Origin of the sequence: Agriterribacter sp. (assembly GCF_035497235.1) — a bacterium.
GTDB lineage: Bacteria > Bacteroidota > Bacteroidia > Chitinophagales > Chitinophagaceae > Agriterribacter.
Map to the genome: position 1 here is coordinate 115,343 of NZ_DATJEB010000051.1, position 57,671 is coordinate 173,013.

The window sequence follows — 57,671 nt, forward strand, 5'->3', positions numbered from 1 at the left end:
ATGAAATCGTAGGATATTGTTTCCCCCTCGCGGCTTCATAGCTTTTTTGAGCTGCCTGCAGGCGCAGGTTATTGACCTTGATTTGTGGCTGCGACTGGGTAGCCATAACATAGATGGTTGCGGGCGAAATTTCAAGAATATTATCCACGGGTATTTGTTCCACCGGGGGAATATCCAGTTCAAATCCGGCGTCTGCCGGAAGATTGATCAATGCTTTCAGTGCAAGTTTGTCTACTTCTATTTGTGTTTGTGCGGTAATAAGATTAGCGCTGTCCCTGGCTACCTGGGCCTCCAGTTCTGCCGCGCTTAATTCGGGCAGCGCGCCTGCATCTACCTGTTTACGGGTATTTTGATATTGCGCCTGGCTTTGTTTTAATTGTATACCTGTTACCTCGGCCTGCTCCATGTCTAATAAAACCAGCAGGTATTGCCGGGCAACATTCAGCGCGATATCATTCTTTGCTTTATCTACCGCCGCCGCATCGGCCTGGTAGTTATAATCATTTGATTTTATCGTATTCTTTTGGCTATTCCAGTTAAATAAATTCACCTCTGTATTCAGACCTAATCGCTGATACATTGAATTATTATCTGTGTATGTGTTCGTTGTATAATCAAGCGATCGCCCAAATTGAAAACCGTGATTGCCCGAAAAGTTAAGTGAAGGTATTTGTGCCAGTTTGCTTTGTTTTAGCGCAATAGCGGAAAGTCTTGCCTGGATATCAGCCTGTCTTACAGAAACATTATTGGTAAGGGCATATTCCACGCAACGCCGCAGATCCCATTTTATAGTTGTTTGTGCATTGGCAGTTGGGTTAGCCATTAAGGTTGCAAATACAACCAGGTAGCATAATAATTTCCTCATGAAACAAATTTATAATATCCGCAACAGGTAACCTGCTCTTATTAAAAGAAGGCAACTTCCTGTTTATCTTACAAATATTCAACTAAAAAAACATTTGGCAAAACCCTTCATGTATTATTTAGCGCCTGCTCTAAGTCTTTAATGATATAGGCGGGTTCCTCCTGTCCTACATATAGCCGCAGCATGCGTTGCGGCCTTTGGGTAATATCATATGCTTCAGGAGCTACGGAAGCGCATCCGGGAATGATCAAAGATTCATAGCCACCCCAGCTCACGGCCATAAGAATATGCTTAAGATTTTCACAAAATTGTACGATCTCTTCAATCTTTTCCACTGTGAGATAAAATGATAAAAGTCCGCAGGCGCCCTGCATCTGCTGTTTCGCCAATGCGTACTGGGGAAAACTTTCATCGTGCGGAAACAATACAGCTTCCACTTTTGGATGCGCTTTCAGATAGGCCAGCACCACTTTTGTGTTTTCCGTTACTTTTTGCAGCCGTATGGGAAGGGTTCTTAATCCTCTGATCAGCAGCCATGCGTTAAAAGGCGAAATACCATTTCCTGCGGTAAGATACTCGCTGTTAAATATTTTAGCCATCATTTCGCGGCGCCCCGTTAATACGCCGGCCACTACATCGCTGTGGCCGCCTATATATTTTGTGGCCGATTGCAGGGCAATATCAATGCCCATCGCTAACGGTTTCTGGTATAAAGGAGTACAATAGCTGTTATCGCAAATAGTAATAATGCCCTGTGCTTTGGCCAGTTCGGCTACTGCTTGCAGGTCCTGCAATGCAAAGCCCCACGAATTGGGCGATTCAAGGTATATGACGGAAGTGTTGGGTAAAACAGCTCTTTCAAAATTTTCTATCTGCGTTCCATCCACGTAAGTAGTTGTTACGCCAAAACGTGGCAATATTACATTAAACATTTGTTGCGCCCAGGAATAGGGCTTCTCAACCGAAACAATGTGATCGCCTGCTTTTACATTGGCCAGCACGGATGCAAATATGGCCGAGGCGCCACTGTTAAATACGAGGCAATCTTCGGCTTCATCAAGCGCGGCCAATTTCTTGCGGAGGATATCAATGGTTGGGTTCAGCCCCCTGCTGTAGATGTAGCCGCTATACTCATCTTCAAACAACCTGCGCATGTCATCCACCTTTTTAAAGGCGAAATTGCTGGTTTGTATAATGGGCGGCGCAACAGCATTAAAGTAGTGTTCCCGTTCTTCACCCAGTTCATTAATGATATAGGAAATATCCATAAAAAACTATTCATTTATACTTATTTGCTGAATAGCTGAAGGCAGCCATACCTGCATGTCATTGGCGCCCCTGTTGTTCCAGCTATAGTAAGGGATAGCCGTTATTTTTTTGTTTATCGTGGAAACCGACAGACCATCTTTGTGTATGGTAACCACCGGAGCATTAAAGCGCAACACGTTTACGCCGCCCAGTAAAGAAGCGTCATACGATATTTCAAAATTAGTTTCGGCAGGAACTATTACGCTTCCTGCATCAAATTCGTCATTAGGGGTGCCTTCCACGCAATATACCAGCGGACCGTACTGAAGCGCTACCCTGTTTTCATTCTGCTTAACTGCCGGGTTGCTTATAATTCTCCTTACTTTCATAGGCAATTCCATGGTTACTATGTCATCCTTTTTCCAAACCCTTTTTATTACGGCATACCCCTCATCAACGGTATATTGCGCCGGAGTTCCGTTCACTTTTATTTCCGGAACATCTTTCTCCGGTGTTTCATAATGGTACAGGTTGCCGGGAGCAGGCGTGGAAAGCCAGCCCGGAATACGTATGCGCAATTCAAACTGCTGCATTTTTGCCGGCGATACCGCCAGTTTTATATTTCCTTTCCAGGGATAACCGGTTTCCATGCTAAGGTTTACTTTGTTTTTGTTCAGTTGTACCATTGCATGGCTGCCTGCAAATATATTCACCCACACGGCATTCTTTGAAGTTCCATAGATATAATTACCCAATGAGCTTACCAGCCTGGCAATGTTCGATGGACAACAGGCTGTGCCAAACCATTCACTCCGGTTATGGTTACCCGAAGCTGCCAGGGGGTTACCATAAAAAAAGCGATCGCCCGAGAGCGATAAGCCATCTAATGCGCCGTTATATAAACTTCTTTCCAGTATATCAATGTATTTCGCATCGCCGGAAAGCATATTCATGCGCTGGTTCCAGAATACCATACCCACAGAGGCGCAGGTTTCGCAATACGCGGTGGCGTTGGGCAAATCGTAGGGCTTGCCGAATCCTTCATTACTTCCCTGTGCGCCTATACCTCCTGTAATATACATATGGTGAAATACCACGTCCTGCCATATGGAATCCATGGCCGTAATATATCCTGCATCATTGGTAACGGCCGCCACATCGGCGGCGCCGGTATATAAATACATCGCTCTTACGGCATGCCCTGTTATTTTACGCTGATCCTTTACAGGCAGCCCGTCCTGGCAATATGCAGGGTCTTTCCATTGATCCCAGATCACACCTTTGCCATTCCCGCGTCCTCTCTGATCAAGGAACCAGTTTGCCAGCTCAAGATATTTTTTATTTTGTGTATGGTGATAGAGTTTCATCAGCGCCAGCTCAATTTCCTGGTGTCCGCTCACCCATGGCCTGTTTTGCTGCCGGAAAACGGAATCAATATGATCGGCGAAGCGGATGGCAGTATGCAGCAGCTTATTTTTCCCGGTGGTATTATAATACGCTATGCCGGCTTCTATCAGGTGACCGGCGCAATAGTCCTCATGTTTTTCCATATCCGTCCAGCGCTTATTTATATCCGTTAGTATATAATAGGTATTCAGGTAGCCATCCGGTAACTGCGCCGCGGCAATCTTTTCAATCCACTCATCCGTATGCTTTTCCAGCGTGGGGTTGGGGTAATTTTTGAGGGAATAAGCAATGGCTTCAATGGCCTTATACACGTCAGAGTCGTCATAATATATGCCCTCATGTTTGCCGGAATGTTTGGCTGCTTTTTCAAAATTGCGGATGCGCCCGGTTTTATCCTGCGTGTAATTTACGCAGGCATCAAGTGTAGCGGTAGCAACGGTTCCCATTTTCGGTTTCCAGAAGGGGTCTGTAATGGTTACATCCGAAAAACTTACCGGGTATAGCTTTTGCAAGGAGGTTTGTGACGCTGCCGTGGCTACAGAAAATATAACCGAAATCATTAAAAGCGTTTTCTTCATATCCTTCGTTTTCAATTTTATTTTTTTACTTCACTCAAACGTTGCCCTGCATAGCCCGCCATATTGAGCAATTTGGCATCTTTTGCCAAAGCCATAGCCCTGGAGGGGTCTGCCGCTACCAGCGGTTCAAATGCATACCATACCATCAGCGGTATATTGGCATCTGTATTATCTTCATTCCTGGTACAAAGATTTTTAATAATATCCCATCGCTGGTTCGGTTCCATTCTTTGGAGTGCTGAAGCAATATACAGGCGCACGAGTGCAGCGGTATCATTTTTAGCTAATGCTTCAAAACGATGCTGTGCATTAGCAGAAACTTTTTTCTCTTCCGCCAGCAATTGTATAGCCCAGGAGCGCACATATTCATTTTTATTTTCCAGGAGGTTCAGTAACTGTTCTTCGCTGATTCCCTTTGTTACGTGCAGGGTCCATAAAGCGCGTAATTTCCGGGTAACATCGGGGTTATCATTTAATATCTTCCATAAAGCCTGGTGTACATCGCTACCCGTTTTTCTTTCCTGCAGCAAACGACGGGCGTGTTTTACGTACCACTCATTTTCATTAAGCTGCAGTGCCACCAATTCTAAGTTTGTTTTTTTAGCCAGGTCTATAGGATCCCATTTATCATCGCGGTGTGAAATTTTAAATATGCGCCCCAGCGTTTTGTTATGGACGGCCGGGTTGGGGTTATGGCATTGGTTTTTGTCGTACCAGTCTATTACAAACACCGATCCGCCGGGCGCGATCTCAAAATTGAGCCAGAGCGACCAGGAATCATTTCTTAGTATAAAGTCTTTGCCGTGGCTTGCCGTATATCCTGAGCCGGAACGCGACAGCATATCTGTATTCACCCGGTGCCCGTGCAGGTTATTCATCATAATAGCGTTCCTGTCGCGTCCCCAGCTTTTGTTTCCTAAGTAAAACATTGCCCCGGCATGCGCATGGCCACCACCCGCGGCGGCCGACCGGAAGTTGCCGGCATGCGGCCCGCTGTTGCCTATCCAGTGCACATGATCGGCAATGGTTTTAATATCGTTATAGGTATAGGGGTTAAAATGTTCGCCGCCCTGGCGGTGGTACCTTCCTCCCTGTATCATGTAATACAAATGCGGAATAACACAGGCGGTAATAAAAGCGTGGCCATAATCATTGAAGTCGAGCCCCCACGGATTGCTTGTGCCATGGGCGAATACCTCAAATTCATGGCGAACGGGATGATAGCGCCATACGCCACCGTTTATGCGTTGCCGTTCGGCATCAGGAGCGCCGGGTTTTCCCACGTTGGAATGGGTAAATACGCCATGGGTACCATATAACCATCCATCCGGTCCCCAGCGTAAGGTATTCAATGTTTCATGCGTGTCTTCATAACCCCATCCATCCAATAGTATTTCGGGCTTACCTGCCGGTCTGTCTCCTGTTTCATCAAAAGGAATAAATAATAAATAGGGTGCGGCGCCCACGTATACGCCTCCAAAGCCCAGTTCTATACCGCTAACTAAGTTAAGCCCTTCTGTAAATACTTTCCGGCTGTCGAGCGTGCCATTGCCATCGGTGTCTTCAAAAATAAGTATCCGGTCCCTGCCTTTTCCTTCTTCAGCCCGCACAGGATAGGTTTGCGCTTCCACCACCCACAGGCGGCCCCTGTCGTCCTGCGTAAATGCAATAGGTTTAACAATGGCTGGTTCCGCGGCCGCCAGTTGTACCGAAAAGCCTTCTGGTACCGTCATGGCTTTGGCGGCTTCCGTTCCCGAAAGTCCTGCATATTTAACGATATCCCTTGCCGGCAGGATCACAATATCTTCCGGGCGCAATTCATTCCTAAATTTCGGCCGTTCCCGGTGGAAACGGAAATCATCAAAGGCAATATGCGCCCACACATTATCGCGGATATAATGGATCTCGGGAACTTTTCCGTTTTCCTCGTCTACCAGCCGGATATACATTTTTTTGCCAAGATAGGGCTTCAGGTCAACCACTACAGGTCTGAAAGCAGCCTGCCGCGGGCCGGTTATATGATCGTCTGTAATATGTCCCGAAATTTTAAAGAAAGGCCGGGCAGAATCGGCGAGTAATAATTCTACCCTTACCCCTTCCAGCGCTCCGCCCGATATTTTAAAAGAAGCCCAGGGATCTGTTATTTCAAAAGTTGCTGAAGTTAAGGTTCCGGTAGCCTGGTAATGGGAAGTGCCGCCACTGCTTATGTAGTAGTCGCCACCCTGTTTTAACCGGAAAGAATCGGGATATAAAGGAGCGGCATCAAAAGCCACTGATCCGGGTTTAAATGCATCTCCGGTAGCTTTCCAGTCCTGTAAGTTTCCTCTTTCAAAGCCGAGGTTCAATGGCTTGCCGTTTTTACGGGGCGATACGCCTTCATCCACCACTGCTATATCAAAGCTTTCTACTATTTCAAAACGCCCCTGCATCATCTGCCTGTGGCCGGGAATACTGCAAAAATAGACATCGTTTTCCTTTGCTTCTATCACTACGCTGGCCGTATCGCCTTTATCTGCTACAGGCATACTTTTCATCCCTGCCTTTTCAAATACGATATCGTGCGACATCACCTCCCCGTTAATGATCCTGATCATAACCCGTTCTCCCTTTTTTGCCCGTAATACGGGATTTCTTATGCCTTCTATATCGCCTCCTATGCCGGTATACCCGGTCATTTTAGCATCCAGCACATACTCCCTGTCAATTTTGGGTATAGCTGCCTGATCGGGCGGCGTTGCACATCCGGTAAGACAGACCACGAGAAATAAAAAAAGTGCTTGAAGTAAAGGCAGGCGCATCGTGTAAAGGCATTTTGAATGAATAATATGATTTAACCGGGGGGTGCCGTACAGGTATAATGCAGGCAACCGGTATTGAAATTATTCATTTTACCGCATTTAATAAGCAAGTTTTATAATTACATTTTCCGCTGCAATACTTTGGGAGGGCGCTCCCGGCGGTAAAAAAGCAAAAGGAGACAAGCGGACTGACCGGTCTTTGTCTCCTTTGCAAATAAGCAAATGTTACTATCCTACATAAGATCGCAGCATCCACGCCATTTTTTCGTGTTGTTTAAGCAACCCGGTTAAAAAATCGCTGCTGCCGATATCTTTATACTTTTCATCAAAATCCTTGATCAGCTTGCGCAGGTTGTTAATGATGGTTTCATGATCGGCATCAAGGTTAGGTATTTGTTTTTCAAACCGGGTAGGCACCTGGGGCTCGTCTAAAGTGGCCAGTTTCAATAACTCTTTCAGCCTTCCTTCCGCAAAATGTCCAACAGTACGTATCCGCTCAGCAACCTCGTCAATGATTTCGGCCAGCACTGTATATTGCTCTTCATAGAGTTTATGCAATTCCATAAAACTCGGACCTTCCACGTTCCAGTGGTAGCTGCGGGTTTTGTTGTACAATATATGCTCGTCTGCTAAAACCTGGTTTAATGCTCCTGCAACAGCCTGCCTGTTTTTTTCGGTAATACCAATGTTTACGTTAGCCATATGTTTTATTTTTTGTATACAAAGGTGCAAGAATTAAACCATAAAAAACCTGATAAAAATCATAGGGATATTTTAAGCTGTGGCGGCGCCCGGTTTCTCTGTTTCAAATATCCGGGAATACACTGCCGGCGTTGCTTTTACCGTAATAACAACATGGCTTCATGCATCTGTTGCTACATCATTTCAATTACCGGATCATTTTATAATGGTAAAGCATATTACAGGAACTAAGGAAAAAATTCTACAGGTGTACTCGCTATATTCCCCATATTTTACAGCAGGGATCTTACTTTTTCTATAACCAGGCGTAACTGAGATGCATCCTGCCCACCTGCTGTGGCCAGTGTTTTCTGACCTCCTCCGCCTCCTTTTATCAATGGTGCAATATGCTCTTTAATGATTTTGGCCGCATCTAATTGCTTTGCCGCTGCAACTACTTCAGACATGCCCACGGCCACAAAGGGTTTGCCGTCAATATTGGCACAGAGTACGATTAAGTAATCCCGGAGATTATTTTTTACATCAAAACAAATCTTCTTTAAGGCATCTGCATGACTTACCTGTACAATGTCGCCAATAAAAGTTACGCCATTTACTATTTCGTCTTTTTGCAGCAGTTCATTCCTTACCTGTACTAAATGCCGGGCTTCTAACCCTTCCATTTTCTTCTGCAATGCATTTTTTTCTTCTATCAGCTTTTCAATGGCTTTCAAAGGGTTTTTGGCTTTCAGTAATTCGCTGATGTGCTTATACCCGCTTATGCGGTCGTAGCCATACTGCAAAGCTGCCGTACCTGTAAGTGCCTCAATACGTCTTACGCCTGCTGCTACCGCAGATTCTGAAACAATGATGAAGAAGCCAATCATGCCCGTATTGCCAACATGCGTTCCGCCGCACAATTCAACAGAGTATGAAGGGTTAATGGTTACTACCCGTACCCTATCGCTGTATTTTTCGCCAAACAATGCCATAGCGCCTGATTGTAATGCTTCTTCTTTAGGCATTTCCTTAGTTACAACCGGAATGTTCTCGCGGATCTTTTCATTCACCAGCGCCTGCACTTTCCATAGCTCTTCTTCGGTAACTTTAGCAAAATGTGAGAAATCGAAACGGAGTTCGCCGGGTGAAACCAGTGAGCCCTTTTGCGCTACGTGCTTGCCCAATACCTGCCGAAGCGCGGCATGAAGCAAATGCGTGGCGGTATGATTGTACATGGTGTACAAACGGTTTTCGAAATTTACCGAAGCGGTAACGGGCAGCGTAATATCGTCCGGTAATTTTTCTATAAAATGAATGATCAGGTCATTCTCTTTTTTTGTATCTGTAACGATAACCTTTTCCTCTCCAAACTGAAGTATACCTTTATCGCCCACCTGGCCGCCGCTTTCGGCATAAAAGGGCGTGGTGGCTAATACCAACTGGTATTGCTCTTTACCTTTTGCTTTAACTTTTCTATACTTAACCACAAGTGTTTCTACCAGCAGATCATTGTAGCCAACAAAACCTAATTTATCGGCCTTGTTCACTTCAATCCAGTCTTCGGTGTCAATAGTTGTTGCCACCCTGCTGCGATTTTTTTGTTCCAGCATTTCCTTTTCAAAGCCGCTCTGATCTACCGCTAATTTATTTTCTTCGGCAATGAGGCGTGTAAGGTCAACAGGAAACCCGTAAGTATCATATAGTTCAAACGCGTCTTTGCCTGAAATGACGGTGTTATTACCTGTTGACCCGATAATATCCTCCATGCGTTTCAAACCCTTCTCCAGCGTTCTCAAAAATGCATCTTCTTCTTCTCTTACCACTTTTGTAACAAATGCTGCCTGCTGGTACAATTCCGGGAAAACAGCTTTGAACTGCAGGGCCGTATGCATTACTAATTGGTGGAGGAGAGGCTGTTTATAATTCAGGTAAGAATAATAATACCTTACGGCTCTCCTTAATATCCTTCTGATTACATAGCCCGCGCCGGTATTGGAAGGTAGCTGCCCATCGGCAATGGTAAAGCAAATGGCCCTGATGTGATCGGCAAGCACCCGAAAAGCTACAGCCTGCTTACTGCTGCCGAAATCGTATAGCTGCCCCGTTATTTTTTCTATATGCGCGATAGTACCCGTAAAAATGTCCGTATCATAATTTGAATTTTTTTCCTGCAGTACCCGCACCAATCTTTCAAACCCCATACCGGTGTCTACGTGTTGTGCCGGTAGCGGTTCAAGTGTGCCGTTCTTTAAGCGGTTAAATTGTATAAATACATTGTTCCATATTTCAATTACCTGCGGATGATCGTTATTGACCAGGGTTTTGCCGTCTACGGCTTTTCGTTCTTCATCATTCCGGCAATCTACATGTATTTCTGTACACGGGCCGCATGGCCCGGTATCGCCCATTTCCCAAAAATTATCTTTTTTCTTCCCCGGCAATATGCTTTCTTCCGCAATTACTTTTTTCCATTCATTATATGCTTCTTCATCTTTGGGCAGGGCTTCTTTTTCATCTCCTTCAAAAATGGTTACATATATACGGTCTTTTGATATTTTATATACTTCCGTTAACAGTTCCCAGCTCCAGGCAATAGCTTCCTTTTTGAAGTAGCCTCCTTCCGGCCGGGCAGGATCGCCAAAGCTCCAGTTGCCCAGCATTTCAAACATGGTATGGTGGTAAGTGTCTACCCCTACTTCTTCAAGGTCGTTATGCTTACCGCTTACGCGCAAACATTTTTGTGTATCGGCTACCCGCTGGTAAGGCGCGTTTTTATTTCCCAGGAAATAATCCTTAAACTGGTTCATTCCAGCATTGGTAAACAAAAGCGTAGGATCGTTTTTAACAACAATAGGAGCGGATGGAACGATGTGGTGTTGTTTGGATTGGAAAAAATCAAGGAAAGCCTGCCTTATTTGTACTGAAGTCATCATTACTCCGTTATATTTTTTGTGGGGTTTGAACGTTTAAATTTTATATTTGCCTTTACCCGAAAAACCGGGGGCGAAGGTAGTTAAATTATAGCTGGATTTTATATGCTGAATAAAGCCGGCGTCAGATACCTGCTTCATGAAAAAAATAAAGTATTTCTATAATACCAATTCACTCCGTTACGAAAAACTGGTGACTCCCCTGCGGGTGAAGCTCCTGCGTATACTGGGGTTTTTAGCCGGGGCGGTAGTAACCGCTTTAATAATAGTGGTCATTGCTTTCCAGCTTATAGATTCACCTAAAGAAATGCTTATGCGCCAGGAAAACGAGCGCATAAAAGAGGATTACCGGCTGCTGAATGGTAAGGTGAAATTTATGCAGCAACAGATGGCAGAACTGGAAAAAAGAGACAATCACGTGTACCGTGAGATATTTGAAGCTAATCCTATACCAGACAGCGCCAGGGCAAAGCGTATGGAAAAACAGCAGGAAGCGCAGTTGGCAGAAAGCATGGAGGATAATGAACTGGCTTATTCCATTGCGGCTACATTAGATAAAATGATGAACCGTATCGCTTTTCAGGAAAAATCGTACGAAGAGATTGAGGCCATGATACGGGATAAGGAAAAATTGCTGGCAGCTACCCCGGCTATTCAGCCGGTGAGCAATAAAGACCTTAGCCGGGTAGCTTCGGGCTTCGGCTACCGGATTGACCCCGTTTATAAAACCGTAAAAATGCATGCGGGCCTTGATTTTGCCGCGCCGCAGGGAACCCCTATTTATGCAACAGCAGATGGCGTGGTGCGGTTGGCCGGCAATACCGGCAATGGTTACGGTAACCATGTTATTATTAATCATGGCTACGGTTATGAAACCCTGTACGGGCATCAATACCGCATTAAAGCCAAAGTGGGTCAAAAAATAAAACGGGGAGAGTTAATAGGCTGGGTAGGCAGCACAGGCAAATCTACAGGACCGCACCTGCATTATGAAGTTCGAAAAAATAAGCGGCATATTGACCCGATTTACTTTTTTTATAATGATCTTACACCCGAACAATTTGACAGGATCGTAAAAATAGCCGCCTCCGGCAATCAGAGCTTTGATTAAATGTTGATAATTTCCGGTATCATTTTTTCTGCATACCGTTAATTTAGCAGTATGTGTAAGCAGTTAGACTTGTTTGGATCTTATGCAGCAGAGCAGCCGGTTAAACCTGCGTCCAGGACTGTGCCTGACAAGCAGGAGCAGCCAGCTATTCCCGTAGCTAATGCCACACCCGAACCTGCTCATCAGGCAGCACCGCTCCATGCACCGGCATCTCCCGCCAGGCAGAAAAAGGAAAATATTCCTGTAAAAAAAGGCAAAAGAGGACGAAAGTCAATAAAGGAAATGGATGCCGAATCTGCCATGATCAGCATCCCGGAGGATGAAGTGCTTTTTAGAAAACAATATTACAGTATTGGCGAAGTGGCTGAAATGTTTAACCTCAATGCTTCTTTACTGCGTTACTGGGAAACCGAATTTGATATTTTACAGCCACGGAAGAACAGAAAGGGCGACCGGCATTTTCGCCCGGAAGATATTAAGAACCTTTTTCTCATCCATCACTTGTTACGGCAAAAGAAATATACCATTGAAGGTGCAAAGGACTACCTGAAAAAGAACAAGTCAAAAGCGCAGCAACACTTTGGAATTGTGCAGCGTTTAGAAAAGCTCAGAGGATTTTTATTAGAGCTTAAAGCCGGTTTATAATATGTTTAATAGCGGGCGGTGTACTACGCGTATGCTTTTTGCGGGTTGAGATTTGGTAATTATCCTCTTGTTATCTACAGGAGTAAATAGAGTATTTACTTACTTCAGGTGGAAACATTTTAACAGTTTGTAGGGTAAACCTGGAGCGGCATGGCCATTTATTATGTAAAAAGTAACAATTAGCGGCTTTTAATTTGCGGTTATATCAAAGGGTAAAGAAATGCGTAAGTAGAAATATTAAGCCCGGCTATGCGTTTTTTTTCATGCCTAATTGTTGATGCACTATGATCAATCCGCTCCGTTTTTTTGCTGCATTTTTAATACTTGGAACATGCTTTGGTTTTCAAAGTATTAATAAAAAACCGTTTCCTTTAAATGATACTTCTTCAGCCGCTTTGGATACTCCGGCTACCCGGTTTAAACAGAAAGCTGCGAATATCCCCGCCAGTTCGGCTTATCGTTTGGTAATAAAAAAGGGCGCCTATGAAATGACCCTGTATGACCAGGAAGGATGGTACGGCACCTACCCCGTGGTTTTTGGCAATAAAAGCCAGGAAGATAAGCGTATGGAAGGCGACCGGCTTACACCGGAAGGGCATTTCCAGATTGTAGGTAAGAAGATCCATAAGCAATGGGGTAAATTTTTGATGCTCGATTATCCAACCAGAGAAAGCTACGAAAAATTTCAAGCCCGTAAGGCAACCGGTGTTATACCCAAAAAAGCCACTATTGGTGGTGGAATAGGCATTCATGGCACCCGCCCCAATGAAGAATGGGTGATTGACAAATATATTAACTGGACGGCCGGCTGTATTGCTGTACGATACAGCGATATGGATGAGTTGTATGATATGCTGCCCATTGGTACAGAAGTGATCATTGAGAAATGATAAACACATCATTATTATGCTTCCCCTTTTCTGTTATCAAAAGCTAAATCATTTATCGCTTAATCCCGTATTCCTGCTGTTGCGCACCCGGTAATAATTATCATTCGTATAAAAAAGAAAAGTCTTGCAGCGAAAGCCACCCGATTGCAATCTATATGGATGTGCTTATCTTTTCCGTGCATGTAAAACATAACGGATAAACAAAAAGAAACCCCACACTGCCTGCCGTGGGGTTTTCTTTTTATATCGGGTTTACTTTATCTTCAACCGATGAAAAAAGCGCTTTTTTATTACTTACTTTGTTTTCCCCTTACTGCTGCCGCCCAGGATACTGCAAAAACGATGATGGTACAAACCGCGGGTAAACTTCCTTTTTTAAAATATGGATTGGGTGAAGACCGTTTGGGCGGCGCTAAAATGACCTACCTGGATTCGGGCGTAGTAATGCGGGTGGTGGATTCTGTGAACACCGATTATAAAGTGCAGCTTTCTGAAAATCATTTTGCCTATATCGCTAAAAGCAATACCCAATGGCTGCCATGCAAAGTGCCGGCGCCCTATTATCTTACATCAGGCTGGCATATATATGGAGATGGTCAGTTCGATTATGTTACCATTAGCTTAGATGAAAGATTGCCCTATCGCAGTGTGCAGCAGATCAGTCCGGCACGTATTGTGGTGGATATTTTTGGCGCTACTTCCAATACCAACTGGATATCACAATTGGGGTCGGCAAAGGAAATTAAAAACGCATGGTATGAACAAACAGAAGATGATGTGATGCGGGTTTATATTGAATTAAAGCATATGCAGCACTGGGGATACCATATTGGCTATGACAGTACAGGGAAAAAGCTGGTGATACTTGTAAAACGACAGCCTGAGGACTTAAATATCCGTAAACTGAAAATAGCGATTGACGCAGGGCACGGCGGAACCAACACAGGCGCTACCGGCGTAACCAGTAATGTAAAGGAGAAAGATTACGCGCTTAATATTGCGCAGGCGGTAAACAAATTACTGAAACGGAAAAAAGTGGCCACGTATATGACCCGCGAAAAGGATACTACACTGGGGATGCCGGAACGCGTGGAAATGTTAAGAGCTGAAAGCCCGCACCTGCTGATCAGTATTCATCTTAACTCTTCTGGTAATATGGCTGTTAAAGGAACGGGTACTTATTACCGTTATATTGGCTTCAGGAGCCTGTCTCAGGCTATATTACGGCGCATGCTTGAGCTTCCTTTGGCTGAAGCCGGGAATGTGGGTGCTTTTAATTTTGCCCTTAACGGTCCAACAGATTACCCTAATTGCCTGGTGGAAGTGGCTTTTTTAAGTAATGCGGATGATGAAAAACATATACTGGATCCCCGCTTTCATAATGCGGTGGCCAAAAAAATATACAAAGGCATAAAAGACTGGCTGAAGGAGATGAAGTGAGCTTTTCATAAATTTGCCCAAATACACAAACTATGAGTGATAACAGTACTTTTATCCATCACGTTTATTTTTGGTTGAATAACCCTGGCAGCCAAACAGATTTTGAGCAACTGGTTGCCGGATTGCATAAACTCTCCGCTGTAAAAACCATTAAAACCTTTTACATTGGCAAACCTGCTGATACCAGCCGTGATGTAATAGACAGTTCCTATTCTGTATCATGGCTGCTGTTGTTTGATAATAAAGCACACCAGGATAGTTACCAAACCGATCCTATTCATTTAAAGTTCGTTGATGAATGCAAGCACCTCTGGAAAAAAGTGGTGGTATATGATACGGTGAACGTCTGAAAAATGTGAGAATGTGCTGATTTGAAAATTTGAAAATGAGAGCAGTCGGTGCGCAACCAGGGAAGCGTCAGGCAGCGCATGAAATACAAAGCATCAAAAGCAAAGTGGAAAGTGAGCAGTGAAAGAAGGAGGATGGAGCTTATCATTAATAGTTATACACTAATACCTGATACCTCACATGCCTCATACCTGACTGCTGCTGACCGCTATACAATCACCTATCACACTATGAGCTATTGCAGTTACGTAAACGGATTAAGCGCTGAGGAAGAAAATGTGCACAGGGATTATCACAATAACCACTATGGGTTTCCCATTGGGGATGATAATGAATTGTTTTGCCGTTTAATACTGGAAATTAACCAGGCGGGCTTAAGCTGGACTACCATTTTAAAAAAAGAGCAAGGATTCCGGAAAGCCTATCACAACTTTAATATAGCCCGTATTGCAAAATATGCAGACAAAGATAGAGAGCGATTGCTGCATGATGCCGGTATTATAAGAAACCGCCTGAAAGTGAATGCTGCTATTGAAAATGCCAGGGCGGTGCTGCAGCTTCAAAAAGAATTTGGTTCCTTTAAAAACTGGATAGAGCATCATCATCCTAAAACCAAAGAAGAGTGGATGAAGCTATTCAAAGCTACATTCAAATTCACGGGAGGTGAAATTGTAAATGAGTTTCTCCTTAGCACAGGATACCTACCCGGTGCGCACACGCCTGATTGCCCGGTATATAAAAAAACACTAAAGAGCAAACCCGCCTGGAACCGGTAAGTTACCGGCCGCTCATGGCTTCCGCTATCGCGTCTTCTAAGCTGAAATAAAGTCCAACTGTATACCTGGAAGGATTATAGTCCCAGGGTACGCTTGTTATTTCCTGTGCAAATACCATTTGCAATTGTACTTTAAGGAATTTGTATCCTGTTCTTACCGTAAAAGAGGGTTCAACAAAAGCATAATTGGTATTATCAATCCGTCGCCCGCTGCTGTTGATAAGGTTTTGCTGCATGAGGTAATCATTAGTCATTCCCTTTGCATTAAAGTGGCTGTACTTTGCACTAACAAAGCGCAGATTAAAAGCCGCGTCAAATGCGGGGGAGCGAACACCAATACCCGGCTGTATGAAAAAACGATTTATGCGCATATCTACATCACTTCTAATCTGGCCGGTTCCATAGCCCACATAGCAGTCGGTAACCATTTTAAATTTGTTGCCTTTGGCGTAATATCCGCCCACGCCAAACTCAAGTAAGTGCGCTTTGCCATCCACGTTACCATTCGTGGCATCGGGGTTATCGGGCGTATATCCATAGGTACTGTAGTTGGCTATAATGCCTAAGTGCTTTACAGGAGAAACCGATGCCTGTAAATCAAAAACATACCGGGTTCCCTCATAGTCATAATCCCCGCTATTGCCGCCTATACTGCCCGCTACGTTCAGGTGCGCCTGGCCGGCATCTGTAAACAGGGGGGTATTTACACCGTTGGGCTTATAGTAGTAACGGTTGCAACTGCTGCATATAATAAGAGTGATCAGGCTGAAAAATAAAATGTATTTCTGTTGCATAACGAAAGTTTTATAAAAAATGATTCACGCGGTCACTTTATAGGATAGATGATTTTGATGGGCATCATTTAGCTTATCTTCATAGTGGCGTTGCGGCTGCTTGTTTTTATGTTTGTGCTAACTGAAACTGAGCGTTAATTGTTGAAAACTGTTGCATCCGCTTATATTTTATCTAAATATTTTAAATACCTGAAAATGAAGGAACAACGGGGTGTTTTGTTTTCCCGGGGGACGCGTTCATACAAGTTGTATGTAATATTATCAGCGGCCGCTTTTATTATGCATACCGGCTATGCCGATACTACGCAGCCCCGTATATTAACACTCACCTATACCTGCCATATCACCAATATTCCTTCCGGCGTAAAACAAGTAAACTGCTGGATACCTGTTCCCTCTTCTGATGAACGTCAAACAGTAGCGTTGTTATCCGGATCAGGCTCAGGGAAAATAACTACTGAACGCAAATATGGCAACCAGGTATATTATAGCCAGGTTATGATGAATAAGGCAAACGTTAAAGACAGCTTAACTATTACTTTAAGATATAAAATAAAATTAAAGGAGAAGTCGGTGCCGGAAGCTAGGACTCTGACGGGTTTACCAAAAGCGGATATTGGCGGAAAGATGAAGGTTTACCTGGCGAGTAACAGGCTGATTCCTCTTGATGGACCTGTTGAAACCATCCATCAGCAGTTGCAGTTAGAAAAAGAGCCCATTAAAGCGGCACGCCAGATATATGATTACTTGATTGATAACATGATTTACAATTATAAAGCGCCGGGTGCAGGAATTGGCGATGTGCTATGGGCCTGCAACAGCAAAACGGGCGATTGTTCAGACTACCACTCTGTTTTTATTGCATTGTGCCGGTCTGAGGGAATTCCGGCAGACCATGTTTTTGGCTTGCCATTGAGCGCTACCCCGGGTAAAGGGAAAGTAAAAGACTGGCATTGCTGGGCCAGGTTTTATGTGCAGGGGCCGGGCTGGATTACCATTGATGCGTCTGAAGCCGATAAACATCCGGAACTCCGGGATTATTTATTTGGAACATTAAGCAACCGCTATCTTACAATTTCGCATGGAAGAGATGTGGTGCTTGAGCCCGCCCAGCAAGGGCCGGCATTGAATATTTTTGCCGATCCATATGTTGAAATAGATGGCAAACCTTTTACGAAAGTGAAGTGGGAAGGTACTTTTGAAACCGTGAGCCAGGATTAGCGCTTCACCATCTGCTTAAACCTTATCTATTGCTTCCTTAGTAAAAATATCTGCACATATTTCTTCTCTTCCTTCTTTACCCGGCGGTTAAAAGCTAATATCCGGCCATCGTTCGACCATATTGCCGCACCGAAGGGGACATCTTCATCAGTACCGCGGGGCGTTAACCTTTCAGCCAAATGGGTTTGTATACCGGTGATGAATACACTATTATCTGCTATATAGGAAACATAACTGCCATCCGGACTTATATTAATAGGTCCCTGGATAGAAAAATCATTAAAAGTAACCTGGCTGATGGAACCCCCGTTGGGCGATACGCCATAAACCTGAATAATACCCTTTGGATCTTTTGCCATAAATAAAATCAGGGATCCATCGGGGGTGGTGCGTAACCAATGTCTTGGTCCCTGAATGCCCTCCGGGGTATGGGTAATCCTTCTTTGTACAACTCCCGCGGGCAGGTCAGGCCGGGTGCGAGCAGTTCCTTCCAAATGATCGCCTGGCGAAGCTTTGGTAATATCATCCGGAATATCGGTTACAAAAACTTCTGCTATCGTTTCATTTTTTTCATTCCGCACATTGCCCTGGAAAGCAACAGCACGATGTTGCCAGCTTCCATCGGCCTTTTGATATCCTTTGCTGCCAATCCAGCACTCATCAAACGCTTTGTCTATCTCATTGCTCCCCGGTTCAGGTTTTTCCGTAACCTTTGCCACTATCGCCGAAAAATATGCCCCATTATTATTTTCCATTGCGCCATCATCAGGAACGGTTACTGTTCCCGGCATCATTACGGCAATGGTTCTCAGATCCTTAACAGCAGTATCTGTTTTGGACAGTTGCTCCATGATGTAATCATTGTAGGTGAAGCTTATCCATTGCCCATCGCCGCTCCAGGAATGCGCATGCGTTCCGCCGCGCAAAGCCCCGGGTGTAAAAGGGGGCGTTATATTGCGGGCATCCATAAATACAGGCTCAAAAGGCTTGGTGGTATGGATGGCCACACCTGTACGGCGGGTAAACCCATAGGGATGTGCTTCATTGGCATTGCGTATACCATGAATGAACAAAACTGTAGGGTTAGTCGGTGAAAACGTTGCCGCACCTACGCCCGGGCCGTATTTTGTTTGATTTTGAGTATGGTACAGGGGCTGTATTTTACCCGTTGGCACATTTGCCATTTCAATACTGCCGGTAACGCCAATGCCGCCATCATCATTGCGGGTATCATATACGATCCATTCATCATCGGGAGAAAAAACCTGGGTTGAATTTAGAAAATGGCCCTGAGGATCATGGGTAAGCTGTTTTTCCGTAAAGCGCATTGGCTTGTTTATTTTTTTATTTGAACAGGAAGCCATTAAAAAAAAAACCAAAAAAGCCAGCGGCGTGATTATTCTATATGGCCTATGCATAACTGTGTATAGAGTAAAACAGGGATGAAAGATACTATAGGTGCAGCGTAAAAATTATATGTGAGCCGCTGATACCGGTATCAGCTATACTTTGTACCAACATACGGTTGCTATCCGGGCTCCAATGCTTTGGCCGGATCCCAGAATATTTGTTCAAAATTCACAATGGTATCGTTTTTAACTTTTATGCCCTCACTTTTTAAAAGATCCGCCATTAAAGTGGGTGTGGCAAAATGATGTTTCCCGCTCAGCATACCATTGCGGTTTACTACGCGGTGTGCCGGTACCGGCGGAAGCGCGGTGCCTGCCGCGTTCATTGCCCAGCCTACCATGCGGGCCGATAGCTTTGTACCTAAGTAAGCCGCAATGGCGCCAAAAGAGGTAGCGCGTCCTTTGGGTATCAGCCGGACTACATCATATACGGATTCAAAAAAGGAATCCTTTCGCTTTACTTTTACCGGTATAACGGTTTTGCTATTTGTAACTGCCGGTTTTGATCTGCGTTTCACGTAATAACTGCTTTAATTGCTCATCTTTTTCCGGGAGAAGCTGTTCGGGCAAACGGAATTTTAAATAATGCACCCGGTTACTTCCGGCAATATCTAAGCTTTCGTAATAGGTTTTTATTCTCAGCTCTTCGCTGATCTCCTGCCGGGCATATACATTCTCCTCATCTTCCATTACAGGAAGTTCATATATTCCGCACACCAGTTTAGTAAAATCGTATAGGTTGGGTGAATCTGTTTTTAAGTGAATAAAACCGCCAGGCGCAAGTATTTGCCGGTACAGCCGTAAAAACCGGGGATGCGTGAGCCGCTTCTTTGCTCTTGAAAGCCGCAACTGCGGATCGGGGAAAGTGATCCATATTTCCTGTACTTCCCCGGCCGTAAAGTAATCGGTGATCTTTTCAATTTGTGTACGTACAAACGCGGCATTCTTTGTTCCTTCTTCTATACATTTTTTTGCGCCTGCCCATATGCGGTTGCCTTTCAGGTCAATACCAATAAAATTCCGGTTGGGATATTTTTGCGCCAGCGCTACCGTGTATTCTCCTTTGCCACAGGCTAATTCCAGCGTAATGCCATTGCTGTTGCCAAAAAAAGCATTCCATTTTCCCTGCATGCCCTGCGGGTATTGCAATACGTTAGGGAAGGTTTTAATGGCTTCAAACCGTATTAATTTTTTGTGGCCCATAAGCAAACAAAGATAAGGAGGAGCCGGCTTACAGTATCCTTACCGAATCGCTTAAATCATTTTTTACCAGTACGATGCCCGGCTTTTTACCTTTTTCAAAGCTGCCCAGGCTATTTTCCCAATGCAGGGCTTCCGCTCCGTTTAAGGTAGCCCATTGCAAAAGGGTGGCTGCCGGAATATGCGGAAAATGTGCACGAATAGCCGCCATTTCACTGGTGATGCTCAATTCCCGGTTGCTGCCATAACTATCTGTTCCCAAAACAATATGACAATTGTGTTTGATAAAAAGATCAACCGGCGGTAGTTTTTCTTCAATATATACATTAGCATTGGGGCAAAGGCAATATACCAACTGCAATTCGTTTTGTAAAGCATATGTATTGGCAAACACAATATCTTCCTCAGTCATATAAGTATTGTGTACCAAAATGATGGTTTGTCTGTTGTTGAAACAGGGCAGCCAGGTGCGTACACTGCTTTTCCCGGATAGGGGTAACGGTATGGACTTGCGGCCGATACTTTCATAAAACGCAATAAAACGGCCGCTTCCTTTCATGAGCAGTTCATCCTCGTCTGCACATTCCTGGTTGTGTATGCTTATGGTTTTATTTTTTGTGCAGGTATTAATGAGGGAAAAGGTAAGCGGCGATACACTGTATACGGCGTGCGGAGAAAGCGCTGCCGCTGAATTAGCCGGAAGCGCCTGTATAAATTCATCTGCCATGCGGCTGTATAGTGCCACCCGTTCCAGGGCTTTTGCATCATTGAGGTTGGTGAGTTCAAGAAAATTATACCATTGTATAGGGCTTTTGGCTTTTTGCTGTAAAGAATACATTTGGTTAGAAATATCGCCGGTAGCTATAATTCCTTTATCGTACATTTCCTGGTCGGCCAAGGCCATGTGCCGGTTTTTTTCTTCCTGTTCAACCTGCGGCAAATGCATTACGGCCGATATAAAGGCAGGAAGCCCCTGCGCTGTGGGGATGCGGTTGCGCATATGGCTGAGCTCCAGGTGGCAGTGGCAATTTACATGTCCGGGCATAAGTATGCCGCTGAATTGCTGAACGTCCTCTCCTGCGTCTGCTGTTATGATATCCAGTACAGTACCCTTTTCATCGGTAACAAGTGTATGTGAATCATTGTGCAGTTGGCGCCCTGTAAATAATTGATCTGCCTGAAATTTGCAATACGCCATAGCTGAATTAACTTTGCTGCCCTGAAAAGCTGAAAGGCTTACCGGAACCTGAAGGGTGCAACGCAAGATAAGTTGCGCGGCGGTTCAACAGCCGGAAACACAAAAATAACACAAAACCATCCACGGGCAATTGTGGAACCAATCGTAATGTTAGACAAATTAGAAGCGATAAAGGCAAGATTCGACCAGTTGGGTGTTGCGTTAACCAATCCGGAAATTGTAAATGACAACAAAAAGTTTACCGCTACCAGCAGGGAATACCGCAGTCTTGAAAAGATTGTGCAGTCGTATGATGCATATAAAAAGCTATTGGAGAATATTACATTTTATACGGAAGTATTGCATGGAGATGATACGGAAATGCGGGAATTGGCTAAAGAGGAGCTGCCTGTATTAGAAGAACAAAAGGAAAAGATGGAAGCCGGCATCCGCCAGATGCTGATACCCAAAGATCCGCAGGATGAAAAAAATGCCATTCTTGAAATACGTGCCGGAACGGGAGGAGATGAGGCTTCATTGTTTGCGGGTGATTTGCTGCGCATGTATATCCGCTATTGCGAAGGCAGGGGATGGAAAACAACGATCCTTAGTGAAAATGAGGGTACTGTTGGCGGGTATAAGGAAGTTGAGCTGGAAGTAGCAGGGGAAGATGTATATGGTATTCTGAAATTTGAGAGCGGCGTACACCGGGTGCAGCGGGTACCCCATACCGAGGCCAGCGGACGGGTGCACACCAGTGCTGCTACCGTGGCGGTAATGCCCGAGGCAGATGAAGTAGATTTTGAATTAAGAGAAAGCGATGTTAAAATGGAAACCTCGCGAAGCGGCGGCGCGGGCGGACAAAATGTAAATAAAGTAGAAACCAAGGTAATGTTAACGCATATTCCTACCGGCACGGTTATTATATGCCAAACGGAACGTTCGCAATTGGGCAATCGCGAAAAAGCCATGCAGATGATGCGTACCCGGCTATATGAAGAACAGGTGCGCAAGCAGGAAGATGAAATTGCACGGCACAGGAAAAGCCTGGTAAGTACAGGCGACCGGTCGGCAAAGATCAGAACCTATAATTTCCCGCAGGGCCGGGTTACCGATCATCGTATAGGCCTTACCGTATATAACCTGGATGATGTAATGAATGGCGATCTGCAGGCGTTTATTGATGCGCTCCAGTTTGCGGAAAATGCAGAAAAACTGATGCATGAGAGTATTTAAAATTTAGAATTTGAGATTGGTGTAGGTTTCATGTTTCGGGGAATATCAGTATTGCTCGCTTTTATTTAATAGTTGAAATGGAAGAATTTTTGCCCTGGTATTGTTATACAGTACCATCCCTCTCCTACGGTATGAAGAGGGAAAGAGCCCGCCCGAACGATGTTCAGTAGGGCGGGGGTGAGGTCTTTATCTGCCGTTAGTTTATTTACTTTGTAACCATAAATAATAAATAATGAAAATATTAATTACCGGCACTGCAGGATTTATAGGGTTTCATTTGGCTAATTACCTGGTTCAGCGGGGAGATGAAGTAGTGGGATTGGATAGCATCAATGATTATTACGATATAAATCTCAAATACAACCGCCTGCAAACCGCCGGTATAGAAAAAAACGATATTGAATATAATAAACTGGTGTCCAGTTCCAAACATGCTAATTACAGGTTTATTCAGCTTCAGTTGGAAGATAAAGGAAACCTGGAAAAATTATTTGCGGCCCAGCAGTTCGACAAAGTATGTAATCTTGCCGCCCAGGCGGGTGTACGCTACAGCCTCACTAATCCGGATGTATACATTAACAGCAATATTGTAGGTTTCGTTAATATACTGGAATGTTGCCGTCATAATAATGTTAAGCACCTTGCCTACGCCAGCAGCTCAAGTGTATACGGACTCAATGGCAAATCGCCTTTTGCCACGTCCGATAATGTAGATCATCCCATTTCTTTATATGCTGCCAGTAAAAAAAGTAACGAGCTGATGGCGCATACCTACAGTCATTTGTTTAAAATGCCTACCACGGGTCTTCGTTTTTTTACGGTATACGGGCCGTGGGGCAGACCGGATATGGCCCTGTTCCTGTTTACCAAAGCCATACTCGAAAATAAGCCCATACAGGTGTTTAACAACGGTAATATGGTAAGAGATTTTACCTATGTTGCCGATATCGTGGAAGGGGTAGTGCGGGTAATTGATAATCCCCCCGCCGGCAACAGTTCCTGGGATGCTACCCACCCCGACCCCTCTACTTCCACCGCTCCCTATAAAGTATATAATATTGGAAATAACAACCCGGTTCGTTTATTAGACTTTATTGAAGCCATTGAAGATAGTTTGGGCAAAAAGGCCGAAAAACAGTTCCTGCCCATGCAGCCGGGAGATGTTGCGGCTACCTGTGCCGATGTGCAGGACCTGGTAAACAATTTGCACTATAAGCCCGATACAAAAGTACAGGAGGGTATACAGCGTTTTATTGAATGGTACAGGGGGTATTACAAGTAGTAAGTGGTAAGTAGTAAAGAACGGCAGGGGCAGGTGGACTGGTTTGTATGAAGCTACACCAGCAGCCGGGGAGAATATTAACGGCTTAATTTTACGCTTTCAGCGATAAGATAAACTGCGGGAGTAAAAAATTTTTGTGCTTTATATGAATACCCTAACTTTGCCGCAGGAAAAGGAACGGTAGAAGGGAACGATTCGTTCCCTTCTTCATTTATCAGACTATGAGCAGTGAGGCAACAACGGGGGTAATAACACAAATGATGACCACATTACTGGCTGAAAACCCCGGCTATTTTTTGGTGGAAGTCAGAATAGCTCCAACCAACAACATAAAAGTGTTTTTGGATGCCGATACCGGTGTATCAATAGATAAATGCGTAAAGTACAACCGGGCTTTATATAAACTGGTGGAAGAAAGCGGCATTTTTCCTGACGGCAATTTTTCTCTTGAAGTATCCTCCCCGGGGCTGGATGAACCATTGAAGCTAATAAGGCAGTATATTAAAAATACGGGCAGAAACGTGGAAGTGCTTTTGCATGACGGCAGCAAAGTAGAGGGAAAGTTAATGGCGGTAAATGATACCGCGATTCAGGTGGAGGAAATAAAAGGGAAAAATAAAAAGCGGGAAGTATTGGAACATACGATACGCATTGATAACATTAAAACGACTAAAATTCAAATTCAATTTTAACGCCCCTTACTGAATGAAGGTTACGCCTTCGTTTAGCTGAAGGATAAAAAGCTGTAATATGGCAAGTATTAACCTTATTGAATCCTTTCAGGATTTTAAAGACGCGGAGAATATAGACCGGCCCACATTAATGAAGGTGCTGGAAGATGTATTTAAAACCTTACTCCGTAAAAAATATGGTTCTGATGAAAACTTTGACGTCATTGTGAACACGGAAAAGGGAGACCTTGAAATTATTCATCGCCGCACAATTGTAGAGGACGGGCAGGTGGAAAACCCTGTAGCCGAAGTGGCATACAGCGATGCTGTTAAAATTGAACCGGATTATGAAGTAGGCGAGGAATTATTCCAGGAAGTAGATATCCTTGATTTTGGCCGCAGGGCTATCCTGGCTGCCAAGCAAACCCTGGCCAGCCGGATCAGCGATCTGAAGAAAAACAGCCTGGTTAAAAAATATGCCGACCGTGTGGGAGAAATTATTAGTGCTGAAGTATACCAGGTATGGAAAAAAGAAGTATTATTATTAGATGAAGACGGTAATGAGCTGATTATACCTAAATCGGAACAAATACCTTCAGATTACTTTAAGAAAGGGGAGAATATAAAAGCGGTGGTGAAAAAGGTGGAATTGAAAAACAATTCGCCTGTTATTATTTTATCCCGTACACATCCTTCTTTCCTGGCAAAATTGCTCGAAATTGAGGTTCCGGAAATTTTTGACGGACTGATTGTGATACGTAAAATAGTACGCGAGCCCGGCGAAAGGGCAAAAGTGGCAGTAGAATCTTATGATGACCGTATTGACCCTGTAGGTGCTTGCGTAGGAATGAAGGGAAGCCGCATTCACGGTATTGTTCGGGAGTTGAAAAATGAAAATATTGATGTAATTAACTGGACTAATAATACCCAACTGCTCATTCAGCGTGCATTAACGCCCGCCAAAGTGAGTTTTATGGAAATAGATGCGGAGAAGAAGCACGCAAATGTATATCTTAAGCCAGACCAGGTATCGCTGGCAATTGGCAGAAGAGGTGTAAATATTAAATTAGCCTGTGAGCTGGCAGGGTATGAAATTGATGTATTTCGCGATGATGAGAACGAAACAGAAGAATTTGATATTGATTTAGAAGAATTTGCAGATGAAATTGATACATGGGTAATTGATGAGCTGAAACGTATCGGATGCGATACAGCCCGTAGCGTATTGGATTTAACAACAGAAGAGCTGGAAAGAAGGACCGATCTTGAAAAAGAGACCATTGAAACCTTAAGGAAAGTGCTGGAAGAAGAATTTCAAAAAGGGTAAAGACCCTTGCAGGGGCGCCCATTTATAAGAACAGATAAAATAAACAAATCCCGTACATTCTGATCAGAGATACGGGACCAAAAAGTATGGCTGAAATAAAATTACCACGCTTATTAGCAGCGGCCAAGGAATTTAATATAGGGCAGGAAACGCTCATTGATTTCCTGACAGGGAAAGGTTTTGCCAAAGATGAACTGAAACCTACCAGCAAGCTAACGGAGGATATGTATTTTTCACTCCAGCAGGAGTTTTCATCTGACAAGGCTGCCAAAGCTAAAAGCGACCAGATAGAGATACCCAAAGGCAATGCTATAGAGGGTAGAAAAAAGAAGGATGAGGAAGAAATTTTATTCAGGAAAGAGGGAAAGAAGAAGCCGGCCGAAAAAGAAGTGCCGGTTACAGCAGAAATACCTGCCGCCCCCGTTCCCGAGCCGGAAGCAGCGCCCGTTCAGCCGCCGGTTCCAGAAATAATACCTTCACAACCCGAGATAACCAAGATAGAAGCGCCGGAAATAGAAGGTCCGAAAATATTAGATAAAATTGATCTGAGTACCATAGATTCTTCTACGCGGCCGAAGAAATCTGTTAAGAAAAAAGTAACGGAAGCAGTACCGGAAGAAAAGCCCGAGGCTGCCAAAGAGGAAACGCCTGTAGTGGAAGAGGTTGTGCCAGAGGTGGTTGCTTCTGCAGAACCCAAAATTGCCGCTCCCGAAGTGAGCCCGGCAGATGAAGCAAAAGAAGAAGAAAGCCCGGTGATAGAAAACATCCGCGCCGAAAAATTAGAGGGACCCAGGATCGTAGGCAGAATTACACTGCCTGTTAATACGGAGTCGCGGCCGGCTTCCAAACCACAGGAGGAAAAAAGAAAGCGTAAACGCATTCCTATAGAAAAAAGAGACCAGGCAAAACCCCGCCAGGATGGCGATCAAAACCGGCCCCAGCAAAGAAGGGAAGGTACCCGGCCGCCTATACAAAAACAGGGCGACAGAAAAGATAACAAGCCACAGGCGCAGGGCGGCGCAACCGGCGGCGGACGGTTTGGTCATGGCAGGCCCGGAGACAAGCGCAGGGATAGCAGGGAAGTAAAGGAAATTGACGCTAAAGAAATACAGGATAAGATACGGGAAACCCAGGCTAAGCTGGCCGGGTCTTCAAGGGGAGGAAAAAGCACCAAATCAAAAATGAGGAGGGCCAGGCGCGAAGAGGCTGAGCACCTTGCGGGTGAGGCGCAGGACGACAATAAACTGCAGGTAACTGAATTTGTAACGGTAAGTGAGCTTGCTAACCTTATGGACGTGAGCTTTGCCGAAGTAATAGGCAAGTGTATGGGGTTGGGTATAATGGTATCCATCAACCAGCGCCTTGATGCGGAAGTAATTGAGCTGGTAGCCGGTGAGTTTGGATTTGAAGTGGAATTTATTGGAATAGATGATGTGGATGAAGATGAAAATGAAGAAATAGAAGAACAGCCGGAAAATCTGCAGCCGCGGGCCCCGGTTATAACCATAATGGGTCACGTAGATCATGGTAAAACATCATTGCTGGATTATATACGCAGCGCGAAAGTAGTTGCCGGAGAAGCGGGAGGTATTACCCAGCATATGGGCGCCTACCAGGTAACCATAGCTTCCGGAAAGAAGCTTACCTTTTTGGATACGCCGGGTCACGAAGCATTTACGGCCATGCGTGCACGCGGAGCCAAAGCAGCCGATGTTGCCATTATTGTAATTGCAGCCGATGATGCGGTGATGCCTCAAACGCGTGAAGCCATCAGCCATGCCCAGGCAGCGGGGCTACCCATGATTTTTGCTATTAATAAAATAGATAAAGAAGGTGCTACACCCGAAAAAATAAAAGAGCAGTTATCGGCAATGAATATCCTGGTAGAGGATTGGGGCGGAAAGTACCAGAGCCAGGAAATATCTGCCAAAACAGGGCTTAATGTGGATGTTTTACTTGAAAAAATTCTGCTGGAAGCGGAATTGCTCGATCTTAAAGCCAATCCGCAGCGCGAGGCCACAGGAACGATCATTGAAGCTTCGCTGGATAAAGGCCGCGGGTTTGTAGCTACCATGCTGGTGCAGAGCGGCACCCTCCACCAGGGCGATATTATAGTGAGCGGACAGTTTTATGGACGCATAAAGGCCATGTTTAATGAACGTAACCAGCGCCTTGAAGAAGCCGGACCCTCAAGCCCCGTGCAAATATTAGGACTGAACGGCGCTCCGCAGGCCGGTGAAAAATTTAAGGTATACCCGGACGAAAGTGAGGCCAAGAATACCGCCACCCGCCGGGCGCAAATACTCAGGGAACAGGGCATACGCGCCAAAAAACATATTACCCTCGATGAGATTGGCAGGCGTTTGGCCCTGGGCAACTTTAAGGAACTTAACCTTATTATTAAAGGGGATGTGGATGGTTCGGTAGAAGCGTTGAGCGATTCATTGCAGAAATTATCTACCGAAGAAATTGCGGTGTCTGTAGTACATAAAGCGGTAGGTGCCATCACCGAAAGCGATGTGCTGTTAGCCGCCGCGTCAGACGCTATTATTGTAGGATTTAATGTGCGTCCTTCCATACAGGCTGCCAGGCTGGCTGAGAAAGAAGGCGTTGAGATCAAGGCGTATTCTATTATTTACAACGCTATTGAAGAGTTGAAGAGTGCAATGGAAGGCATGATGGAACCTACTATTACGGAAAAAATAATAGCGAATGTTGAGATCCGGGAAGTATATAAATTCGATAAAGCAACTGTTGCCGGCTGCCAGGTATTAGATGGTAAAATAAGCCGTAACTCTAAAGTAAGGCTGATCCGCGATGGAATTGTTATATATCCTACCGGTGAAGGACAAAGCGCGGAACTGGGATCGCTGAAGCGTTACAAAGATGATGTGAAAGATGTATCGAGTGGCATGGAATGCGGGCTTACCCTCAAAAATTATAACGATCTGAAAGCAGGCGATGTAGTGGAAGCGTTTGAAATTGAAGAAGTAAAAAGGAGCTTGTAAACCTTTGTTAAATAAGCGGGGCGTATAGCGCTTGCAGTGAAATGCCTTTTATTTTTGAATGGCTCTGAATGGTTAATTATGAAACAATTTCTATTTTTTATTGGCTTTTTTGCAATGGGTCATTTAGCTATGGCACAGGACGGGCAGCCAAAAAAAGTGCTGGCAGATAAAATCGTTGCTGTAATTGGTGATAAAATTGTGCTCAAATCGGATATTACCAATACCATTGAAGACGAGAAAAGACAAGGCCATGAACTGCCGCCCGATGCGGGTTGTGTGCTGTTGCAGCAAATGATGGTAAGAAAAGCCCTGATGCTGCAGGCTCAGAAAGACTCCCTGCCGGTAAGTGATGACGAAATTGAAGGGGAACTGGACCAGCGTATCAGGTATTATATCAGCGCGTATGGCGGTAAAGAAGCGTTGGAGCAAATTGCGGGAAAAAGCATTTACCAGATTAAAGAAGACAACCGCATTGCTATTAAGGAGCAGAAGCTGTCTGAAGCCATGCAAAGGTCTATTATTGAAAATGTAAGAATTACACCTACTGAAGTAAAAGATTACTTTGAAAAGATACCTAAAGACAGCCTGCGGTTTTATGAAATAGAATTGGAAATAAAGCAGGTAGTAGCTTATGCTAAGGCAAGCCGTGAGCTTGAAAAATATGCGCAGGATGAACTGGCGGAATATAAACGGCAGATTGAAAGCGGAACCACTTCTTTTGACCGGGTAGCCAAAATGTATAGCGATGATCCGGGTACTAAGGAAGCAGGCGGCCGTTTTGAATTTAACAGGAACGATAAAAGTGTAGACGGCACTTTCTCTTCAACTGCTTTTGCCTTAAAAGAAGGCCAGATATCACGGGTAGTGAAATCAAAATTCGGCTATCATATTATACAATTGGTAAGCAGAACCGGCGATGATGTGGTAGTGCGCCATATCCTCAAAATACCACAGATCACCGATACCGAAGTAAATGAAGCCATTGCAAAATTAGATACCATAAGAGCGAAGCTGGTAGCCAACACCCTGTCGTTTGGTGAAGCGGTAGATAAATACAGCGAAGACGAGAACAGCAAATTTACTGCCGGATCCATCACCAATCCCCAGGGCTCCCCTTATCTTACCATCCAGGATTTAGACAAAAGTCTTTTGCCGGCGTATGATCAATTAAAGGTGGGGGAATACTCCAAACCCGTTCCTTTCACTGATGAAAGAGGCAGAAAGGGCGCCCGTATCATTTATATCCAAAGCAAAACCGAACCGCACCGCGAAAATCTGAAAGACGATTATAATAAGATTGCCCAGCGGGTAATGGAAGAAAAAAAGGGTGAAATACTGAATCGCTGGTTTAAAACCAAAATGCCTACTTACTATATTTCTGTAGATGAAGAGTTTCGCCAATGCGGGGAAGTGAGCAAATGGCTTTCGCTCACCACAGCGCAAACCACTGCTAAGTAAGCAGCGATGCGTTTATAAGGCCGGTTTCGTAAGCGGTTGTATCACAGGCTGCATATTTTTCTTTTATCTCAAGCAATACATGCTCCACTTCCTGTTGTGTTTTTACGGTTACTAATGGCATACGAAAATCCCTGATATGCGGCAATCCTTTCAGGTAATTGGCGTAATGCCTTCTCATTTCCAGTATACCCAAAACGGGTCCTTTCCATTCTACCGATTTGCGAAGATGGGTGCGGCATACGGCTATCCGCTCTTCAATAGACGGTGGCGCCAATAAGGAGCCGGTTGCTATGTAATGTTTTATTTCCCTGAATATCCAGGGATACCCAATAGCAGCGCGGCCTATCATAATGCCGTCTACCCCGTATCTGCTTTTATATTCCACGGCCTTAGGAGGGCTGTCAATATCGCCATTACCAAATATGGGAATACGTATGCGGGAATTATTTTTTACAGCGGCAATCAGGCGCCAGTCCGCCTCGCCTTTATACAGTTGTGCCCTGGTGCGCCCGTGAATAGTAAGCGCCTGCACACCCACATCCTGCAGTCGTTCCGCTACTTCTTCAATGTTTTTAGAATCATCATCCCAGCCCAGGCGGGTTTTAACGGTTACCGGTAATGCTGTGGACCGTACCACGGCTTCGGTTAGCCGCACCATTAAGTTAACATCTTTCAATACCGCTGCCCCGGCGCCTTTGCAAACTACTTTCTTTACGGGGCATCCAAAATTAATATCTACGAGGTCGGGTTGCACAGCATCAATTATTTTAGCGCTTAGCGACAAAGCTTCTTCATCGCCCCCAAACATCTGGATACCAAATGGCCGCTCAAATTCAGAGAAGTCTAATTTTTGTTTACTTTTAATAGCATCCCGGATCAATCCTTCGCTACTGATAAATTCACTGTACATGAGGTCGGCGCCGTTTTGCTTGCATACATAACGGAACGGAGGGTCGCTCACATCTTCCATAGGAGCAAGAAGGAGTGGGAAATCAGGGAGCTGTATAGAACCAATTTTTACCGGCATTGCATGAACTGTCTTATCTTGCGTTTGTGGAATGAACCCGGCGTATGCTGATAACACCCTGCAGCGTGCAATGAATTGATATTCAATGTATGCAGTCCTGGTTTCCTCCCAATGCAAGCAGCAAATGTACACACTAATTATAAAATAATGTACGACGCACATTCGAAAGGGATTTCTTACACTAATGCATTTCTGATTCTGATTGGATTGTGGATAGTAGGTTTTATCGCCGGCGGAGTGCTGAGTATTCCCGTATGGATAATGATGACGGGCAAAGGAGTAATGACTATGCCCGCTGAATTGCTAAAGCCCGAAAATGTAAATGCCGTTCGGGTTATACAAGTGGTATCTACATGCGTAACCTTTTTTTTACCTGCCTGGTTTACCGCCCTCATTATTAACCGCCGCCCGGCTAAATTATTAGGATTTGCCATGCCATTTAATTACCGGCAACTGCTTTTGGCGCTGGGTATTATGTTTGGCGCGGCCATTACGGCTGCCAGCCTTGCAACGCTTAATGAAATGATTCCCATTCCAAAAAACGCTGCAGATTATTTTAAAAAATTAGAAGACAATTATAGTGCCCAGGTAGAAGTGATCACTAATATCAGAACATTTGGCGATTATGCCATTTCCATTATTATGATCGCTTTATTACCGGCTTTGTTTGAAGAAACTTTTTTTCGCGGAGGGATGCAAAACCTGCTTACCCGCTTTTCCCATAAACCATGGATGGCTATACTGATTACCAGTCTTATATTTAGTGCTATCCATCTTTCCTACTATGGCTTCCTGGCCAGGGTATGCCTGGGTGTGGTATTAGGACTCATCTATTACTATTCCCGCAGTCTTTGGCTGAGTATAGCAGCGCATTTTTTTAACAATGCCATTGCTGTTACCCAAATGTATGTATTAATTAAACAGGGCAAACCGGTAAAGGAAGCGATGAATGAGGCCTATCCCGCGTGGTGGGGAATTATAGGTGCTATCGTGTTGTATGCATTATTTATGCTGTTTAAAAAGCGTTCAGCGCAGGCCGTTAAAAAGTATACAACGCCGGAAGACAGGGCTTTAGAAGAAAAATGGATTGCTTAATAAATTTGAAAATGTGGGGAATGTGGAAATGGAATAGCATTAAAGGATAGTAAGATGGAAGAAAAATAAGTAATAAGGCTAACTGCAAGCTATAAACTATGAACTTTTCTTTTAGATATTCGGTTTCATATTTTATTTCCCTTTCGGTTGTATACATTCTCAATACTGCAGGTTAACTTTCAGGTTTAAACTACCAACAATGGCAATGAACTGGCAGGTATTCAAAACCAGGGCGCTTACCGCATTGGTATTTGTGGCGGTAATGCTGGGCGGACTGCTTTGGAATGAATGGAGCTTCTTTCTTTTATTTTCGGTTATACATTGGGGTTGCTGGCTGGAGTACCAGCGATTGGTTAAGCGTATTGATCCGTCTTACACGCAAATATCTTCTTTTCATGCGTACGGGGTAATGTTAGCCGGGTGGTCGCTGATGCTATATTGCGCAGGCGATAGTTACCGCGTTGGAAACATTACGCTGCATGCTATAGGTTTAGTGGCAGGATTGATTTTTGCTTTTGCTCTCCCGCTTGTTGAAATCCTTTTTTCGAAGCATTCCGGTCTTAAACATATCGGTTATTCCACAATGGGGCTATTGTATATTTCCTTAAGCTGGTCGCTGATGATCAGCATACGATCTATGGAGGGAATGTGGGTGGTGGGAAATGGAGGGCATTTTGAATTGGGCTGGATTTTACCGCTTATTATTATTATCTCCATCTGGATCAATGATACCATGGCGTATATCACAGGCTCGTTTATAGGAAGAACGCCATTTTCAAAAATATCACCCAAAAAAACAATAGAAGGCACTATTGGCGGCGCCGTTTTATGCGTTGCGGCAATGGGTACGCTGGCCTATTATATGCAATTGCCGGTTATGCAGGTGTGTATTATAGCGGCCATAGCCGCTGTTGCCGGTACGGCAGGCGATTTGCTGGAAAGTAAGCTCAAGCGTATGGCCAATGTAAAAGACAGCGGGCATATTATGCCCGGGCATGGCGGTTTTTTAGACAGGTTCGATTCCCTGCTGATAGCTACACCTGTAGTATGGTTGTATGTAATGGCTGCTATGAAATGAATAGCTGTAAAATTTTGACGCTCTTTCGTCATTGCCTACTTTTGCAGGTCAACCTGTATACATGACAGTACATAAAGAAGGATATCAAACTATTGCGCTTTGCGGATTATTTTTTGTGATCCTTAATCTTGTACTGTTTTATTTTTTGCCTTATAGTGTAAGCTGGCTGGCCTGGATTATTTTTATACTCTCTTTTTTATTTTTCCTTTTTATCATTTCTTTTTTCCGGGTACCTAAGCGTGTACTTACCATGGACGATGCTAAAATTGTTGCACCGGCCGATGGTAAAGTAGTAGTAATAGAAGAAATCGTGGATGAAGAATATTTTAAGGATAAACGACTGCAAATTTCTATTTTTATGAGTCCCGCCAATGTACACCAGAACCTCAACCCGGTGAAGGGTGAAGTGGTGTACAGCCAATACCATAAGGGTAAATACCTGGTGGCCTGGGATCCTAAATCATCTACGCATAATGAAAGACATTCCGTTGTAATACAAAATAGTAATGCACCCGTACTGGTTAAACAAATTGCCGGCGCGGTGGCCCGCCGTATTGTAAACTACCTTAAACCCGGGCAAAAAGTGCAGCAGGGCGCTGAAATGGGATTTATTAAATTCGGTAGTCGCGTGGATGTGCTTTTGCCACCGGGAACAAAAATTCATGTGCAGTTAAACCAGGTGGTAAAAGGCGGTATAACAGTGCTGGCGAGCTGGGAAGAGTGAATGTGGTAATTTGAAAATATGAGAATGTGAGAATGTGGAAATCTGCAAAATGTATGAGATTTGCAGGGCGGGGGAAATCTTATACATTGATGTGGAAACCTGACAGGCTGGTGTGGGGAAAAGATAGGGGACCCGGTACGCAAAGAAGGAGCATCAGACCGTATGATAATATAGGAATCACATTACATTACGCCTAAAAGATATTTTCAAGCTCTTTTAATGAATAAACGGTGTAGGTTGGTTGTAAGGGCGGCGTAATATGCTTATGGTTGACATACACCTGGTCAATACCCGCATTTTTTGCGCCTACTATATCCGCTTCAATATCATCGCCAAGCATAATACTTTCTTTTTGCGCGGCACCTGTTTTGCGCAGGGCATACTCAAAAATTTGTTTATGCGGTTTCAGGCTGTTGCTTCCCTCAGAGGTAATTACCTCCTCAAAAAAGCCGGTAAGCCCGGAGTGCCTCAGCTTGCTGTGCTGTACGGTTTCAAAGCCATTTGTTATAAGATGTAACGCATAATCTTTACCGCGCAGGTATTCCAGTATCTCTATAGCATGGGGAAATAATAAAGTACGTGCAGGCAGCTTGTCTAAAAAAAAGGCATCCATACTTCGCGCCAGCTTTTCATTGCCTATTTTAAAATCCAGCAGGGTATTCCACATGCGTTTCCAGCGCAGGTCATCCCTTTTAATAAAGCCTTTGCGGTAACGCTCCCATAACCTGGTGTTATGATACATATATCTTTCATAAAAGGCGTCAAAATTATCCACGCCATGTGCGGTAAGGTTCAATGTAACATGAAGTTCCTGCAGCGTTTGTTTTGCGTTCAATTCAAAATCCCATAGGGTATGGTCCAGGTCAAAAAAAAGGTGCTTGTACATCATGATAAAAACAAAGCTGCAAAAGTACGGTGTTTGGCAGAAGTATGTAGATTTGATGCTTACCGGGCGCATTACCCGGCTCATCAAATTTGTAAACGCAACGGTATTGCATCATAATAAAATGATTTATGAATATTATTATCACCGGCGCTTCTAAGGGATTGGGAAAAGCGATTGCCGAACTGTTTGCCGCCAATGGGTATAACCTGTATCTCTGTTCCCGCAATGAAGTGGGTTTGTATAAAGCAATGGAAGAACTTACTACCCGTTTCCCGGAGGTTAGCATTAAAGCAAAACCATTTGATTTAAGCCGTAAGGAGCAGGTAAAGGGTTTTGGCAACTGGCTTCTGGGATTGCAGGTATCTATTGACATCCTGGTAAATAATGCCGGCTCTTTTGAACCCGGAAGCGTATATAATGAGCCGGAAGGCACAATGGAAAACATGATGGCTGTTAATTTTTTTAGCGCCTACCATCTCACCCGCACGCTGATTCCTGAAATGATGGCACGGCAAAGCGGCCATATTTTTAATATGTGTTCCATCGCGTCATTCCAGGCGTATAAAAATGGCGGTGCTTACAGCATCAGCAAATTCGCTTTAGCGGGCTTTTCAAAAAACCTGCGGGAAGAAATGAAACCCCATGGTATTAAAGTTACCGCAGTATATCCGGGTGCGGCTTATACCGATTCGTGGGCAGACAGCGGCATTGATCCCAAACGTATAATGGCGGCGGATGATGTTGCCAAAATGATTTACGCGGCAGCACAGCTTTCGCCACAGGCCTGCGTGGAAGACATTGTATTGCGGCCACAGTTGGGAGATTTGTGAGGGGAATGAGGCGTGGTCAGTGGTGAGAAGTCAGTGGTGAGACGTTGCACATTGCATTTCTATTGTGTGCCTATGTGTTGAATTATTAAAATTGAAAAGAACGGTTTTCTTTTGCAGATATATACATCGCCAAAATAATTTCCACTGCTTTTCGGGCTTCTTTTCCTTCAATCTCAAAAGGTTCGCCGGTTTCAACAGCTAATATAAACGCCGCAATATTCTTTGCATGCAATTCAAACGGAATAGCCGAAGGATTGGAAGCGCCTCCGCCGCTACCCGTTGTTGTGGCGTATTGCCTACGAATTTGGGCATCTTCCGCCACTTCGTCTGCAAATTGCCACATCTTAACGCTGTTATCTTCTAATATAACGGTTCCCTTCGTTCCTGTTATGCTTATATAACGGAGTTGTCCGGGGAAAGAAGCAGTAGAACCATAAACAGAACCCAGCGCCTTATTTTTGAACCGCAGGATGGCGGTTGCGGTATCTTCCGCTTCAATTTGGTGTGCAAGCGTTGCGGTGTAGGCATGTAGCGAGTCAATTGGACCCACAAGATATTGCAGCAGGTCTACCATGTGAATCGCCTGGTTCATCATGGCGCCCCCGCCATCTAATGCCAGTGTGCCGCGCCATTTATGCGCATAATACGCATCACTCCTCCACCAGGGCACATGTATTGAAGCAAATGTAATGGTGCCAAACCGCTCTTTTTCAATAGCGTCTTTCAGTAAATGAACCGTATCGGTAAAGCGGTAATTAAAAAATCCTCCCAGCCGGGTTCCGGCCTTTGCGTGTGCTGCAATCATCGTATCAATCCGTTCCGGCGAAATGTCAAGTGGCTTTTCGCATAGCACATGTTTGCCCTGCAGGGCGGCTTCCACAGCAGGCTCCATATGCAAGCCGCTGGGCGTGGCTATGGTAACAATGTCTATTTCCGGGCTGCGCAGCATTGCCTGGTAGTTAGGAAACTCCCGGCAGTTGTATTGTTTGGCCAGGGTGCCGGCCCTGCCCGACCCTGCACCGCAAATGCCTGTTAAGCGGGCATTGCTAATGTGCTGAATAGATCTGGCGTGAAAATCGGCTACCATACCGGCTCCTATAATGCCTATATTCCAGGTTCTCATTATTAAAAGAAAAATTTCTTTTGCGGCTGCCTCAAAAGGGCGGTATGGAAGATATGCCACTAAGACTCAAAGACATAAAGTTCTGATCTTGAGGTTTTATTTTCTTCGCGCCTTAGCAACTTTGTGGCAAAATATTACTTTTTAGACAGCCCTATCTCTTATTACAAAATCGGTAATAACAATTGTTTTAAAAGATTTCTTAAAGCGCCACAGTGCTTTTCAAAGTTAGGATGAGCATTAATTATCTTTTTCCTTATAAGCGGCATAGCTGCTTTTGGCAAATACCCCGGGGGCCGCATGGCTGCCTTCTGGAAAATCGAGGTTTACATAATTAATATTAGGGAGCATGGTAAGGTTAAGCACAACTCCGGCAATATATTCTGTTGCACCAAAAGATCCAATATCGTTGGCAAACGTAAAGGAACGGTCTATATGGGCGTATACCGTATCTCCCGAAAGTTTTACAAATTCCAGGTCAACGGAAGGATAAATAGCGTTAATGCCGTTAATGATACTTTGCGGATCGGTAATGGCAACCGTATCTTTATACACCCTGGTCTTTTCTTTTTGTTCAATATTCACCGTCCAGAAAAGTACTGTATCCGGTTGTTCCATAATGGTTTCAGGCTCAAACAGGTCCGTGGAGTCGGTAGTAAGATGGGCAGGTTTATCCGGTCCGGAGCAGGAAATGAAGCCAACAAGCACAAAAGGCAGCAGCTTATATAATAATTTACAATTCATAGTTCAATATACTAAATTGGGTGAAGGGGGCAACTATTATTTTAACAAATTATAGGCCAATAAACTTAAAACATAGGCCAGCCCTGTCATATACAGCAATTGTATAAGCGGCCATTTCCAGGAGCGGGTTTCACGTTTTACAATGGCCAGGGTGCTCATGCACTGCATAGCGAATACATAAAATACCATAAGCGATACACCGGCGGCAAGTGTGTAAATTTTTGCTCCGTTTGTCCAGGTGGCGGCACTCATTTTTTCCCGCAGGGTAAGGTCATTTTCATCGGCATTACCGCCTACACTGTAAATGGTAGCCATAGTGCCTACAAATACTTCCCGTGCCGCAAAGGAAGTAATAAGCGCGATGCCTATCTTCCAGTCGTATCCTAACGGTTTAATGGCAGGCTCAATAGCTTTGCCCAGTATGCCTACATAAGAATTTTCAAGAAGCGCTGTTCTTTTTTCTTCTTCTAGTTCCCCGGCATTGTTTGGCTGCTGCAGGGCCAATTGTTCGTAGTGTACTTCAACAGCGTTCATTCTCTTGGGCGGACCATAGGTGCTTAATGCCCACAGAATAAGAGAGATCACCAAAATTACCCTGCCTGCTTCAAATACAAATATCTTTGCTTTTTCTACCATTATTACCAGTACGTTCTTCCAGCGTGGCGCACGGTACACCGGTAGCTCAAGAATGAAAAAGCTTTTTTCTTTGATCCGGATAAACCATTTCATTACATACGATACCACAAGCGCCATCACCACGCCCAGGAGGTACAGCCCTGTCATTACCAGCCCGTGTAAACTAATAAAACCTAAGTAGAAGGTATTGGGTATCACCAGGGATATTAAGATGATATATACCGGCAGCCGGGCACTGCAACTCATTAAAGGAGCTATCATAATCGTAAGCAGCCGTTCTTTTTTGTTTTCAATATTACGGGTACTCATAATGGCGGGTACCGCGCAGGCAAAGCTGCTGATCATGGGCATTACGCTTTTGCCGTTAAGCCCTACTTTGCGCATAAGCTTATCCGTTAAAAAGCTAATCCTGGCCATATAGCCTGTATCTTCCAGGATAGTGATGAGCCCAAACAGGATCATAATCTGGGGAATAAAAACAACAATACCCCCCAACCCTGCAACCACTCCGTTTACGATCAGATCGCCAAACCAGTTTTGAGGCAATACGCCAGCCAGCCAGCTGCTCCATTCGCCAAATATCCACTCAATAGCGTCCATAGGGTATTGCGCCAGCCAGAAAATGCTTTGGAACAGGATACCCAGTACACCGAGTAATATAATATAACCCCAAACGCGGTGCAGTAAAATACGGTCTAACCGGTCGGTAGCCAGTTGCTTTTCCCTGGGGTCGGTTTCCACAACGGTTTGCTGCATAATATGACGGATGCGGGCATAGCGCTGTGTAATTTCTTCTGCCTGTACTTTGGTATGATTGAAACTATGTTTTCTTTCTATATCCTCTATCGTATCCTGCATAGGAGCATCCAAGGCAAATGACTCGTGATGAATGAGGTAGTGAACGGCGGCATAATCACTGATCCGGGGAAATATTTTTTTGACATCATCTATAGCAGCCTGTGATAAATCGCTCGCTTCAATAAAATTTCTTGAAGGCGGCTTGTACAGTTGCCGGGCTGTTTGATCAATCGCCTTTTTAAGCTCACTTATACCCTTATCCTTTCGTGGATTAACAGGTATTACCGGAACGCCTAATTCTCTTTCCAATCCCTGCACATCTATCGAAAGCCCCTTTTTGGAAGCAATATCCATCATGGTAAGGGCTATCACCACCGGCTTTTTCAGGTCTATTACCTGCGATGCAAAAAGAAGGTTGCGTTTCAGGTTGCTTGCATCCACAATTAAAACGTATAACTCCGGTTTTTCGGTTGAGCCGGGGTTCATCATTACATGATAGGCAACCCATTCATCGCTGCGCCGGGGGTATAAGCTATAAGTGCCGGGTAAGTCTATAATATTAGCGGTAAGCGCAGTTGAAATTTTAGATTGGCCTGATTTTTTATCTACGGTTACGCCCGGAAAATTACCTACCTTCTGTTTTAACCCGGTTAGCACATTAAACAAAGAGCTTTTGCCGCTGTTAGGGTTACCGAGTAATGCAATATGTACCTGTTGTTGTTTCAATATTGATTTTTAGAGGTTTGCAAAAATACGTGCAAATCAATTTGCGATAGTTACGAAATCGGTAAAGGAGTGGTAAAATAGATAAATATGGCATGAAAAATGAACATACATATAATTTAAAATGACTAACCCTAACTTTGCGGCTGTTGTTAAACAATTTTATCCTGAATGAAAAGAATACTATTTGTCCTCCTTGTTATTTCACAATGTGGTTTTGCTTTCTCTCAAAAATTAAGAAAAGCCGACAGGCAGATTGTTGAAAGCCTTAAAAACAATATTCAGTTTCTGTCTGATGATAAGCTGGAGGGCAGGCGGGCCGGTACTGATGGCGAAAAAATCGCCGCCGAATTTATCATCAGTCAGTATAAGGCGGCAGCGCTAACACAAAAAGGAGACAAGGGTACTTATCTGCAATCTTTTGAAATAAAGGATGGCAGGCAAATCAATAAAGCTACCATGTTCCTGGTAAACGGAAAGGAGCTGAGCCTGCAAAAAGATTATTTTCCCCTCGCCTTTAGTGCCGGCAAGGCTGTGGCAGAAATACCCGTAGCTACATCCTTGTCTGAAAGAGGCGCCCCCTGGTTTAAGGATATGGAAGCCGTGATGGACGAAAACCGGGATAATCCTCATTTTGATATATATGAATATATAAAAAAGGAGGCAGGTATAGCCGCGGATAAAGGGGCTACGGCTTTAATACTGTTTAACAGCGATGAGGATAACAGCGATGGGATTCAATTTAATAAAAAGGATGTGTCAGCCGCACTTGCTATTCCTGTAATTTACCTCACCAAAGCGGGCAAAGAAACTTACCTGAAGGATGCTTCAGCTATTTATGACATTCAGCTTAAGGTAGATATTGGAGAAGGTAAGCGAACGGGGCATAATATTATTGGTTATATTAATAATAATGCGCCTTCAACTGTTATTATTGGCGCGCATTACGACCACCTGGGATATGGTGAAGACGAGAATTCGATGCTGCGGAATGGCTCAAAACAAATTCACAATGGCGCAGACGACAATGCCAGTGGAACTGCCGCCTTAATAGAGCTGGCTAAATTGTTGTCTGCATCAAAAGCAAAAAACAATAATTATCTTTTTATCGCTTTTTCGGGCGAAGAGTTGGGGTTGTTCGGGTCAAAATATTTTACAGCGCATCCAACCATTGATATCTCTTCGGTAAATTATATGATTAATATGGATATGGTGGGCAGGCTGAACGACAGCTCCAAAACCCTTACCATTGGCGGCTATGGCACTTCACCGGCATGGAGCGAAGTACTGTATGCGCAGAAAAAGCTGCCTTTTTCCATCAAGATTGATTCCAGCGGTACCGGTCCCAGTGATCATACCTCTTTTTACCGCAAAAATATCCCGGTATTATTTTTCTTTACAGGACTGCACCAGGATTATCACAAACCCTCTGACGATGCGGATAAGATCAATTATATCGGGGAACTACAAATCATAAAGTATATTGCCGGATTGATAAAAGACCTGAACAAAAAAAATAAACTGGCGTTTACCCCAACAAGAGAAGTGCAAACGGCAACCAATGCACGGTTTTCCGTTTCGCTCGGTATTATGCCCGATTATACATATAGCGGTGCAGGCGTTAGGGTAGACGGGGTAAGTGATGGAAGAGCCGCCCAAAAAGCAGGATTGAAAACCGGAGATGTGGTAGTGCGTTTGGGAGCATATGCGGTAAATTCGCTGGAAACCTATATGCAGGCGTTAAGTAAATTCAAAAATGGCGATAACACCACTGTTAATGTAAAAAGAGGGAATGAAGACCTGGAATTTGACATTACGTTTGTAAAGTAATGAAATTAGCAATAGACAATAATGTGCTGGCAGAAGATTTCTTTTCTGATACAAAAGTAATGGGTATTGTTGCGCCGGTAAAAGATTACAGATTTTGCTGGTTACTGAATCAAACCTTAGGCTGCGATTTCAGGCTGAACAGCGATATAGAGATACAGCTTGCCAGGAAAAGCCGGCAGTATTTTTTTTCGGTATATGAATATGGAGAAGCGGGTACTTCGCTGGTGCATTATATATATAGTAACCAGTTTGAAGGAGAATACCTGCTGCCTGAGTTCCGTCATCTCGATTTTTTATGGTTGATGAAAGGCGATGATGTACAGGATAATTATATACATTACCTGCAGCAATCTATAAGAAGCATACCCGGCGTGCAACTGATTATTGAATTGGAAAAAGAAAAAATAAAAAACAAAATGCACCTGGTGTTTTAAAGCAAATGTGGGAAATATGGAAATAGGAAAGTGTGAGAATTGAATACACCTGCACCCTGTAACTTCTATAAACTTTACAATCATGTGGAAAGAAGAAAACAATCAACTGTATAAAAAATTTGAATTCGGAAATTTCTCTGAAGCGTTTGCATTTATGACAAGAGTGGCGCTGGAAGCGGAAAAGATGGATCACCACCCCTTATGGACGAATGTGTGGAATAAGGTGGAAATATGGCTTTTCACGCACGATGCCGGTGATATGGTTACGGAAAAAGACAGGAAATTATCGGAGAAGATTGATAAGCTGGTGCAGGGGTAAGTAAAACCCGAAGAAAGAAACTCAAAATCCGAAGGAACCCCGGTAAGCGCTCATCTGACGGCTGAAAAGCTGATAGCTGAATAGGTATCCTCATTTCCACATTCTCACACTTCCACATTTGTATTTATAATCCGCGCTATCACTTCCGGGTAATGTGTATGCTCCAGCACCTGTATTTTTTTTGCCAGGGTTTCGGGCGTATCTGTGTCGCTTACGGGGCAGGTAACCTGGAAAACAGGTTTACCATGATCAAATTGTTCATCTACATAATGTATTGTAATGCCGCTTTCTTTTTCTTTAGCTGCTATTACGGCCTCATGAACAAAATGGCCATACATACCTTTTCCGCCGTATTTGGGTAACAGGGCCGGATGAATATTAATAATCCTGCCCGGGAAAGCGTTTATCAGCGGAACGGGTACCTTCCATAAAAAACCGGCAAGAATAATCCATTGTATACCGCCTGTCTTCAAATCACTTATATAACTATCTCCCCGGAAAAAGCGCTCTTTTTCAATTATTAAGGATGGAATACTTTCTTTTTCAGCAATATCCAATACCCCGGCGCCGGGCTTATTGCTGGCTATTAAAGCCACGGAAATGGAGGGATGTTTGCGGAAATGGTCTATGATCTTTTGGGCATTGCTTCCTGTTCCCGAAGCAAAAATGGCAATGCGTTTGCCTGGTTCCTTAGGCTGAGGGTTGCTGGCAGGCCGAACAATCTCCGGTTCCATATTAGTATTAATTTTATTGGGAACAATATTTTTTGGGGGTGACAATGTTTTTCCTTTCCCGTTTTTCCTGCTCATTCCGGTCTTTTCCCCTTCCTGGTCAATGGCAATACCCAGTCGTTTCAAAATCTTCTTTTCGTACTTCCAGAAAAAGGGAAATTGCCCGAACAGGAAAGCCACCAGCAGCAAAATGGCCTGGTAGCCCAATATAAGCATGCCCAGGCGCAGTAAAAATTTCCATAACCAGAAAGTTTCCCCGGTAAAACCCACCCATGCCGTAATTACTTTGGTAATCCACGCAGTGCTGCTTCCGGTAATAGCAAATACGCACAGAATGAATATAAACTGCGAACTGCTTACACCCCATTTTTGTTGAAGCCTTTTTAGCATGATCGCCTGCAAGATCATGAAAAAGAAGGGAATATCAATAACTGTGATAATCTAAATATGATGCATAGACGAACTTACAAAAACATGACAAAAATTTATAAGCCGTAGTGAAGATGTGCTGTAACTTAGGCCAGATCAGGGAAAATTTTTTTCGGAAATGTTAATATTTTATCAACGTCTTGACCTATTTTTGCAGGCGTACGGAATGTTCACCTCAACACAAACTCCGGGATATAATGAGCTACCACCGATCAATTGTTGTAAAAAAATTAATATTTGGATCAGCGCTTGTCTTCTCTCTTTTTTTTCTGGTTACTATAACCAATGCACAGGATGGTAAGGCCATTTTTAACTCAAAATGTGCTGCCTGTCATAACGTTTTTAAAAATTCTACCGGTCCTGCTTTAGGAGGAATGGAAGAGCGCGGCCCATGGAGCGACAGAAAGAAACTATATGCATGGATTCACAATCCTGCCGCTTTCATAGCCAATGACCCCTACACGCAGGGTTTAAAAGCTTCTCATAACAATATATTAATGCCAGGCTTTTCCGATCTTACAGAAGGGGAAATAGATGCTGTTGTTGATTATGTAAACGCCACATTTACCGCAGGTCCGGGTGGCGGCGCTAAAACAGCGCCCGGTGGGGCAGCGGTATCACCCGAACCCAAAACCGACAACACCTTATTATATGGTGTGCTTACGCTTATACTAGCGGTTATAGCGCTTACTTTATTACAGGTAAACAGTAACCTGAAAAAAATGTCTGATGATAAAGAAGGCATTCATGCTTCAGAACCTGTTCCTTTTTACCGGAATAAATTATATATAGCGCTGGGCATCATTTGTTTATTTTTAGTTGGAGGATATTATACCATACAGGGCGCTATAGGGTTGGGCCGCCATCAGAACTATGAGCCCGAGCAACCTATTTTTTACTCTCACAAGGTACATGCGGGTATCAATCAAATCAGTTGTTTATATTGTCATGGCGGTGCGCAGGAAGGAAAATCGGCGAATATTCCTTCTGTAAATGTGTGTATGAATTGCCATATGGCGATCAATGAATACACAAAAGGACCTCAGTTATTCCGTCCCGATGGATCGGAGGTAAATGGAACAGCAGAAATTCAGAAACTGTATTCTTATGCCGGCTGGGATCCCAACAAGCAGCAATACACGGGAGAGGGCAAACCTATTGAATGGGAACGTATCCACAACCTGCCCGATCACGTTTACTTTAATCACTCCCAGCACGTAGTGGTAGGTCAGCAGCAATGCCAGACATGCCATGGTAATATTACCGAAATGGATGAAGTACACCAGTTTGCCGATTTAAGCATGGGCTGGTGTGTGAATTGCCACCGCGATACGAAGGTTCAGTTCACGGATAATAAGTTTTACAGTATTTATGAAAAGTTTCACGATGACATCAGGAGCAAGAAAATTGATAGTGTAACAGTAGAAATGATTGGTGGAATTGAATGTCAGAAATGCCACTATTAATGTAACCATTATCTAATAAAGAGATATCCTGTATCTCATGATTAGCGTTGGCAAATAAATTTTTTAAAAGCGAAGTATATTATATTTATTTAATAACATTTTTCCGGATTGTGATTGTAAGCGGAAATGATAAGTGAAACTGGTAAATTCCGGAATTTAAAAGCTCCTTTTGGGGTTGGGTATGAGTCAAAAAAAATACTGGCAAAACTTAGGTGAACTAAACAATACAGAAGGCTACCAGAAACTGGTAAAAGATGAGTTTCAGGAAGACTTGCCCTTTGAAGAAGATGGTAAAGGCATACTGGATGCCAAAAGCCCGCGCAGGGATTTTCTGAAGTACCTCGGGTTTAGCACCGCTGCCGCTGCATTAGCCGCAGGTTGTGAAACGCCTGTTGTAAAAAGTATCCCCTATCTTAATCAGCCCGAGAATTTAACACCAGGCGTAGCGCAATATTACGCTACTACTTTTGTAGCAGAGGGTGATGTGGTACCGGTTGTGGCAAAAGTAAGAGACGGACGGCCTATTAAATTAGAAGGCAACCCGCTTTCTTTTATTAATTCAAAAGGTGAAGGTACATCTGCAAGAGTGCAGGCTTCAGTACTTGATTTATATGACACGGGAAGGCTGCGTTATCCTGTAGAAATAGCAGCTAAAGAATTAAAAGAGCTTCCTTCTTTTGAAGCGATAGACAAAAAAATTACCGGTGAACTATCGGGGTCGCAGGTTGTTTTACTTACTTCTACCCTTAATTCCCCTACTACCCAGCAAATTATCAGCGATTTCCTGGCAAAATACCCCGGAAGCCGTCATGTACAGTATGACGCAGTTTCCTACAGCGGCTTGCTATTGGCCAATGAAATAGCTTACGGTAAAAGAGCAATTCCTACCTATCATTTTGATAAAGCGAAAGTTATTGTTGGACTGGATGCCGACTTTTTGGGCACATGGTTAAGCCCGGATGAATTTTCAAGTCAGTATGCGGCAGGCCGGAAAATTAACCAGAAAAATCCTGAAATGAGCAAGCACATCCAGTTTGAAGGCGTGCTTAGTTTAACAGGAGCCAATGCAGATGACAGGTATATCCACCGCCCTTCGGAAACAGGCGCGGTAGTGCTTAACCTGCTGGCTAAACTGGGAGGCAATGTAAGTGCTCCTGCTATAGCCGATGAAAAGCTGAAAAAAGGAATTGAGCTTACTGCCGGTTTGCTCAACGATAATAAAGGTGCGGCGCTGGTGGTATGTGGCAGCAATGACCCCAATATACAGGTGCTGGTTAACGCTATTAATGAAATGGTAGGCGCTAACGGCACTACCATTAACTGGGCCAATCCATTATTAACCCGCAAGGGTATAGACAGCGAAATGGACCAGTTGGTAAAAGACCTGAATGCAGGAAGTGTAGGCGCATTGTTTATATATGAAGCCAACCCGGCTTATAATTATCATAACGCGGCAGATTTTATTAAGGGACTGCAAAAGGTAAAGCTCTCGGTTTCCTTCAGCGACAGGGCAGATGAAACTTCCGGCTTATGCAAATACATCATTCCGCATCATCACTACCTCGAAAGCTGGGGCGATGCCGAAGGGCGCACCGGGTTCTTTAGTCTGCTTCAGCCTACTATAGCGCCTTTATTTAAAACCAGGTATTTTCAAACTTCGCTGTTAAAGTGGAGCGGCAGCAATACGGACTACGAAGATTATTTTAAAAATTACTGGATTACAAAATTAGGCAGCCAGGGTACGTTTGATAAAGCCTTGCAGGATGGCGTAGTGGAACCGGCTGCATTATCTTTCGCCACCGCAGTTTATAATGGTGCGGGAGTAGCGGATGCCGCTTCAAAGCTTAGTGGCGGAAGCCCGGCTGGCAAAGTGGAGCTGGTATTGTATCAAAAAGTTTCGATGGGCACGGGCGCTGCTGCAAACAATCCGTGGTTACAGGAAATGCCCGATCCTATTACAAGGGCTACCTGGGACAACTACGCTGTTATTTCCTATGCCATGGCAGCCGAACTGGGTATTAAGTTAGACGATCAGTATGAAGTAGAATTTCATAAGCCCGTGGTAGCGTTTACCATCAATGGAAAAGAAGTGAAGCTGCCCATTCTGGCAGTACCCGGCGTGCATCCTAATGTAATTGGCGTTGCGGTAGGATATGGAAGAAGCGAAGGCGCCGGACGTGCAGCCAATGGCGTGGGTTACAATGCTTACCCGTTGGTAAGTGCCAAAGAAGGCGCCCGCCAGTATTATGTTACCGGTGTAACAGATTATAAAAAAACGAAAGACACTTACGATATAGCGTATACGCAAACACACAACCAGTACGAAGGCCGTGTGGAAGTGGTGAGAGAATATGCCCTCGCCGATTTCAAAAAGAACCCCGAAGCTATTCCGGATTACCGCCAGGAGCTGGCAGAAGATTTTGCGAAAAAAACAGGCGATTTCCGGGCGGAAGGTACATTGTATCCCGTGTATGAATCGCCGGGAGCGCATTGGGGCATGAGCATTGACCTGAATGCCTGCACAGGCTGCGGTGCGTGTACCATTGCCTGTATGGCCGAAAACAATGTGCCTGTTGTAGGAAAAAGTGAAGTAAAGCGTTCGCACGAAATGCACTGGCTGCGTATAGACCGTTATTTTGCCTCTTACCGCGATAATACGGAAGGAGATAATTTGAACGTAGTGTTTATGCCCATGCTTTGCCAGCATTGCGATAACGCACCCTGCGAAAACGTATGCCCGGTATCGGCAACCAACCATAGCTCGGAAGGATTAAACCAGATGGCGTATAACCGTTGTATTGGTACCCGCTATTGCGCCAATAACTGTCCGTTTAAAGTACGCCGCTTTAACTGGGCCGATTATAACGGGGCAGACAGTTTCCCCGATAACCAGCATCATAAAGGAGTGGGTAAATTGGATGATGCCGTGCTGATGATGAATGAAGACCTGACCCGCATGGTGCTTAATCCTGATGTAACCATTCGTTCACGCGGGGTAATTGAAAAATGCAGCTTTTGTGTACAGCGTTTGCAGGATGCTAAATTAGTAGCTAAAAAATCGCAGGATCCCTCCGTGATCAGGGATGTAAAAACTGCTTGTATGCAGGCCTGTTCTACAGGAGCCATTGTATTTGGCAACGTAAATGATAAAGAAAGCAAAGTGTATAAAATTCGTACGCAGGAACAAAACCAGCGTGCATACTATGCCCTGGAACACATACATGTGCTGCCCAATATCAACTACCTTGCTAAAATAAGAAATACCGGCAGACCCGTAGGCGTTAAAGATGAATTTGCGGAAAAGAAAGCCGCCGCGCATAAGGCGCAACATTAAGAAAATAAGTATACTAAACGTAGCATAATAAGATATCTGATTTCTCAACATTAATATACAAACTCCTGTTACGGATTTGCAGGATAAAATTAATTAGTAAATGAGTTTGACTAAATACGAATCTTTCGTCAGGGAACCATTGGTAGATGGAGACAAAACCTACAGCAGGGTTACGGAAGATATTGTGTATACTATTGAAACCAAGCCTACCCGTTTATGGTATATCGGACTATATATATCCATCGCCCTGCTCTTGTTCGGCGTGTATTCCATATATCGCGAAGTAACTTATGGTGTTGGTCAGTGGAACCTGGGCAAAACCGTTGGCTGGGGCTGGGATATTACCAACTTTGTATGGTGGATCGGTATTGGTCATGCCGGCACCCTTATCTCCGCTATTCTTTTACTGTTCCGCCAGGGCTGGCGAACAGGGGTAAACCGCGCTGCGGAAGCCATGACTATTTTTGCGGTAATGGCCGCGGGTCAGTTCCCTATCTGGCACATGGGTAGAGTATGGCTGGCATTTTTTGTAATGCCTTATCCAAACAGCCGCGGTCCCTTATGGCCTAATTTTAACTCACCGTTATTGTGGGACGTGTTTGCCATATCAACCTACTTTACACTTTCCCTGTTATTCTGGTATTCAGGTTTAATACCTGATGTGGCAACGCTCCGCGACCGGGCTAAAACCAAATTCAGAAAATTATTCTATGGCATAGCTTCATTTGGATGGACAGGTTCTACAAAACACTGGCAGCGTCATGAAAGCCTTTCATTAGTACTTGCCGGGTTATGTACGCCGCTGGTATTGTCTGTACATACCATTGTATCATTCGACTTTGCCACTTCCATTGTTCCCGGGTGGCATACTACTATATTTCCTCCTTATTTTGTTGCCGGCGCCGTGTTCTCAGGGTTTGCTATGGTGCAAACGCTGATGCTGATCACCCGCAGGGTAATGAACCTGCAGGATTATATTACTATCGGGCATATTGAAGCCATGAACAAAGTAATTGTACTAACAGGCTCTATCGTGGGTTGCGCCTATCTTACAGAACTGTTCATGGCCTGGTATGGTGCTAACATATATGAATACGATGCTTTTTTCAAGTACCGCCTGGCTGGTCCCTATGGCTGGAGCTATTGGATTATGATGACGTGTAACGTGGTTTCCCCCCAGCTATTCTGGTTTAAAAAACTAAGGAGAAATATAGAGTTTACTTTTATCATGAGCGTGGTGGTAAATGTGGGCATGTGGTTTGAACGGTTTGTAATTATTGTTACCTCCATCTTCCGCGATTATCTTCCTTCTTCCTGGTCGCTCTATTATCGTCCGAGTATTTATGAAATAGGATTTTATTTGGGCACTTTCGGATTATTCTTTACCTGTTATTTCCTGTTCTCAAAATACTTCCCTGTAATTGCTATTTGGGAAATCAAGCATGTTTTGAAAACAACCGGTGAAAATTATAAGGCTAAAATGAAGGATCTAGAAAAATTGAGTACGGATGAGTTTTATACTAAAACACACCAGCATTGAGGGTAATTAGTTAAAAGTCCGGAACATAGAATCATATTGAACACAGATTTATTCACCTTAAAAAACCCGTTGGTTTAAGGTTATGACAATAAAAAAATTTGTAGTGGGATGCTTTGATGATGAAGATATACTGTTTCCCGCGGTAAGGAAAGTGCGTAAAGCAGGATATAAGATTCATGACGTATATACCCCTTTCCCCCTGCATGGATTAGATAAGGAGCTCGGCATGAGGGATACCAGCCTGCATACGGCAGGATTTATATATGCGCTTACCGGCCTTACTACCGCGTTGGGTTTTATTAGCTGGATACTTACTATGGACTGGGTGCAGAACTACGGTGGTAAGCCCCATTTTTCTCTTGCAGCCTGGATTCCTATTATGTTTGAGCTAACGGTTTTATTTTCCGGCGTAGGAATGACCCTCACTTTTTGTTATCTCTGCCAGTTGGCACCTTTTGTAAAAAAACATCATTTTCACGCCGGGGCAACCGATGACCAGTTTGTGATGGTTATTGAATGCACTTCAGGCACCAATGTGCAGGAGGCAGAAAGTTTCCTGTCTGCGGCGGGCGCAAAAGAAGTGAATATACAAATGGCAGAAACCGGCTGGTGGTTAGGAAGGTACGACATGGACAAAAAATTATTTGATCAGAAAACCGATATGCTAACGGCTTAATGCAAAAAAGACAAACTTATTCCCGAATGAAACAGATACCAGTTATAGCATGCGTTTTTGTTGCGGTAGTATTGACTGTGGCAAGCTGCAGTAATAATAATAAAAAGCCCGGCGCTACCTATATGCCCGATATGGCTTACAGCCGCGCTTATGAAACCAACTCGGAGAATGATATTTTTCCCGATAAGCAAACCAACCGCACCCCCGTTGCCGGTACCATAACAAGAGGCCAGTTACTCCCTTTCCGTATAGAAAAGGATGCTGCAGGAGATACCAGCAATTTTGCTAAAGCCAGAACGGTGCAGAACCCTCTTCCTGCATTAAATGAGGCCGATTTGAAAGAGGCGGAAAGATTGTATTTAATTTATTGTGGCATATGCCACGGTTCTAAACTGGATGGTAACGGTCCGCTATGGAAAGATGGAGACGGCCCTTTTCCCGCCGCTCCCAAAAATTTGTTAGACCCTGCCATTGTTAGCCAGGGTGACGGACAGATTTTTTACACCATCACTTATGGCAAAAACAAAATGGGAAGCTATGCTTCTCAGTTAAATCCGAAGCAACGCTGGATGGTGATAGATTACATGAGAGGAAAGCAGGGCGTAAAAAAAGATATAACTACCGCTGTGTCCGACAGCAGCGCGGCAGCAAAATAGAAACTGATTAAGTATTAAAAAAATTCATTGAAGGATGATTAAGCAACAATTTGAAGTTCCGGCCAAATACAGGAAATGGACGTATGGCTTACTGGCCGTTGGCCTGGTAGCATTTTTGGCAGGTTTTTTCTTCCTTGGTCTTAGTAAAGATGAACATGACCAAACCCGGTTTTGGGCCGGGCTGCTGCAAAACAGCCTTTATTTTCTTATGATCTGCAATGCCTGTATGTTCTTCATATGTATCAATATACTCGGGCATAGTAGCTGGCAAACCACTTTCAGAAGAATACCCGAAGCTATTGCCGCGGTGGTGCCGGTTTTTGCTGTAGTATCCATGATCGTATTTATTGGTATTGTTGCAGGTCATCAGCACCACATTTATCACTGGCTTGATAAGGAGGCAGTGGCAACGGACAAGATACTTAGCTGGAAAAAAGGATTTCTTAATCCCACTTTCTTTTTTGTATGGACTGTTCTAACACTGGGCATATGGATATTGGTTGGCAGAAAGATCAAGCAATTATCGCTCCGGGCCGATGCAGGAGAAATAACTGGCGAAGAAGCCCGTAAGTATATATGGAACAATACCGTTTGGGCGGGCATATTTATCGTGTTCTTTGCTTTAACAACCGGATCAACCATTCCCTGGCTGTGGCTCATGAGCATCGATGCGCACTGGTATTCTACCATGTATAGCTGGTATACATTTATGAGTAGCTTTGTGGGTGGGCTGGCGCTGATAGCCCTGTTTGTTATTTTCTTAAAAAACCAGGGTTACTTAGAGCATACTACCCATGAACAATTGCACGATATTGGTAAATACATTTTTGCATTCTCCATATTTTGGGCTTACTTGTGGTTCTCCCAGTTTATGCTTATATGGTATGCTAATATTCCTGAAGAAACGATTTATTTTAAGCCGAGGCTGCAGGGAGTGTACAAAGGCATATTCTGGTTTAACTTTATTATTAACTTCATAGCTCCCATACTCATATTAATGACCAGGGGATCTAAACGGAACTACGCTATTATGACATTTATGGCAATAGCGCTTGTGCTGGGTCACTGGCTCGATTTCTACCAGATGGTTATGCCGGGCGCTATGGGCGATCATTTTAGCCTGGGCTGGTACGAGTGGGGCATGCTGGCTTTTTTTATCGGAATATTGATGTTCTTTACCGGGAGGGCTTTGGCAAAAGCGCCTTTGGTACCAGTATACCATCCGTATTTTAAAGAAAGTTTAATTCATCATACATAGTGTGCAGTAGAAAAGTGCTGATTATTCAAGAATAATTTTTATATAAAATGACTTCCACAGAGTATTTTATTATCATAATAGTGCTGTTAGTATTCATTGTTATTTTTCAGATAGCAAAAGCCAGTGAATACGTATCTGTTTTAAAAGGCGAAAAGAAGGCCTTTGAGCAAAATAACCGTATCAATGCATTTTTGATGCTGGTCTTTTTGGTTGTAGGACTTACCGCTGCCTGGTGGTGTAATAAAGTGTTATATAAAAAAACATTGCTTGGGGTGCCTTCTGCATCCGATCATGGTGAAAATATAGATACCATGATGTGGATTACCCTGGCCATCACCGGTTTGGTATTTATTATTACCCAGGTGCTGCTTTTTTGGTTCGCGTTCCGGTACCAGGCTTCTGAAAAGAGAAAAACATTTTATTATCCGCATAACAATAAGCTGGAATTATTATGGACCGCCGTACCGGCTATTGCATTAACCGTGCTGGTGGCATTTGGACTGTATTACTGGTTTAAGATAACCGGGGACGCGCCAAAAACCGCTATGCAGGTTGAAATTACAGGACACCAGTTTGGGTGGGAATACCGTTACCCGGGGAAGGATAATGTGTTGGGACGCCAGCATTATAAATTAGTGGATCCCGCTAAAAATAACCCGTTAGGGCAGGACTGGAATGATGCGGCTAATCATGATGATCTGCATCCTTCGGAGTTACATTTAATCGTGAATAAACCGGTTCAGTTGGTTATCCGTTCGCAGGATGTTATTCATGATGTGGGGTTACCGCATTTCCGGCTGAAGATGGATGCAGTACCCGGAACGCCTACTACCATGTGGTTTACGCCCAAGTATACAACAGCCGAAATGAAAAAAATAACGGGCAATGAAAACTTTGTATACGAAATTGCCTGCGATCAGATGTGCGGTGTTGGGCATTACTCTATGAGAGGAGTGATTGTTGTAGACACACAGGAAGAATTTGACAAGTGGATGGCAGCACAGAAACCACAGTTTCTTACTGCGCATCCCGATGGCGTTGTTCCTCCCGCGGCAAAGCCTGCGTCTGCGGGAGCCGCATATACGGCAGCGCCACAGGAAACTGCTGTGGCACACGCGGAAGCACACTGATGTTGATTTGAATATATGAAATTGTTGATTAGTAAAATATTTTTGTAATGAGTAACGAAGCTGTAATTCAAACTGGTGTTATCTCGCATGAGGTACATGAACACCAGGGCGCACACCATCATCACGAAACTTTTATATCTAAATATGTATTCAGCCAGGATCATAAAATGATCGCCAAGCAATTTCTGATAACAGGAATGATATGGGCGATTTTAGGCGGGCTGATGTCGGTATTGTTCAGGATCCAGTTAGGATACCCCGAAGCCACGCTTCCCTGGCTGGAAGATATTTTTGGACATTGGGCCAAAGGAGGAAAGATATCGCCTGAGTTTTATTATGCTTTGGGTACCATGCATGGCACTATATTAATATTTTTTGTACTTACGGCTGGGCTGAGCGGCACTTTTGCCAACTTTCTCATCCCTTTCCAGGTAGGTGCAAGAGATATGGCTTCGCCATTTATGAATATGCTTTCCTACTGGTTTTTTGTATTGGCCAGTATTATTATGATGTCTTCCCTGTTTGTTCAAACAGGCCCTGCGGCAGGCGGGTGGACGGTGTATCCTCCGTTAAGTGCACTGGGAGATGCCTCCATAGGGTCTAAAATAGGGATGGATTTGTGGCTGATCAGTATGGCGCTGTTTGTTGTGTCGCAATTGCTGGGAGGACTTAACTATGTGTCTACTATCCTTAATATGCGTACTAAGGGAATGACCATGACAAGGTTACCATTAACCATATGGGCAATTTTCTTTACTGCGATATTAGGGTTGTTATCATTTCCCGTTCTTTTATCCGGCTTTATTCTGTTGCTGTTTGACCGGCACCTGGGTACCAGCTTTTACCTTTCTGATATTGTAATTGCCGGTAAAATTTTACCTAATGAAGGCGGTAGCCCCATATTATACCAGCACCTGTTTTGGTTCCTTGGCCACCCCGAAGTGTACATTATTATATTACCCACCATGGGATTGGTTTCCGAAGTAATGTCTATCAATGCCCGAAAGCCCATTTTTGGGTATATGGCCATGGTGGCTTCTTTATTTGCTATTGCCGTGCTGTCGTTCCTGGTATGGGCGCATCACATGTTTGTAACCGGACTGAATCCATTTTTAGGTTCTGTTTTTGTGCTGCTTACCCTGCTGATAGCCGTACCCTCTGCTATAAAAGTATTTAACTGGCTTACTACCTTATGGCGGGGCAACATCAGGTTTACACCGGGAATGATGTTCTGTATAGGATTTGTAAGCACGTTTATTTCAGGCGGGTTAACCGGCATATATGTAGGCAACTCAACCCTGGATATACATGTACATGATACATATTTTATAATAGCGCATTTTCATATTGTAATGGGTGTTTCCGCCTTTATGGGCATGTTCGCCGGCATTTATCACTGGTTCCCTAAAATGTACGGCAGGTACATGAACAATACCCTGGGCTATATTCATTTCTGGATTACGCTGGCATGCGCCTATATTATATTTTGGCCCATGCACTATGAAGGATTTGCAGGTATGCCGCGCCGTTATTACGATTATTCAAACTGGGAATCGTTCAAGCAGTTTACAGAACTGAACCAGGTGATCAGCTTTGCCGCTATATTATCTTTCCTGGTGCAGTTGCTGTTTTTGTTTAATTTCTTCTATTCTATTTTCAAAGGAAGAAAAGTAACTACGAAAAATCCATGGGGCGCTACCACCCTGGAGTGGACAACACCTATCAGACCGGGACATGGCAACTGGCCTGGCGAAATTCCTGAAGTACACCGCTGGCCCTATGATTATGGAAAAGATGGTGTTGATTTTATTCCGCAAACAGAGCCGGTAACCAAGGATGAATCAAAACACTGATAAATTGGCTGGCGTATATAAAGTGTGTAAGACATAGAGAAAGAGACATAGATTAAAACAGCGTTTTTTGAAGGTAAGGGAAACATACGATGGGGTGCGGCATTCAGCTTCTTTTATAGTAATTGACAAGCTCAAAGACTATATGCTGCTGATAAAATTCACCCTCAACTTTACGGTAGTATTTTCATGTGTGATCAGTTATTTACTGGCGCCGAATATTACGTTTAACTTTTTATCAGTTCTTTTATTATTTACCGGCGGATTGCTTATTACTGGATCTGCCAATGCGATTAATCAGATAACGGAAAAAGACACCGATGCATTGATGAAGCGTACGGCTAAACGCCCTGTTGCCAATGGCAAAATGAGCGTTTCCGAAGCTTCAGTTTTTGCTGCTTTGGCCGGTGTGGCGGGTATACTGATAGTGGGGTACTGGTTTAACTGGACGGCGGCTATGCTGGGCCTATTCAGCCTGTTCCTGTATGGTTTTATATATACCCCTTTAAAAAAAGTGCATTCCGTTTCTGTATTAGTGGGCGCCATTCCGGGAGCATTACCTTGTCTTATTGGCTGGGTGGCGGCTACAGATCAAATGAGCGCCGGCGGATGGGCTTTGTTTGCTATCCAGTTTTTTTGGCAATTCCCGCATTTTTGGGCTATTGCATGGGTAGCGCATAAAGATTATAGTAAGGCAGGGTTTAAGCTGATGCCTTCAGATGCAGGGCCAACAAAATATTCGGCGATACAGGCTGTTATCTATTCGCTTTTAATGATACCGGCGGGTATAATACCCTACCTGATACATATGAGCGGACAGGTTAGCCTGGTTATTATATTGGTAGCTGGTTTATTTATGGTTTGGCAAAGCATACGTTTATACCGGGAGATGAATGTGCAGGCAGCGAGGAGGGTAATGTTTAGTTCTTATATTTATTTGCCGGTAGTGCTGTTAAGCCTACTTGCCGACAAAGTAGCAGGCGTATAGCAGATTTAAACATGGCGCTAATAGCTCACCGCTGAAAGCCGGTAGATAGGGAAAGGTGAGAAGTGAAAAGGAAGAAGTTAGCTTATCGTTAGTATATTTTAGCTGAAAGCTGAACAAGCTATTTATATTGTTAAATGAAACAAGTTATAATGATTGAAATGATGAGTGCGCAGCAAAACAGGATACATCCGTACAAGTTTAATATGTGGCTTGGCCTTGCGGGGATCATTATGATGTTTGCCGGGCTTACCAGCGCTTATATTGTAAAACGGAGCCAGCCGGGCTGGGAAAGTTTTACGCTGCCGCGTATATTTTCTTACTCTACCCTGGTTATACTGGCGAGTAGCGTAACCATTCAGGTAGCTGTAAAAGCATTTAAAGCGCACCGGATGGCTAAATACAGGTTGCTTTTTGCGGTAACCTCGCTTTTAGGTGTCGCATTCGTTGCATTGCAGGTGAGCGGTTTCTATCAGTTTGAGGAATTGGGAATGAAGATGACTGGCATTGGTTCCAATCCGGCATATTCCTTTGTACTGGCTATAGCCGGGTTGCATATTGTGCATGTATTGGGGGGTGTAGTTGCCTTACTGGTAATTTTTTTAAAAGCATTTAGTGCAAAAAAACGCAATTATGATAGTACGCCTGTGGAAATAGTAGCTACCTACTGGCATTTTGTAGATATTCTTTGGGTATACATTTTTATATTTTTTCATTTATTGCACTAACAGGAACAAAACAGAGCATTTATAATAAAATTTAAATTACATGTCAACACACATACCGGCCGGATATAAATGGTGGACGGGGGGGAAGAGCCCTTATAATGTAAGCTATGGAAAACTAATGATGTGGATTTTCCTGGTGAGTGAC

Annotated in this window: 49 protein-coding genes (2 of these 49 running past the window's edge); 32 read left to right on the forward strand and 17 right to left on the reverse strand. The window is 44.0% G+C overall.

Annotation, left to right across the window (positions count from 1 at the left end; genetic code table 11):
- From VL121_RS17755 to alaS, 6 genes are all read right to left on the reverse strand, one after another.
- Positions 1–865 carry the 5' portion of a TolC family protein gene (locus tag VL121_RS17755; RefSeq protein WP_325407852.1) on the reverse strand. It extends 596 nt beyond the left edge of the window, so the window shows 865 of its 1,461 coding nt (coding positions 1–865); it begins with the start codon at positions 863–865; its stop codon lies off the left edge, out of view.
- 107 nt (positions 866–972) lie between these two features.
- Positions 973–2,133: a trans-sulfuration enzyme family protein gene (locus tag VL121_RS17760; RefSeq protein ID WP_325407854.1), complete on the reverse strand. Its 1,161-nt coding sequence runs from the start codon at positions 2,131–2,133 to the stop codon at positions 973–975.
- Between the two features lie 6 nt (positions 2,134–2,139).
- The gene (locus tag VL121_RS17765) at positions 2,140–4,098 is read right to left on the reverse strand and encodes a glycoside hydrolase family 127 protein (protein WP_325407856.1); all 1,959 of its coding nucleotides are present in this window, start codon (positions 4,096–4,098) and stop codon (positions 2,140–2,142) included.
- Positions 4,099–4,115: 17 nt separating this feature from the next.
- Positions 4,116–6,857, reverse strand: a complete 2,742-nt coding sequence (locus tag VL121_RS17770; protein WP_325407858.1) for a PVC-type heme-binding CxxCH protein — start codon at positions 6,855–6,857, stop codon at positions 4,116–4,118.
- Positions 6,858–7,124: 267 nt separating this feature from the next.
- Entirely contained in the window at positions 7,125–7,598 is a 474-nt protein-coding gene (locus VL121_RS17775; protein WP_325407860.1) for a Dps family protein, read from the reverse strand.
- A gap of 272 nt (positions 7,599–7,870) precedes the next feature.
- Positions 7,871–10,510 (reverse strand): alanine--tRNA ligase, encoded by a 2,640-nt coding sequence (gene alaS, locus VL121_RS17780; RefSeq protein WP_325407862.1) that lies wholly within the window; start codon positions 10,508–10,510, stop codon positions 7,871–7,873.
- A gap of 136 nt (positions 10,511–10,646) precedes the next feature.
- On the opposite strand from alaS, the gene VL121_RS17785 reads away from it, so the two are divergent.
- From VL121_RS17785 to VL121_RS17810, 6 genes are all read left to right on the forward strand, one after another.
- Positions 10,647–11,618: a M23 family metallopeptidase gene (locus tag VL121_RS17785; protein ID WP_325407864.1), complete on the forward strand. Its 972-nt coding sequence runs from the start codon at positions 10,647–10,649 to the stop codon at positions 11,616–11,618.
- Positions 11,619–11,669: 51 nt separating this feature from the next.
- On the forward strand, positions 11,670–12,263 hold the full coding sequence (locus VL121_RS17790; RefSeq protein ID WP_325407866.1) for a MerR family transcriptional regulator: 594 nt from the start codon (positions 11,670–11,672) through the stop codon (positions 12,261–12,263).
- Between the two features lie 284 nt (positions 12,264–12,547).
- Positions 12,548–13,153, forward strand: coding sequence for a L,D-transpeptidase family protein (locus VL121_RS17795; protein WP_325407868.1), 606 nt, complete (start codon positions 12,548–12,550; stop codon positions 13,151–13,153).
- A gap of 270 nt (positions 13,154–13,423) precedes the next feature.
- Complete coding sequence (locus VL121_RS17800) at positions 13,424–14,593, forward strand: N-acetylmuramoyl-L-alanine amidase (RefSeq protein ID WP_325407870.1); 1,170 nt, start codon at positions 13,424–13,426, stop codon at positions 14,591–14,593.
- Positions 14,594–14,625: 32 nt separating this feature from the next.
- Positions 14,626–14,943 carry a Dabb family protein gene (locus tag VL121_RS17805; protein WP_325407872.1) on the forward strand — a complete coding sequence of 106 codons (318 nt, stop codon included), beginning with the start codon at positions 14,626–14,628 and terminating at the stop codon, positions 14,941–14,943.
- A gap of 78 nt (positions 14,944–15,021) precedes the next feature.
- Positions 15,022–15,717 (forward strand): DNA-3-methyladenine glycosylase I, encoded by a 696-nt coding sequence (locus VL121_RS17810; protein ID WP_325407874.1) that lies wholly within the window; start codon positions 15,022–15,024, stop codon positions 15,715–15,717.
- Position 15,718: 1 nt separating this feature from the next.
- Here the strand turns inward: VL121_RS17810 and VL121_RS17815 are convergent, their stop codons facing one another.
- Positions 15,719–16,510, reverse strand: a complete 792-nt coding sequence (locus VL121_RS17815; RefSeq protein ID WP_325407876.1) for a hypothetical protein — start codon at positions 16,508–16,510, stop codon at positions 15,719–15,721.
- A 195-nt stretch (positions 16,511–16,705) separates the two neighbouring features.
- Between VL121_RS17815 and VL121_RS17820 the strand changes: the two genes are divergently transcribed.
- Entirely contained in the window at positions 16,706–17,731 is a 1,026-nt protein-coding gene (locus VL121_RS17820; protein WP_325407878.1) for a transglutaminase-like domain-containing protein, read from the forward strand.
- 26 nt (positions 17,732–17,757) lie between these two features.
- Here VL121_RS17820 and VL121_RS17825 read toward each other — a convergent pair whose 3' ends face one another.
- From VL121_RS17825 to VL121_RS17840, 4 genes are all read right to left on the reverse strand, one after another.
- On the reverse strand, positions 17,758–19,059 hold the full coding sequence (locus VL121_RS17825) for a DUF3748 domain-containing protein (protein ID WP_325407880.1): 1,302 nt from the start codon (positions 19,057–19,059) through the stop codon (positions 17,758–17,760).
- 200 nt (positions 19,060–19,259) lie between these two features.
- A complete protein-coding gene (locus VL121_RS17830; protein WP_325407882.1) occupies positions 19,260–19,658 on the reverse strand; it encodes an MGMT family protein in 399 nt (132 codons plus the stop codon).
- A complete protein-coding gene (gene trmB, locus VL121_RS17835; protein WP_325407884.1) occupies positions 19,624–20,343 on the reverse strand; it encodes a tRNA (guanosine(46)-N7)-methyltransferase TrmB in 720 nt (239 codons plus the stop codon). Before trmB ends, VL121_RS17830 begins: the two co-directional genes overlap by 35 nt.
- 28 nt (positions 20,344–20,371) lie before the next feature.
- On the reverse strand, positions 20,372–21,538 hold the full coding sequence (locus tag VL121_RS17840) for an amidohydrolase family protein (RefSeq protein ID WP_325407886.1): 1,167 nt from the start codon (positions 21,536–21,538) through the stop codon (positions 20,372–20,374).
- A 147-nt stretch (positions 21,539–21,685) separates the two neighbouring features.
- Between VL121_RS17840 and prfA the strand changes: the two genes are divergently transcribed.
- The 6 genes from prfA to VL121_RS17870 all read left to right on the forward strand — a co-directional run bounded on the left by prfA (position 21,686) and on the right by VL121_RS17870 (position 30,499).
- The gene (gene prfA / locus VL121_RS17845; protein ID WP_325407888.1) at positions 21,686–22,753 is read left to right on the forward strand and encodes a peptide chain release factor 1; all 1,068 of its coding nucleotides are present in this window, start codon (positions 21,686–21,688) and stop codon (positions 22,751–22,753) included.
- 232 nt (positions 22,754–22,985) lie between these two features.
- Positions 22,986–24,035: an NAD-dependent epimerase gene (locus tag VL121_RS17850; protein WP_325407890.1), complete on the forward strand. Its 1,050-nt coding sequence runs from the start codon at positions 22,986–22,988 to the stop codon at positions 24,033–24,035.
- A 221-nt stretch (positions 24,036–24,256) separates the two neighbouring features.
- Positions 24,257–24,727, forward strand: a complete 471-nt coding sequence (locus VL121_RS17855) for a ribosome maturation factor RimP (RefSeq protein WP_325407892.1) — start codon at positions 24,257–24,259, stop codon at positions 24,725–24,727.
- A gap of 58 nt (positions 24,728–24,785) precedes the next feature.
- A complete protein-coding gene (gene nusA, locus VL121_RS17860; RefSeq protein ID WP_325407894.1) occupies positions 24,786–26,033 on the forward strand; it encodes a transcription termination factor NusA in 1,248 nt (415 codons plus the stop codon).
- Between the two features lie 86 nt (positions 26,034–26,119).
- Positions 26,120–29,041 carry a translation initiation factor IF-2 gene (infB, locus tag VL121_RS17865; protein WP_325407896.1) on the forward strand — a complete coding sequence of 974 codons (2,922 nt, stop codon included), beginning with the start codon at positions 26,120–26,122 and terminating at the stop codon, positions 29,039–29,041.
- Positions 29,042–29,119: 78 nt separating this feature from the next.
- Positions 29,120–30,499, forward strand: coding sequence for a peptidylprolyl isomerase (locus tag VL121_RS17870; RefSeq protein ID WP_325407898.1), 1,380 nt, complete (start codon positions 29,120–29,122; stop codon positions 30,497–30,499).
- On the opposite strand, the gene dusB is transcribed toward VL121_RS17870, so the two are convergent.
- Positions 30,492–31,526 carry a tRNA dihydrouridine synthase DusB gene (dusB, locus tag VL121_RS17875; protein WP_325407900.1) on the reverse strand — a complete coding sequence of 345 codons (1,035 nt, stop codon included), beginning with the start codon at positions 31,524–31,526 and terminating at the stop codon, positions 30,492–30,494. The genes VL121_RS17870 and dusB overlap by 8 nt on opposite strands.
- A gap of 147 nt (positions 31,527–31,673) precedes the next feature.
- Here dusB and VL121_RS17880 point away from each other — a divergent pair, with 147 nt between their 5' ends.
- The 3 genes from VL121_RS17880 to VL121_RS17890 all read left to right on the forward strand — a co-directional run bounded on the left by VL121_RS17880 (position 31,674) and on the right by VL121_RS17890 (position 34,423).
- A complete protein-coding gene (locus VL121_RS17880) occupies positions 31,674–32,621 on the forward strand; it encodes a CPBP family intramembrane glutamic endopeptidase (RefSeq protein ID WP_325407902.1) in 948 nt (315 codons plus the stop codon).
- 199 nt (positions 32,622–32,820) lie between these two features.
- The gene (locus tag VL121_RS17885; protein WP_325407904.1) at positions 32,821–33,699 is read left to right on the forward strand and encodes a phosphatidate cytidylyltransferase; all 879 of its coding nucleotides are present in this window, start codon (positions 32,821–32,823) and stop codon (positions 33,697–33,699) included.
- Between the two features lie 61 nt (positions 33,700–33,760).
- Positions 33,761–34,423 (forward strand): phosphatidylserine decarboxylase family protein, encoded by a 663-nt coding sequence (locus VL121_RS17890; protein WP_325407906.1) that lies wholly within the window; start codon positions 33,761–33,763, stop codon positions 34,421–34,423.
- A gap of 193 nt (positions 34,424–34,616) precedes the next feature.
- Here the strand turns inward: VL121_RS17890 and VL121_RS17895 are convergent, their stop codons facing one another.
- Positions 34,617–35,312 (reverse strand): YjjG family noncanonical pyrimidine nucleotidase, encoded by a 696-nt coding sequence (locus VL121_RS17895; protein WP_325407908.1) that lies wholly within the window; start codon positions 35,310–35,312, stop codon positions 34,617–34,619.
- Between VL121_RS17895 and VL121_RS17900 the strand changes: the two genes are divergently transcribed.
- Positions 35,311–35,466 (forward strand): hypothetical protein, encoded by a 156-nt coding sequence (locus tag VL121_RS17900; protein ID WP_325407910.1) that lies wholly within the window; start codon positions 35,311–35,313, stop codon positions 35,464–35,466. The genes VL121_RS17895 and VL121_RS17900 overlap by 2 nt on opposite strands.
- Complete coding sequence (locus tag VL121_RS17905; protein WP_325407912.1) at positions 35,438–36,139, forward strand: SDR family NAD(P)-dependent oxidoreductase; 702 nt, start codon at positions 35,438–35,440, stop codon at positions 36,137–36,139. Before VL121_RS17900 ends, VL121_RS17905 begins: the two co-directional genes overlap by 29 nt.
- A gap of 85 nt (positions 36,140–36,224) precedes the next feature.
- Here the strand turns inward: VL121_RS17905 and VL121_RS17910 are convergent, their stop codons facing one another.
- The 3 genes from VL121_RS17910 to feoB all read right to left on the reverse strand — a co-directional run bounded on the left by VL121_RS17910 (position 36,225) and on the right by feoB (position 40,163).
- Complete coding sequence (locus tag VL121_RS17910; RefSeq protein WP_325407914.1) at positions 36,225–37,262, reverse strand: Gfo/Idh/MocA family protein; 1,038 nt, start codon at positions 37,260–37,262, stop codon at positions 36,225–36,227.
- Positions 37,263–37,499: 237 nt separating this feature from the next.
- Positions 37,500–38,003: a hypothetical protein gene (locus VL121_RS17915; RefSeq protein WP_325407916.1), complete on the reverse strand. Its 504-nt coding sequence runs from the start codon at positions 38,001–38,003 to the stop codon at positions 37,500–37,502.
- A 36-nt stretch (positions 38,004–38,039) separates the two neighbouring features.
- Entirely contained in the window at positions 38,040–40,163 is a 2,124-nt protein-coding gene (gene feoB, locus VL121_RS17920) for a ferrous iron transport protein B (RefSeq protein ID WP_325407918.1), read from the reverse strand.
- Between the two features lie 168 nt (positions 40,164–40,331).
- Between feoB and VL121_RS17925 the strand changes: the two genes are divergently transcribed.
- From VL121_RS17925 to VL121_RS17935, 3 genes are all read left to right on the forward strand, one after another.
- A complete protein-coding gene (locus VL121_RS17925) occupies positions 40,332–41,990 on the forward strand; it encodes a M28 family peptidase (protein WP_325407920.1) in 1,659 nt (552 codons plus the stop codon).
- Positions 41,990–42,424, forward strand: a complete 435-nt coding sequence (locus VL121_RS17930; RefSeq protein WP_325407922.1) for an IPExxxVDY family protein — start codon at positions 41,990–41,992, stop codon at positions 42,422–42,424. Before VL121_RS17925 ends, VL121_RS17930 begins: the two co-directional genes overlap by 1 nt.
- Before the next feature lie 82 nt (positions 42,425–42,506).
- Positions 42,507–42,743, forward strand: a complete 237-nt coding sequence (locus VL121_RS17935) for a 4a-hydroxytetrahydrobiopterin dehydratase (protein WP_325407924.1) — start codon at positions 42,507–42,509, stop codon at positions 42,741–42,743.
- A gap of 104 nt (positions 42,744–42,847) precedes the next feature.
- Here VL121_RS17935 and purN read toward each other — a convergent pair whose 3' ends face one another.
- Positions 42,848–43,864: a phosphoribosylglycinamide formyltransferase gene (purN, locus tag VL121_RS17940; RefSeq protein WP_325407926.1), complete on the reverse strand. Its 1,017-nt coding sequence runs from the start codon at positions 43,862–43,864 to the stop codon at positions 42,848–42,850.
- Positions 43,865–44,100: 236 nt separating this feature from the next.
- On the opposite strand from purN, the gene VL121_RS17945 reads away from it, so the two are divergent.
- The 11 genes from VL121_RS17945 to VL121_RS17995 all read left to right on the forward strand — a co-directional run.
- A complete protein-coding gene (locus tag VL121_RS17945) occupies positions 44,101–45,369 on the forward strand; it encodes a c-type cytochrome (RefSeq protein WP_325407928.1) in 1,269 nt (422 codons plus the stop codon).
- Between the two features lie 181 nt (positions 45,370–45,550).
- Positions 45,551–48,703 carry a TAT-variant-translocated molybdopterin oxidoreductase gene (locus VL121_RS17950; RefSeq protein ID WP_325407930.1) on the forward strand — a complete coding sequence of 1,051 codons (3,153 nt, stop codon included), beginning with the start codon at positions 45,551–45,553 and terminating at the stop codon, positions 48,701–48,703.
- A 100-nt stretch (positions 48,704–48,803) separates the two neighbouring features.
- Entirely contained in the window at positions 48,804–50,243 is a 1,440-nt protein-coding gene (gene nrfD, locus VL121_RS17955; protein ID WP_325407932.1) for an NrfD/PsrC family molybdoenzyme membrane anchor subunit, read from the forward strand.
- Positions 50,244–50,325: 82 nt separating this feature from the next.
- Positions 50,326–50,919, forward strand: coding sequence for a DUF3341 domain-containing protein (locus tag VL121_RS17960; RefSeq protein WP_325407934.1), 594 nt, complete (start codon positions 50,326–50,328; stop codon positions 50,917–50,919).
- Positions 50,920–50,945: 26 nt separating this feature from the next.
- Entirely contained in the window at positions 50,946–51,575 is a 630-nt protein-coding gene (locus tag VL121_RS17965) for a c-type cytochrome (RefSeq protein ID WP_325407936.1), read from the forward strand.
- A gap of 34 nt (positions 51,576–51,609) precedes the next feature.
- Positions 51,610–52,833, forward strand: coding sequence for a quinol:cytochrome C oxidoreductase (locus VL121_RS17970; RefSeq protein ID WP_325407938.1), 1,224 nt, complete (start codon positions 51,610–51,612; stop codon positions 52,831–52,833).
- A 47-nt stretch (positions 52,834–52,880) separates the two neighbouring features.
- A complete protein-coding gene (locus tag VL121_RS17975; protein ID WP_325407940.1) occupies positions 52,881–53,963 on the forward strand; it encodes a cytochrome c oxidase subunit II in 1,083 nt (360 codons plus the stop codon).
- A gap of 47 nt (positions 53,964–54,010) precedes the next feature.
- Positions 54,011–55,816, forward strand: coding sequence for a cytochrome c oxidase subunit I (locus VL121_RS17980; protein ID WP_325407942.1), 1,806 nt, complete (start codon positions 54,011–54,013; stop codon positions 55,814–55,816).
- A gap of 67 nt (positions 55,817–55,883) precedes the next feature.
- Positions 55,884–56,801 (forward strand): heme o synthase, encoded by a 918-nt coding sequence (gene cyoE / locus VL121_RS17985; RefSeq protein ID WP_325407944.1) that lies wholly within the window; start codon positions 55,884–55,886, stop codon positions 56,799–56,801.
- 134 nt (positions 56,802–56,935) lie between these two features.
- Positions 56,936–57,526, forward strand: coding sequence for a cytochrome c oxidase subunit 3 (locus VL121_RS17990; protein WP_325407946.1), 591 nt, complete (start codon positions 56,936–56,938; stop codon positions 57,524–57,526).
- 40 nt (positions 57,527–57,566) lie between these two features.
- A protein-coding gene (locus VL121_RS17995) for a cytochrome c oxidase subunit 3 (RefSeq protein WP_325407948.1) crosses the window boundary here: on the forward strand, positions 57,567–57,671 show its 5' end (the start). 639 nt of this gene lie beyond the right edge of the window; the window shows 105 of its 744 coding nt (coding positions 1–105); its start codon is at positions 57,567–57,569; the stop codon falls past the right edge of the window.

What these genes read in the sequence shown, in the direction of transcription:
- VL121_RS17760 (WP_325407854.1), bottom strand. Translation starts at nt 2,133, where the DNA reads ATGGATATTTCCTATATCATTAATGAACTGGGTGAAGAACGGGAACAC.
- VL121_RS17805 (WP_325407872.1), top strand. Translation starts at nt 14,626, where the DNA reads ATGAGTGATAACAGTACTTTTATCCATCACGTTTATTTTTGGTTGAAT.
- VL121_RS17960 (WP_325407934.1), top strand. Translation starts at nt 50,326, where the DNA reads ATGACAATAAAAAAATTTGTAGTGGGATGCTTTGATGATGAAGATATA.
- VL121_RS17765 (WP_325407856.1), bottom strand. Translation starts at nt 4,098, where the DNA reads ATGAAGAAAACGCTTTTAATGATTTCGGTTATATTTTCTGTAGCCACG.
- VL121_RS17915 (WP_325407916.1), bottom strand. Translation starts at nt 38,003, where the DNA reads ATGAATTGTAAATTATTATATAAGCTGCTGCCTTTTGTGCTTGTTGGC.
- VL121_RS17820 (WP_325407878.1), top strand. Translation starts at nt 16,706, where the DNA reads ATGAAGGAACAACGGGGTGTTTTGTTTTCCCGGGGGACGCGTTCATAC.
- VL121_RS17870 (WP_325407898.1), top strand. Translation starts at nt 29,120, where the DNA reads ATGAAACAATTTCTATTTTTTATTGGCTTTTTTGCAATGGGTCATTTA.
- VL121_RS17965 (WP_325407936.1), top strand. Translation starts at nt 50,946, where the DNA reads ATGAAACAGATACCAGTTATAGCATGCGTTTTTGTTGCGGTAGTATTG.
- dusB (WP_325407900.1), bottom strand. Translation starts at nt 31,526, where the DNA reads ATGCCGGTAAAAATTGGTTCTATACAGCTCCCTGATTTCCCACTCCTT.
- VL121_RS17855 (WP_325407892.1), top strand. Translation starts at nt 24,257, where the DNA reads ATGAGCAGTGAGGCAACAACGGGGGTAATAACACAAATGATGACCACA.
- VL121_RS17990 (WP_325407946.1), top strand. Translation starts at nt 56,936, where the DNA reads ATGAAACAAGTTATAATGATTGAAATGATGAGTGCGCAGCAAAACAGG.
- VL121_RS17975 (WP_325407940.1), top strand. Translation starts at nt 52,881, where the DNA reads ATGACTTCCACAGAGTATTTTATTATCATAATAGTGCTGTTAGTATTC.
- VL121_RS17810 (WP_325407874.1), top strand. Translation starts at nt 15,022, where the DNA reads ATGAAATACAAAGCATCAAAAGCAAAGTGGAAAGTGAGCAGTGAAAGA.
- trmB (WP_325407884.1), bottom strand. Translation starts at nt 20,343, where the DNA reads ATGGGCCACAAAAAATTAATACGGTTTGAAGCCATTAAAACCTTCCCT.
- VL121_RS17880 (WP_325407902.1), top strand. Translation starts at nt 31,674, where the DNA reads ATGTACGACGCACATTCGAAAGGGATTTCTTACACTAATGCATTTCTG.
- infB (WP_325407896.1), top strand. Translation starts at nt 26,120, where the DNA reads ATGGCTGAAATAAAATTACCACGCTTATTAGCAGCGGCCAAGGAATTT.
- VL121_RS17790 (WP_325407866.1), top strand. Translation starts at nt 11,670, where the DNA reads ATGTGTAAGCAGTTAGACTTGTTTGGATCTTATGCAGCAGAGCAGCCG.
- VL121_RS17970 (WP_325407938.1), top strand. Translation starts at nt 51,610, where the DNA reads ATGATTAAGCAACAATTTGAAGTTCCGGCCAAATACAGGAAATGGACG.
- VL121_RS17890 (WP_325407906.1), top strand. Translation starts at nt 33,761, where the DNA reads ATGACAGTACATAAAGAAGGATATCAAACTATTGCGCTTTGCGGATTA.
- VL121_RS17840 (WP_325407886.1), bottom strand. Translation starts at nt 21,538, where the DNA reads ATGGCGTATTGCAAATTTCAGGCAGATCAATTATTTACAGGGCGCCAA.
- VL121_RS17785 (WP_325407864.1), top strand. Translation starts at nt 10,647, where the DNA reads ATGAAAAAAATAAAGTATTTCTATAATACCAATTCACTCCGTTACGAA.
- nrfD (WP_325407932.1), top strand. Translation starts at nt 48,804, where the DNA reads ATGAGTTTGACTAAATACGAATCTTTCGTCAGGGAACCATTGGTAGAT.
- VL121_RS17950 (WP_325407930.1), top strand. Translation starts at nt 45,551, where the DNA reads ATGAGTCAAAAAAAATACTGGCAAAACTTAGGTGAACTAAACAATACA.
- VL121_RS17935 (WP_325407924.1), top strand. Translation starts at nt 42,507, where the DNA reads ATGTGGAAAGAAGAAAACAATCAACTGTATAAAAAATTTGAATTCGGA.
- VL121_RS17850 (WP_325407890.1), top strand. Translation starts at nt 22,986, where the DNA reads ATGAAAATATTAATTACCGGCACTGCAGGATTTATAGGGTTTCATTTG.
- VL121_RS17795 (WP_325407868.1), top strand. Translation starts at nt 12,548, where the DNA reads ATGATCAATCCGCTCCGTTTTTTTGCTGCATTTTTAATACTTGGAACA.
- VL121_RS17910 (WP_325407914.1), bottom strand. Translation starts at nt 37,262, where the DNA reads ATGAGAACCTGGAATATAGGCATTATAGGAGCCGGTATGGTAGCCGAT.
- VL121_RS17925 (WP_325407920.1), top strand. Translation starts at nt 40,332, where the DNA reads ATGAAAAGAATACTATTTGTCCTCCTTGTTATTTCACAATGTGGTTTT.
- VL121_RS17980 (WP_325407942.1), top strand. Translation starts at nt 54,011, where the DNA reads ATGAGTAACGAAGCTGTAATTCAAACTGGTGTTATCTCGCATGAGGTA.
- VL121_RS17775 (WP_325407860.1), bottom strand. Translation starts at nt 7,598, where the DNA reads ATGGCTAACGTAAACATTGGTATTACCGAAAAAAACAGGCAGGCTGTT.
- VL121_RS17930 (WP_325407922.1), top strand. Translation starts at nt 41,990, where the DNA reads ATGAAATTAGCAATAGACAATAATGTGCTGGCAGAAGATTTCTTTTCT.
- alaS (WP_325407862.1), bottom strand. Translation starts at nt 10,510, where the DNA reads ATGATGACTTCAGTACAAATAAGGCAGGCTTTCCTTGATTTTTTCCAA.
- purN (WP_325407926.1), bottom strand. Translation starts at nt 43,864, where the DNA reads ATGCTAAAAAGGCTTCAACAAAAATGGGGTGTAAGCAGTTCGCAGTTT.
- VL121_RS17825 (WP_325407880.1), bottom strand. Translation starts at nt 19,059, where the DNA reads ATGCGCTTTACGGAAAAACAGCTTACCCATGATCCTCAGGGCCATTTT.
- VL121_RS17900 (WP_325407910.1), top strand. Translation starts at nt 35,311, where the DNA reads ATGATAAAAACAAAGCTGCAAAAGTACGGTGTTTGGCAGAAGTATGTA.
- VL121_RS17885 (WP_325407904.1), top strand. Translation starts at nt 32,821, where the DNA reads ATGGCAATGAACTGGCAGGTATTCAAAACCAGGGCGCTTACCGCATTG.
- VL121_RS17945 (WP_325407928.1), top strand. Translation starts at nt 44,101, where the DNA reads ATGAGCTACCACCGATCAATTGTTGTAAAAAAATTAATATTTGGATCA.
- VL121_RS17815 (WP_325407876.1), bottom strand. Translation starts at nt 16,510, where the DNA reads ATGCAACAGAAATACATTTTATTTTTCAGCCTGATCACTCTTATTATA.
- prfA (WP_325407888.1), top strand. Translation starts at nt 21,686, where the DNA reads ATGTTAGACAAATTAGAAGCGATAAAGGCAAGATTCGACCAGTTGGGT.
- VL121_RS17800 (WP_325407870.1), top strand. Translation starts at nt 13,424, where the DNA reads ATGAAAAAAGCGCTTTTTTATTACTTACTTTGTTTTCCCCTTACTGCT.
- VL121_RS17905 (WP_325407912.1), top strand. Translation starts at nt 35,438, where the DNA reads ATGAATATTATTATCACCGGCGCTTCTAAGGGATTGGGAAAAGCGATT.
- nusA (WP_325407894.1), top strand. Translation starts at nt 24,786, where the DNA reads ATGGCAAGTATTAACCTTATTGAATCCTTTCAGGATTTTAAAGACGCG.
- VL121_RS17895 (WP_325407908.1), bottom strand. Translation starts at nt 35,312, where the DNA reads ATGATGTACAAGCACCTTTTTTTTGACCTGGACCATACCCTATGGGAT.